Genomic DNA, 57,671 nt, shown 5'->3' with positions numbered 1-57,671 from the left:
CTTGGATAACAGGAAAAACAGGTATTCCATTAGTTGATGCTTGCATGCGATGTTTGAATACGACAGGTTATTTGAATTTTAGAATGCGAGCTTTGGTAGTTTCGTTTTACACACATCATTTGTTTCAACCTTGGCAAAATTGTAGTCCGCATTTAGCACAACAATTCTTAGATTTTGAACCTGGAATACATTATCCTCAAATTCAAATGCAAGCGGGGGTGACTGGAATTAACACCTTACGTGTTTATAATCCTGTAAAAAACTCATATGAACATGATGTTGATGGCACTTTTATCAAAAAGTGGGTGCCAGAATTAGCACAAATTCCTACAGAATTTATTCATGAACCATGGAAATTAACTCCCATTGAACAAATGTTGTATAATTTTGAAATAGGTCGCGATTATCCTTATCCTATTGTAAATTTGGAAGAAGCGCGTAAATTTTCAAGTGATTTTTTTTGGTCAATGCGAAAAGACGAATCCGTTAAAAAAGATAGCAAACGAATAGTTGAAAAACACACGTTTCAAGATAGAGAAATCAGTTAATTTAAATCTCGAACTTTCTCAAAATTCAATTCATTAAAATGCTGAATCACCACGTTTGCTTTTGATAAATCCTGATTTTTAGAATGAAAGCTATTATAACCCACACAAAAAATTCCAGCTGAAATTGCGGCTTGAATTCCGTTTGTGCTGTCTTCAATTACGATACAATTTTCTTTTGGAGCAATCGATAAACTCGCAGCATATTCAAAAATGGCAGGATGTGGTTTTGACTTTGGAAAATCTTCTCCCGAAACAATATGCGTAAAATATTGATGCAAATTAAAACGAGTAAACACTCGGTTAATCGTAACATTTGACGCTGAAGAAGCAACAATCAATTGGATTCCATTCGCATGTAAATCTTTGATTAAATCTTCTACTCCTTCAATTAAATACAAATCTTCTTTTGAATCGAAGGCATCATTGAAAAGATTTCGTTTGGTTAAAATCAAATCTTCCACCTCTTCAACTAAACTGAATCGCTCTTTTAGTTTTTGAAAAATATTTCGAGTCGAATTTCCAGTAAATGAAGCATATAACTCATCTGAAACTTCTATATTTAATTGTTTAAAGTGTTTGTGATACGCATAATGATGTACCGGTTCGGTATCAACAATTACACCATCCATATCAAAAATTACTGTTTGTATCATTTCATTTCTTTAAGAAATACAAAAGTGCAAATGTTTTTTGCGTAAAAAAAACAATTTGTATTAAACCTTTTTGAATATCTTTAGTCTTATGAAAATAATTGATTGACTTTGCAAGACGAGAAAGCATTTGTATTAGAATTACTAAACCCTAAAACGCAAAATGAAGCGTTTAGAAAACTCTTGCAATTATATCAAAAACCTTTATACAATCATGTCAGAGGAATGGTTTTGAATCATGATGATGCTGATGATGTATTACAAAATACGTTTATTAAAGTATTTGCCAATTTAAAGAGTTTTAAAGGCGATAGTAAACTTTTCTCATGGATGTACCGAATAGCAACCAATGAAGCAATTACTTTTATGCAGCAAAGAGCCAAAAAACAAGGTATCAGCAGCGAAGAAGCCCAACAAAAAGCATTGAATAAGTTAGAAAGTGATGTGTTTTTTGATGGAAATGAAATTCAATTAAAACTTCAAAAAGCGATTGCTACTTTACCCGAAAAACAACAACTTGTCTTTAAAATGAAATATTTTGAAGAATTAAAATATGAAGAAATGTCTGAAATTTTAACTACTTCGGTAGGCGCTTTAAAAGCGAGTTATCATATCGCTGTAAAGAAAATTGAAGAATTTTTACATACCAATTAAACCTTTTAGTACTATTTTTGTCTAATGAATATGAAACGATTTGATTTAGAAAATAACGATAAAATTAACTCTGGATTTAAAACTCCTGAGCACTACTTTGAGCTATTTGAGGCCAAAATGATGCAACAAATTTCTGCCGAAAAGCCAGCCAAAGAAGTGAAAGTGGTTTCCTTATTTTACCGTAAACAAGTGTGGATTAGTAGTATTGCAGCACTATTTTTATTAGCAATCGCTATCCCTGTATATTTTAATATGGCAAAGGAAAGTAATTTAGAATCCACTACAATTGAAAGCTATTTAGCTGAGCAACAAAGTGTTAACACAAACGAATTGATTCAACATTTATCTGATGAAGATATTACTGAATTAGAATCTACACTTGGTGTTTCTACCACGGAAAGTGATGAGATAGAAGACTATTTATCTGAAACTGAAAACCTAGACTATATTTTAAACGAATAAAGATATGAAAACGAAAATTATATTACCTTTTATATTGTTGTTAGTAACTTCAATTTCCTTAGCGCAGGGATTTAAAGATAAAAAAGAAAAAGTAAAAGCTTTAAAAGTGGCTTATATTACAGAACAACTGGATTTAACTACTGAAGAAGCGCAAAAATTTTGGCCTATCTACAATGCGTTTGATGACAAACAAGCCGAGTTGCGTCATGAAAAAATGAAAGCTATTTTAGATCGATTTGAACCTGGAAGTGTTGAAAAATTATCAGAAAAAGAAGCTTCTGCTCTACTGACTCAAATGGAAACTATTGAAGAAAGCTTGTTTACACTTCGTAAAAAATTCATCAAAGACTTACAAGGTGTTATCAGTGCAAAGAAAATTATTAAACTTAAAAAAGCTGAAGAAGATTTCAATCGTCATTTATTAAAACAAATACGAGAAAAAAGAAAAGGATAAAAAAAACGCTCAATTAATAGTTGAGCGTTTTTTTTTACTTTATTTCAAACCGAACTAATTTATTTCTACCTGTGGCATAAAACACTTTTTCAGATTCAAATCTAAAGGTGTAAAAATCTTTATCATCAGAAAATTTTGTCCAAGTTTTACCAAAATCAGGAGAATAAAATAATCCTGTTCCACCAACCGAAATTAGTTGTTGTCCGTTACTTTTGGGCACAAACTGAATACATGAAGTATAACCAAAAGCTTCGTTTTCAGCAATCAATTGCCATGATTTTCCACCATTGTTTGTGATGGCTTTATTTGACCAATTTTGATTTTGATTCAAGTAATTCCCACCAGCAATAATTCCTGTTTTTTCGTTGTAAAAATCAGCTGTAAAAATTCCAGTCATTTCTTCACCTTGAACAATCGGCGTTTCATATACTTGCCAAGTAGTTCCGAAATCGTGCGAAACAAAAACACGTGATTTCTTGCCGCCAGAAACCATAAAAATTGATTTTCCTTTTACAATTAAATTTGTATTACTCGTTGCGAAAGCAGCTTCACCTTCATTCACTTTAGGTAAATTTACACATGAAATCTTCTGCCAAGAATTGCCCCCATCAGTTGTTTTAATAAACGACAAACAATCTTCTGTTGGGTCACCCATTGCAAAACCGTTCAAATTGTCAACAAATTGCATGCTATCGTAAAATACTTTCTCGTTTTCTTCTTGGTAAACAATGGTTTCTTGTAACGATTTTTTATCAATTTTAATCAACTTGGCTGGATTTCCAACAGCCAAAATAAAAATTGCGTCTTTAGTAGCGGCAATACTTCTAAATTCTGTAGTATTGGATACGCTTTGAATTGTTTTTACTATTAATGTATCTTTTTTCTTATCGTAAAAACCATACCTGCCTTTATCCATTCCTAACCATACTTTATCAGCATCAACAAAAATGGCTCGGCAGCTTAATTTTTCTGTTGAAATAATTCTAGAGTCAAATGTAGGAGTAGCAATTTCTTTTTTTGAAGCACAACTCATACAGATTAAAAGTATAAATAAATAGTTTTTCATGTGGTGATATAATATTTTCAAATATAAGTGATAAATTTTTATACGCTAAATTTATTTTACAAAATACTAAATATCAACACTTTAATATATATAATATTTTTTTGGCACAGAAATTGGTTAACATAAAATATGAAATTAGTGTTTAACCAAAAACAATATTATGAAAACGAAATTACTTTCAATAAGCGCATTAGCAATGTTGTCTGTGACATCATTGTTTGCTCAGGAAAAAACTACTGTTACAGCTTCAAGTGCTGATATTAGTGATAACTTAGATTTAAGAGCCATTGCATCTGTATTTGGTGACGCATCTAATTTAGAAGACTTTGAAAATAGAATTAACGATCCAAAAGCACAACTTTCAAATTTAGATTTAAACAACGATAATTATGTAGATTATCTTCGTGTGATTGAATCTGTTGAAGGCAATGTACACTTGATAATTGTGCAAGCAGTTTTAGATAAAGACGTTTATCAAGATGTAGCTACAATTGAAATTGAACGCGATAGAAACAATAAAGTACAGGTACAAGTTGTGGGCGACGTTTATATGTATGGAGAAAACTATATTTATGAACCAGTTTATGTACATACACCTATAATTTATACTACTTTTTGGGTAACCAATTATCGTCCATACTGTTCTTCTTGGTACTGGAACTATTACCCTAGCTATTATTACTATTGGAATCCGTTCCCTGTATTTAGATATAGAAATCATATTCATGTGCATATTAATTTTGGTCATTCATACCATTATGTAAGCCATAGAAGATGCCATGCTGCATATTCATCTTATTATGGAAGAAGAGGAAATGGTTATGAATCAAGACATCCAAATCGTTCATTTGCACACAGAAATGCAGGATACACTAACAGACATGAATTAGACAACAATAGAACTATAAAATCACCCAGAACAAGAGGTGAAATAACATCAGAACCAAGAGCTAATACTGGCACTAGAGCAACTACAGCAACTCCTAGAACAAGAGATAATGAAGTTGGAACTCCAAGAAATAGTTCTTCTCCAAGAGCAACCACTCCAAGAGGAAACGAAGTAAATGATGAACCTAGAACAAGTTTGCCAAGAAATAACGGTCCAAAAACTGAAAACCCAAGAACATATACTGAACCAAGAAATAATACTCCAAAAGCAAGTACGCCAAGAGCTGAAAACCCAAGAGAATATACTGAACCAAGAACAAGTTCACCAAAAACGGAAAGCCCAAGAGGATACGCTGAGCCAAGAACACAATCTTCGCCAAAAATGAGTGCACCGAGAGGAGATTCAGGACAACGCAATAGTGCTCCAAGAGGCAATTCAGGTTCAAGAAGTTCGGGTTCAAGAAACACTGGAAGAGGATAAAACATAAAGCTGCCAATTTAGGCAGCTTTTTTTATTTTTATTCCTATCTTTGCAGGCTGATTTAAAATAAAAAATGAGATTACATAGAAATTTAGTATTCACCACTATTGATTCGCTAATGGCGATTTTTAACGAAGGTGAATACGCTGATAAAGTTGTTGCGAGAGCGCTAAAAAAGGACAAACGTTGGGGAAGTCACGATAGGAAGTTCGTGGCAGAAACAATATACGAAATAGTGCGTTGGAAACGTCTATATGTAGAAATTGCAGAAGTAAAAGAACCTTTTGATAGAGATAAAATTTGGAGAATATTTGCAGTATGGGCGGTATTGAGAGGTTATACCCTACCCGATTGGAAATATTTTGAAGCAACACCTGTAAGACGAATCAAAGGAAAATTTGATGAATTAAGCAAAACCAGAAAATTTAAAGAATCGATTCCTGATTGGATGGATGAATTAGGTGTTAAGGAATTAGGCGAAGAAATTTGGACCAAAGAACTTGCAGCTCAAAATGAACAAGCTAAAGTAATCTTAAGAGTAAACAAGCTTAAAACTACAAAAGAAAAGTTAAGAGCTATCTTAATGGATTTGAATATTGTTACCGAGTTTCATAACGATTATCCAGATGCCTTAATTTTAACAGAAAGAGCCAATGTCTTTTTAACAGATGCTTTTAAAGATGGATTGTTTGAAGTACAAGATGCTTCATCTCAATTAGTAGCTTATTTCTTAGATGTTAAACCTGGAATGCGGGTGGTAGATACTTGTGCGGGTGCGGGTGGAAAAACCTTACATTTGGCTTCATTAATGGAAAACAAAGGACAATTGATTGCTATGGATTTATATGAAAGTAAATTAAAGCAATTAAAAATTAGAGCCAAAAGAAACGGTGCTTTCAACATTGAACCAAGAGTAATTGAAAGTACTAAAACCATTAAAAAATTACACGAAAAGGCCGATAGAGTGTTAATCGATGCCCCATGTAGTGGATTAGGTGTTTTAAAAAGAAACCCAGACAGCAAGTGGAAATTACAGCCAGAATTTATTGATAATATTCGTAAAGTTCAGGCTGAAGTTTTAGAAAATTATTCAAAAATTGTAAAACCTGGTGGAAAATTAGTATATGCTACTTGTTCGGTTTTACCCTCAGAAAATCAAGAACAAATTAAGCATTTCTTAAGTACTGAAATAGGAAAAGAATTTACCTTTGTTGAAGATAAAAAAGTACTGGCACATGAAAGTGGTTTTGATGGATTTTACATGGCCTTGTTAGAAAGAAAAAATAAATAAATATGAAAAAAAACATTACCCTAATAACGTTTTTATTGTGTTCATTAATTGGTTGGGCACAAATTCCAGCTGGATATTATAATACAGCAACTGGTACAGGTTTGACTTTAAAAACAAATCTAAAAAAAATAATTGATAATGTAAGTGATGGTATTCCTTCAGAACATTTACATGCTGACCAAGGATATGCAGCACTTTGGACACTTTATACACACACTGCATTTAGAGATAATTACTATGAGAATGATGGAAGTCTTTTAGATTTATATTCTGAAAACCCGTCTGGAGCAGATCCGTATACTTATTCAACAACAACTCAACAATGTGGCTCATATAGTGGCGAAGGTGATTGTTATAATAGAGAACATTTAATTCCTCAATCCTATTTTGATGGATATGCTATTAACCCAATGAAAAATGACCCATTTTTTGTAGTTCCATCAGATGGAAAAGTAAATAATGATAGAAATAATTTGCCTTTTGGAAAAGTGGGTACGGCAACATATACATCTCAAAATGGTTCTAAAAGAGGAAATGGTTTAAATTCAGGGTATGCTTTAGGTTATTCTGGTATTGTATTTGAGCCTATTGATGAATTTAAAGGTGATGTTGCCAGAGCATTTTTCTATTTTGCTACTCGTTATGAAGACAATATGGATGAGTTTTATAGTTCAGCAAATGCTGCTACTTGTGAAGCTAAAAATATGTTTGATGGATCAATTGGTAGGGTTTTTACAAATCCTTTTTTAGATATTCTTGTAAAATGGCATACAGACGATCCTGTAAGTGCAAAAGAAATTGCGATTAATAATGACATTTACTACAATCACCAAAGTAATAGAAATCCATATATAGATCATCCAGAATATGTTGGGATTATATGGAATAGCTTCTTAGGAAGTGATTCATTCGCATTTGAAAACTCAATTTCAGTTTATCCAAATCCAGCAATTCATAATGAGGTTTATGTTTTGACGACAACTGAGTTAAAATCAATTGTATTATACAACATCAATGGACAAATTATTCAAGAGATTAATAATCCTTCTAAAGTTGAAAATGATACTTACAAATTGGCCAACTTACCAAAAGGGTTTTATTTATTACAATTGTCTTCTGAAAATACTACAACCACTAAGAAAGTTCTTGTAAACTAACACCGTTAAAATATACAAAAGAAAAGCCTCTTCAAATGAAGAGGCTTTTCTTTTGTATAATCTATTTTTTTATTTACTAATGACAATTGGCTTCAGACTGAACAAATAAACTCATATTACTAGGTGACAGATAAGGAATATCTAATCCTAATCCTCTAATTATAAAGAGCATACCTATTACTACAGCTACTACAGGTATAATTTTTTGTAATGTCCCTCTAAAAGAAAATGACAAAAGGTTTGAAACATAAATCACAGCGGTTAACATCGGAATTGTACCAATACCAAAAAGAATCATATACAAAACCCCTAATGAAATACTTTGCATAGCAATTGCTCCAAAAATAGCTACATATACCATTCCACAAGGTAAAAACCCATTTAATAAACCAATCGTGAATAACGATTTATAACTTTTGTTTTTAAATTGTTTTCCTAAACTTGATTTGACTTTTGTGATGACCTTGTACACCGGCTTAGAAAAATTGTATTTAGCAAATATTTTTTCAGGAACTAATGCAACAACAATCATCAAAACACCTACAATTATTGACAATTGCTGTTGCATACCTGCCAAATAAAAACTTCTGCCTAATAACCCAAAAACTAGACCTAAAATTCCATAAGCAGTCAATTTCCCAATATGATACGTTATAATTTGAGTGATTTTTTTGGCTTCATTGTTTCTATCAACAGGTAACATCATAGCAATTGGTCCGCACATTCCTACGCAGTGAAAACTACTAATTAACCCAAATATCAAAGCCGAATAAAGCATTACAAATTAAACGATTGCTTATTAATATATTCTTTTCCTTCGTAATTCCAATTTATAGAAATGTCCCAAAGACCGCCAGCCAAATTACTTTTAGGTATGAGCAAATGTGGACTAGAAAGTGAAAGTTTAATTTCAAAATCAAGTTTCTGACTGGACGGTCTATAAAAGGACACTTTTCCATTTATTTTTGAATAATCAAAATTGGCAGGGAATTGAATTTTAATTCCTTCTGCAGTGTTTTCAATTATAACTTTTTCTTTTAAAGCATTTGCATTTTGTTGTTTCTCGATGTCACCTTGAACTGTAGCTTCCTTTTTGTAATAATCTTCAACTACTAGTTCATTGTCATATTTATCATTTGATTGTACTTTAAAAACAAATGATAAAATGAATATCATAAATACTGCAAATGCAATTACAATTCCTGTTCCCCAATTAATTTTCATAGCGCTTTTTTTTTTAATTAAAACTTCTTGGTCCCATAAAGTTAGTAGTTGTTTTTTCTATTAACTTTTTACCATCATAAATTTCAATTTTTAATTGAATATTTTCATCTTCTAAAACATTTTCAGGAATTTCAATAAATAATGTTCCACTTGCTAAGCCTTGCTTAGGAACTTTTATTACTGGACTTCCTACTAATTTAATATCACCTTTAAAGTTAACTACTTTAAAACTTACATTATCAAATGAATGCTCCGTTTTATTTACAATTTTATATGTGTATATATTCCTAATATTAGTACCATCATGTTGAAACAACTGTCCTGGTAATGGTAATAAATTAGCCTCGACATCATTTCTCAAGAATAACATTGTAGTTAACACACCTAATAAAAGTAGTAAAACGGCAATATATCCTTTCATTCGAGTTGTTAATTTGAATTTTTCCTTTTTAACAATCTCGTCTTCGCTTGCATAACGGATTAATCCTTTAGGCAGACCAACTTTTTCCATGATAATATCACATTCATCAATACATGCGGTACAATTAATACATTCTAATTGAGTTCCGTTTCTAATATCAATTCCTGTTGGACAAACTACAACGCACTGGTTACAATCGATACAATCTCCATAACCTGCTGCAGTTCTATCTTCACCATTTCTCCATTTTTTTCTTCCGTTTTCACCTTCACCTCTTACATGGTCATAAGCTACATTAATAGATTTATTATCTAATAATACACCTTGCATTCTTCCATATGGACAAGCAATAATACAAACTTGTTCTCTAAACCACGCAAAAACAAAGTAAAAAACTGCTGTAAAAATTAATAATGCTACTAAAGTACTGATATGGTTAGCTGGTCCTTCGGTTACCATTTTTAGTAACTTATCGCTACTAATCAAATACGCTAAAAAAACATTTGCAATAAAGAATGAAAAAATAAAAAAGATAATCCATTTAGTGAATCTTTTTCTTATTTTTTCAGCATTCCATTCCTGCTTATTTAAGCGTAATTGGGCACCTCTGTCACCATCTATCCAATATTCTATTCTTCTAAACACCATTTCCATAAAAATAGTTTGCGGACAAAACCATCCACAAAATATTCTTCCAAACGCAACTGTAAATAATGTTAATCCAACGACTCCAACAATCATTGAAATAACAAATAAGTGAAAATCTTGTGGCCAAAATGCAAATCCAAAAATGCTAAAACGTCTTTCCAGAACATTAAACATTAAAAACTGATTTCCATTAATTTTAACAAAAGGAGAAGCAATTAAAAAAACCAATAAGAAATAACTTAACAGTTTTCTTTTATCATAAAATGGTCCAGAAGGTTTTTTAGGAAAAATAAAATTTCTTTTCCCATCTGCATTGATTGTTGCTATTGTGTCTCTAAAACTTTCGTCGTTAATTGTTGACATCTTATTGTAGATTTGATATAGGTTAAAAAAGGTTTTGAGTAAACTCAAAACCTTTTTTTAAGAATATTATTTTGTAGCTGGTGTGGCTACTTTAGTAGAATCTGAAACTTTTTCAGTTGGTTGAGCTGCTGTTGCTTCTTCAACCCATATTTCACCCTCTGCTGCTTTAGCTCCTGCAGGATTAGTTCCTTGCAAACTTAAGATATAACTTGCAACACTTTGAATTTCGGTAGGTTTAAGGTTTTTATTCCAAGCTACCATTGTTGCATTATTTTTACTTCCTTCAGAAATTAACTTGAAGACATTTTTGATACCACCTCCGTTAATCCAATGTTTATCTGTTAAGTTTGGTCCTACAAGTCCTCCTCCATCTGCTTTATGACAAGCTGCACAAGCATTTGTAAAAATTTCTTTTCCTTTTGCTAAGCTTGCTGCATCTGTTAAAAGTGTTACTTTGTCTACATTCATATCGTCTGGAGCAGCTTTTGCATTTTTAGAATTTTCTAATTCGGCCAATTCAACTTCATTTTTAAATTCTTGTGCTTGATCATAATCACCTACAATATGGAAACGAACCAAATATACTAAAGCAAATATAATTGTACCATAGAATAAATATACCCACCATGGAGGCAACACATTATCTAATTCTTTGATACCATCATAATCATGATCTAACATTACGTCAGATTCTTGCTCGATATCTTTTGAACTTGTAAGTTTACCCATAACATTTTTGAACCCTTTACTTTCAAAAAATGATACTGATTGAGCGTCTTCTAATTGTTTTTTCTGTTCATCTGTTAACAAATGATAAGTAACTTTATCAACCGCATTTACAACTATTTCAATTGCGATTAATAAAAACAGGAATACTCCTAAAAATAAAGCTACCATTGGGAACTTTATGAAAGCGGGCTTATCTCCTGAGTCAATAAAATATTCCAAAGCTGCAAATACAATTGCAAATATTAATGGAACTCTTACGTATGATGGAATTAATTTTTTCATATGTAGATTATTTGTTTTTTTATAAGGAATATGGAATAACCATGATTTTCAAGATTTTATCAATCTAAGTTTTTTTACATCATGGTTATTTCATTATCCACTTTTTATAATTATAACTATTCGTCGTTTAAAGGAAGTTCACTTATTTCTTTAATTTTCTCTTTGCTATAAGTCATTGCCCACACAGTGAACAAAATAAAAGCAGTAAAGAAAATTGTCAGTGAAATAATTGGATAAATTTCCACACCTGCTATAGATTCTAAATTATGTTTTACAAATTTTAGCATAACTAATTAGTTTTTATCTTTAACTTGTGTATCTGTACCTAATCGTTGTAAGTAAGCAATAAGTGCTACAATTTCTCTGTTTTTCAATGGAGAAGCTGTTTCTTTTTCAAACGATTTTTTAATCTCTGAGTTCTTCATTAAATTAGATTCAATTTTAGAAGCTTGTGCATCGATATTTTTCAATGCATCGTTAATTTCAGCATCAGTATATGGAACACCTAAAGTAACCATAGCTCTCATTTTATCTTGAACCATTGAATTATCTAATTCATTTTTAATCAACCACTGGTATCTTGGCATAATTGATTTTTCATTTAAACCTTGAGGATTATACATATGGTTAAAATGCCAATCATCTGATCTACCTCCGTTGAAAGGTTTTCCTGTTACACCTTCTCTAGCTAAATCTGGTCCTGTACGTTTAGAACCCCATAAGAATGGATGATCATAAACAAACTCACCTGCTTTAGAATAATCTCCATAACGCTCAACTTCAGAACGGAAAGGACGAACCATTTGAGAGTGACATCCAACACATCCTTCTCTGATATATAAATCTCTACCTTGTAATTCTAGCGGAGTATATGGTTTAACTGAAGAGATTACTGGAATATTTGATTTTACTAATATTGTAGGCAAAATTTGAACTAAACCACCAATTAAAATTGCAACAGTAGTTAACAACATAAATTGAACTGGTTTTCTTTCTAACCAAGAGTGTAATTTTTCGCCTTTTAATCTACTAGGTGAAATTACTGCTAATGCAGGAGCTTCAGCTAATTCATCTTCTACTGCAACACCTTGCTTAACTGTTCTTATAATATTATAAACTAAAACAATAACTCCAGTTAAGTATAAAGTACCACCTACAGCACGCATCCAATACATTGGCATTAATTCTGTTACAGTTTCAAGGAAGTTACCATATTGTAAAGCTCCACCGTCTGGTTTAAATTGTTTCCACATAGAAGCTTGAGTAAATCCAGCAACATACATTGGTAGTGAATATAAAACGATACCTAATGTACCTATCCAGAAATGGAAATTAGCTAATTTTTCAGAGAATAATTTTGTTTTTGTCATACGAGGTATTAACCAATAGATCATACCAAATGATAAGAAACCATTCCATGCCAAAGCTCCAACGTGTACGTGAGCAATAATCCAGTCTGTAAAGTGAGCAATAGCATTTACATTTTTCAATGATAACATTGGTCCTTCAAAAGTAGCCATACCATAACCTGTAATAGCTACTACAAAGAATTTCAATACTGCATCTGTACGAACTTTATCCCAAACACCTCTTAAAGTTAATAACCCATTAATCATACCTCCCCAAGATGGTGCAATCAACATCACAGAGAAAACTACTCCAAGATTTTGAGCCCAATCAGGTAAAGCTGTATATAATAAGTGGTGAGGTCCAGCCCAAATGTAAATAAAGATTAGAGACCAGAAGTGAATAATTGATAATCTATATGAGTATACTGGACGATTTGCAACTTTTGGTACAAAATAATACATCATACCTAAAAATGGAGTTGTTAAGAAAAATGCTACTGCATTGTGACCATACCACCACTGTACTAATGCGTCTTGAACTCCAGCATATATTGAATATGATTTTAATGCAGACACTGGTAACTCTAAACTATTGAATATATGAAGAACAGCTACTGTTACAAATGTTGCAATGTAAAACCAAATTGCTACATAAATATGACGCTCTCTTCTTTTGATAATAGTTCCAATCATGTTGATACCAAAAACAACCCAAATCAATGCAATTGCAATATCAATAGGCCATTCTAATTCTGCATATTCTTTTGAAGTTGAATATCCAAGAGGTAATGAAACGGCTGCAGCAACTATAATTAATTGCCATCCCCAGAAGTGTACTTTACTTAAAAAGTCACTCAACATTCTTGTTTTTAATAAACGTTGCATTGAGTAATAAACCCCTGCAAACATTGCGTTACCAACAAAGGCAAAAATTACCGCATTGGTGTGTAAAGGTCTCAACCTTCCGAAACTTAAAAACGATATACCGCTTGTTAAATTAGGAAATAGAAACAATAAAGCTAATATAAGCCCTACTAACATTCCAACTACACCGAAAACGATGCTGGCATAGAGGAAATTCCTTACAATTTTGTTGTCGTAATAAAATTGTTGCTTGTCCATAATTAGATTGATTTTTGTTTTTGTTTTTCTGTTTGTATTAATTTGTTTGAATTCTCTTTTACTAGCTCATCATCAAATAACATTCTGACTGATGGTGTATAGTCATCATCATACTGACCGCTTTTAACTGCTTTAATAAAAGCACCTAAAAAAAGCACCGCAACGATGATACTAATTGTGATTAATAAATAAATGACACTCATACCTTAAATTTGTGTTAACAAAGTTACTTCCGCTCCTATTTATAAAATATGATATTTATCATATCTTTATTTTTTATGATAATTACTTGTTTCTAGCAAATACATTTGTCATAATTGTTACAAAGCTTACTATTGTAATTGTACTCAATGGCATAATTATAGCAGCGACGATCGGATCTAACTTCCCTGTAACCGCAAAACTCAGTCCTACAACATTATACAACAAAGACAAACCAAAACTCATATAAATAGTTTTCATAGCATTTTTAGAATATTTCATAAAAAAAGCTATTTTATCAAATTGACTTGCATCTAAAATTCCATCACAAGCTGGAGAAAAAACATTAACATTTTCAGAAATAGAAATTCCGATGTTACTTTGAGCCAAAGCTCCGGCATCATTCAATCCATCTCCAATCATCATTACATTTTTTCCGCTGTTCTGTAATTGTTCAATATAATTTAATTTTTGTTCTGGTTTTTGATTGAAAACTAACAACGTACTTTTAGGAAGCATCTTCTCTAAAATTTTGCGTTCTCCATCATTATCTCCCGATAATACAATTAATTGATATTTGGGGGTTAATTGTTCAAATAATTGTTCTAAACCTTTTCGATATTGGTTGTTAAATACATAACTACCTTTATATACGCCATTAATTTCAACATGTACTTTTGTCTTCTTGTGCGTATTTTCACTCATGTGTTCTAAAAATTGAGAGGAACCCAACTTTATAGTACCTTCCTCAAATTTAGCAAAAATTCCTTTACCAATTACTTCTTCAAAACTAATTGTTTCAATTTTTTCTTGATTGGGTATAAAATCATACAATCTTCTACTCAAGGGATGGTTAGATCCTCTTAGTGCATTTTTTAATAATTTTAATTCAAAATCGTTTAAAATTTGACCCTCATAAGTAATAGAAGTTTTCTTATTGGTAGTAATTGTTCCCGTTTTATCAAATACAATGGTGTCAACTTTTGCTAGTTGTTCTACAACCAAAGCATTTTTTAAATAGAATTTACGATTACCCAAAATTCGCAAAACATTACCCAATGTAAATGGAGCTGTTAATGCCAAAGCACACGGACACGCTACAATTAAAATAGCTGTAAACACATTAAATGCAGTAGAAATGTCAATGAATATCCAATAGACAAATGAAACAACCGCTAAAGCTAATAACGCTGGCGTAAAATAACGACTGATTTTATCGGTTATGGTTTTATGCTGCTGCTCAACCCTCTTTTGAAAAACATCGTTACTCCATAATTGGGTTAAGTAACTTTGAGAAACAGAAAATAACACTTCCATTTCGATGACTTTTCCCAACTGTTTTCCACCCGCAAAAATTTTATCTCCTGATTTTTTTTCAATTTGAACGGCTTCACCTGTAACAAAACTGTAATCTATCGCTGCTTTCTCCGAAATTAATATTCCATCAACTGGAATTAATTCTTGATTTCTAATTAATAACCTATCTCCTTTTTCGATATCATACACTTGAACTGATTCTTCAGTTCCATTTGGTAATACTTTTGTAATTGCAATTGGAAAATATGATTTATAATCACGTTCAAATGAAAGAAAGTCATACGTTTTTTGTTGGAATAATTTTCCTAATAACATAAAGAAAACCAAACCACACATACTATCAAAAAAACCTTGACCATAATCAAAAACAATATCAACAGTACTTCTAACAAACATTACTATAATTCCTAAAGCAATAGGAATATCAATGTTTAACATCCTAGATTTAATACTTTTCCATGCAGAAACATAATAACCTGAAGCAGAATAAATAAAAGAAGGCAATGATAATCCAAAAATTAGCCATCTAAAAAAACCTCTGTATTGGTTAATCCAATATTCTTCAACTTCAAAATATTCAGGAAAGGATAGCAGCATGATATTTCCAAAACAGAAAAAAGCCACACCTATTTTATAGATTAAACTCCTATCTACTTTCTTTTTACCTTCGTCAAAGTTTTCTAAACTAATATAAGGTTCATATCCAATAGAACTTAACAAATAAACAATATCTTTCAAAGAAGTTTTTTCTGGGTTAAATGTTACCCGAACTTTCTTTTCACCAAAATTAACCTGAGAGGTACTTATTCCTGGTTGAAGTTTTTGTAAATTTTCCAAAATCCAAATACACGAACTACAGTGTATATGAGGAATGTAGAGTGAAACAATATGTGTTGTATTCTCTTGGAATTCGAGAAGCTTTGTAACAATTTCTTCATTGTCTAAAAAGTCGTACTTACCTTGTATATCCTGTGGAGTAGCACCTGGTGCTGCCTGAAAATCATAATAACACGATAAATCATTTTGACTAAAAATCTCGTAAACAGTCTTGCAACCATTACAACAAAACTTCTTATCGTCAAATAAAATCTCGTCTTTTTTTATTATTTCATTACCACAATGGAAACAATTTTCTGTGTCCATAAATTTGCTCATTTTACCTTTGACAAAGTTCTTTTATAAATATAGTACAAAATATGATATTTGTCATACATTTTTGTAATTTTGTAACCGCAATAAATAAAAATTTATTTATGGAAAAATGTGAACAGTGTATCGTAAGGCAGTTTAGTTCTTTGAAAGCTTTGAGTAAAGATGAGCTTTTAAAAATGGCTGAATGTAAAACTTCTTATACCATCAAAAAAGGTGAACCTATTTTTGAAGAAGGTGAAGTAACAAATGGTATTTATTGTGTTAAAGATGGGGTTTGCAAATTATCAAAACTAAGTGATAATGGTAAGGACCAAATTGTAAAATTGGTAAAACCTGGCGAATTATTAGGACAACGTTCCATGATAAGTGACGAACCTGCTAATCTGAGTGCTGTAGCATTAGAAGACATGGAAGTTTGTTTTATTCCAAAGAGCGAAGTAATGCAATTTTTTACGGATAATAATCAATTTTCAATGAATGTTATGCGTACAATATGTGATGATTTGAAAGATGCCGACGATCACATGGTTAACATGGCTCAAAAAACTGTTCGTCAAAGACTTGTAGAAACACTTATTTATTTAGAAGAAACTTTTGGCAAAAATGATGATGATTCATTACGCATTCAACTTTCAAGAGAAGAGTTAGCAGGAATGATAGGTACTGCCACAGAAAGCTGCATTAGATTATTATCAGAACTTAATAAAAGTGGTTTTGTTGAACTTACTGGAAAAAAGATTACAATTCTCGATAAAAACAAATTAAAACGATTTGCATAAAAAATCCGCTATTAAGCGGATTTTTTGTATATTACTTCCTCGGTCCTTCCCAATTCGAAAATCCGCCTAATAAATTATATGTGTTTTCAAAACCAAGTTGTTGCATAACACCACACGCTTGACTACTTCTTGCTCCTGCTGCACAATACACGTAATAATTTTTTGATTTATCCAACTCTTCTACTTTATATATAAAGCCTTGACCTTTATAGATATCAATATTAATAGCATTTGGAATTGAACCATCATTGTATTCATCTTCTGTACGCACATCAATAAGTACTCCATTTTCATCAGCTAAAAACTGACTCCACCACTCTTTTTGTTCTAAATTCATTGTATAAAATTTTAGTCAAAAATACTATCTAAAATTTAATTTCAAAACTTTAATAAAAAATTAACAAACATTTGTACATACAAATAATTTTTTTACTACATTTGTACATACAAATTTTACAAACTCAAATGAGAATAGAAGAAATCATAAAACCGACCTATCCAATGGCAATAGAAAAGAAAACATTACTCAATGTAATGTTTACTCAAAATGTCATTTCTGAAAAGTTTAATGAAATATTAAAACCATTTGACTTATCACCCGAACAATTTAATGTGTTACGCATTTTAAGAGGGCAAAAGGGAAATCCTGTAAATATGTGCACTATACAGGAAAGAATGATTGCCAAAACCAGTAATACAACAAGACTTGTAGATAAATTGCTTTTAAAAGACCTAGTAATTAGAGAAATATGTCCAGAAAACAGGCGAAAAATGGAAATTACCATTACCGAAAAAGGGTTACGTCTTTTATCTCAATTAGATCCAATTGTGGATGAACACGAACAAACTTTTGCGAAAAATTTATCAGTTTCAGAACTTGAATTGTTAAACGAACTATTAGAAAAATTTAGAAATTAATATAAAAAACGCTATGAGTAATAAATTTATTGAAAATCAAAACTGGCGCTATGCCACTAAAAAATTTGATGCTTCAAAAAAAGTATCTGAACAAGATTTAGAAACTTTGAAAGAAGCCATCAGGTTGAGCGCTTCATCTTATGGATTACAATTATACAAAGTATTGATTGTGGAAAATCCTGAAGTTAGAGCAAAATTACAACCTGCATCATGGGGGCAATCACAAATAGTTGATGCTTCTCACCTATTCGTTTTTGCAAATATAACAGATGTACAAGAATCTCACATAGATGATTATATAGAAAATATAGCAAAAACAAGAGGTTTAAGTATTGATGATTTAAAAGGATATGGTGATTTTATGAAAGGTAACTTAGTAAGTTTACCAGCAGATAAAAAAGCTGTATGGACTTCAAAGCAAACTTATTTAGCGCTAGGTAATTTACTTAACGCAGCGGCAGAATTAAAAATTGACGTTACCCCAATGGAAGGTTTTGAACCAGAAAAATATAATGAAATCTTAGGATTAAACCAATTGGGATTAAACGCTTCTTTAGTTGCAACTGTTGGATACCGTCATGAAGAAGACGCAACACAACATTATGCTAAAGTAAGAAAATCTAAACAAGAATTATTTCAAACTATTTAATAAATAACCCTTTAACATTAAAAATTTAAAACAATGAAAAATTTAAAATCAATCGCATTAGCTTTAGTAGCTTTCGTAACATTATCAACAACTGCACAAGTAAGCAAAAAAGTTGACGCATCTAAAAGTACCATCAACTGGGTTGGAAAAAAAGTAACAGGCGCTCATGAAGGAACTATTAATTTAAAAGAAGGAAAATTAATTTTCAATGGTAAAAAATTAGTTGGAGGAAACTTTACTGTAGATATGACAAGTGTATCAACTACAGATTTATCTGGTGGAATGAAAGAAAAATTAGATGGTCACTTAAAATCTGATGACTTCTTTGGAACTGAAAAATTCCCTACAGCTACTTTAGTTTTCAAATCTATTGGTGAAAAAGGAAATGGAGTTTATACTGTTACTGCTGATTTAACAATCAAAGGAAAAACAAATTCTATTGCTTTTGAAATTACAGTGAATGGAAATACTGCTACAGCAGCTTTAAAAGTTGACAGAACAAAATATGACATTAAATATGGTTCAGGAAGCTTCTTTGATGGATTAGGAGATAAAGCTATCTATGATGAATTTGATTTAACTGTAAAGTTAACGTTCTAATAACGACTGGGAAAAATTGCTATGAAAAACAAAAAGCCTTGAAGAAGTTCAAGGCTTTTTTTATGGGTTTATTTTTAAATTTAAGTGATTTAACAACACTTGATATTTACTCAACTCAATCATTGCATCATCATCTTCGGTCGTATCTAATAAATCATCTAGATACTCACTAACTTCAAGTAATTTTGAATTGGCCTCTGGAACTTTATTAGCCGCAACAAAATCAATTATTTCCTGAATGTCATTAATTATTTTCTCGCTATTAATCATTTTTTAAGTCAATATATTTCGTTTAATTTCTGCCAAAGATAAGTTAGTTTTTAATAATGATTCGATTATTATTTTTCTTGTTAAATGAATATTCTCAATTTTATAATAGCTTGCCCAAGTAGTAGTTTCTATTATTTCTTTAATTTGTCGAATTACTTTTGCTGTTTCTGAAGCATTTCGTACTATTGATTTTTCATCATAATTTGGGTTGTTTTTATGCTGAAAAATTACAGCATTTGTTTCAAAATCAACTTCAATATAAAAAAGTTTCTCGGTGTCATTATTCGGATAAAAATCTACCCATTTAGCAAAACCAATTCTATTATTAGAATTATTGATTTTTGAACTAGAATTTGAAATCAATCGCCATCTACAATTTGCAGCCCTACCCCAATGATTAGAAATGCGATAAACCCCTTCATCACTAAAACTATAACTACTTCCTGATTTACTCTTATGATGTATTATCATATCAGAAATCTCATCAAAAGTAACTTCTTTAAACTCACAAAAAGTATGTTTATGAAAATTTGTTTTATTGTACTTTTTTGAGGTCATTTTTGTTCAAATCAATTTCTTTGTAACAAATGTAACATTTGATTTTTAAAGATTAATAGTATCTTTACAAAAAAAGGAATTCAAATGAAAGATATTTTAAATCAAGCCTACGGATATATTTTTGAAGAAGCTCTAATTGATGAAATTTTAAAAGTTGCCACCTACAAAGAGTTTAAAGCTGATGACTATTTAATTGAAATCGGTGACTACATCAAAACAATGCCGCTATTATTAAACGGTGCAATTAAAATATTAAGGGAAGATGAAAATGGAGATGAATTGCTTTTGTATTTTCTTGAAAGAGGCGATACTTGTGCAATGACCTTGACTTGCTGTATGGGACAATCCAAAAGTAGAATTAGAGCTATTGCCGAAACAAATGGAGCACTATTAATGATTCCTGTTGAAAAAATGGAAGATTGGTTAACCAAATATAAAACCTGGCGAAATTTTGTGTTTGATAGCTATAATGTAAGATTAATGGAAATGTTAGAAGCAATAGACACATTGGCTTTCATGAATTTAGACGAACGTTTGTACAAATATCTAACCGACAAAGCTAAAGTAATTGGTGATACTGAAATTCACAATACGCATCAAGAAATCGCATATGAAATGCATACGTCAAGAGTTGTAATCTCAAGATTGCTAAAAGCGTTAGAAATTCAAGGTAAAATTAAACTACATAGAAATAAAATAGAAATTTTAGAATTTTAATGGAGTTACTTGGTTATTTTGGGGCACTTTGTATTGGTTTAGTTTTAGGACTAACAGGTGGAGGTGGCTCTATTTTAACTGTACCTATTTTAGTATATATCCTATCCATAAATCCAGTTATAGCAACAGCTTATTCACTTTTTATAGTGGGAACGACTTCTGTCTTTGGAGCCATTCAAAATTATAGAAAAAATTTAGTAGATATAAAAAATGGATTTATTTTCGCAATCCCATCATTTATTGCTGTATATTTAACTAGAAAATTCATTGTACCTCAAATTCCTGAAATTATTTTAAAAGCACCTTTTGTTATTACTAAAAGTATGTTTTTAATGGTATTTTTTGCAACAATCATGATATTTGGGGCACTTTCTGTTTTGAAAAAGAAAAATACAGAAACATTACCAACACAAAAAAGAAATATACTATTTATAGGAATTCAGACTTTTTGTATTGGAATTATTATTGGTCTTGTAGGTGCTGGTGGCGGGTTTTTAATTATACCTTCATTAATATTATTTATAAGATTACCTATACGAAAAGCTATTGGAACTTCATTATTCATAATTGCAATGAATTCATTAATAGGCTTCATGGGTGACGTTCAAAATATTACTATTGACTGGCTATTCTTATTAACATTTAGTTCAATTTCTGTTGTTGGTATTTTCATAGGAATGTATTGGAGTAAATTTACCAATGAAAAACAGCTTAAAAAGATATTTGCCTATTTTGTATTATTGATGGCGGGTATAATCTTGTTAAAAGAATTTTAAATGTAACAAATAGTACCCAACTATATAAAAACATAAAGTATTTTTGTAAAAAAATTAAACTATGAAAATCGAACAAATATATACCGGATGCATTGCTCATGCAGCATATTACATCGAAAGTAATGGAGAAGCAGCCATTTTTGATCCATTAAGAGAAGTACAACCATATATTGATGAAGCAACTAAAGATGGTTCAAAAATCAACTATATTTTTGAAACACACTTTCATGCAGACTTTGTGTCAGGACATTTAGATTTAGCTCAAAAAACTGGTGCTAAAATTGTGTATGGACCAACAGCTAAACCAAATTTTGATGCCATTATTGCAACAGACGGACAAGAGTTTAAAGTTGGTGGTGTTACAATAAAAGTAATTCATACTCCAGGTCACACCTTAGAAAGCACCTGTTATTTAGTAACAGATGAAACAGGTAAACAGCATGGAATAATCACAGGAGACACCTTGTTTATTGGAGATGTTGGACGTCCAGATTTAGCACAAGAACTAGTTGAAGATTTAACACAAGAAGTCTTAGCCAATCATTTATATGACTCACTTCGCAACAAAATAATGCCGTTAAATGATGATTTAATCGTATACCCAAATCATGGTGCTGGAAGTGCTTGTGGAAAAAACATGAGTAAAGAAACAACAGATACATTAGGAAATCAAAAAAAAGTGAATTATGCATTGAGAGCAGATATGACTCGTGAAGAATTTATCGCCGAATTATTAGACGGATTAACCCCTCCACCAGCCTATTTTCCACAAAATGTAATGATGAATATTCAAGGATATGAAAGCCTTGAAAATATAATGAATAAATCAAATAAAGCTCTTTCACCTGAAGAATTTGAAACAATAGCCAATCAATCGGAAGCCTTAGTTTTAGATGTTCGTCATGAAAATGATTTTATAAAAGAACATATTCCTAGTTCTATTTTTATTGGTTTACATGGACAATTTGCGCCTTGGGTTGGTGCATTAATCAGAGATACCAAACAACCAATTTTATTAATTACTCCAGATGGTATGGAAAAAGAAACCATTACAAGATTATCTCGAGTAGGTTTTGACAATACTTTAGGATATTTGAATGGCGGATTAAAGGCATGGAAAAATGCTGGTTTTGAAACAGATACAATTGATTCTATAACTCCCGAAGAGTTTGCTTCTAAATATGTAAATTCTATTATTGTAGATGCCAGAAAACCAAGTGAATACAAAGCCGAACATGTTGAAAAAGCTATCAATATCCCTTTAGACTATGTAAATGAACAATTAGCAGAAGTTCCTAAAAATGAACATTTCTTTTTGCATTGTGCAGGTGGATATCGTTCTGTAATTATGGCATCAATTTTAAAATCAAGAGGCTATCATAATATGATAAATGTAGAAAAAGGAATCGCAGGCATAAGAACTACAAACGTACCATTGACAACCTTTGTTTGTCCAAGTACACTAAAATAATTTCATTTAAGTTATATATTAAGTCAGGTCATGTGCCTGACTTTTTTTATGAAACTATTATAAATTAATAATTTTTAAACTCACTAATTTTAAATACATTTGCCAAAATTTAATATAAAAATGAAAAAAATAATTTTAATTATTACAGCTGCAGTAATTCTTTTATCTTGTAATAAAGATGGTTACCAAGTATCCGGAACAGCAAAAGGAATCGAAAACGGAAAAAAAGTATTTATTGAAGTTCCTGACGAAACAGGTAAGCCAGTTGCAATTGATACAGCAGTTGTAGAAGATGGGAAATTTGAATTTGATGGAAAACTTAAAGAAGGTATTGAATTTGCTTATGTAAAATTTGAGGACAATGCTTCTCTTCCAATCATATTAGAAAATGGTAACATAGAAATTGAATTTATCAAAGATTCTGTTCAAAACTCAAAAATAGGAGGAACTAAGAACAATGATTATTTTCAAACATTCAATAATGATAGTAAATCTATCATGAAAAAGGCAATTAAGTTTCAAAATGAAAACCAAAAAGTTTACATGGAAGCTATGCAAAAACAAGATTTAGTTGTATTGCAAGATTTACAAAACAAAATGAAAGTTTTTCAAGAAGAAATGAATAAAAAATCGTTAGATTTTGTTAAGAAAAATAACGACTCTTTTTTAGCTTTACTACTGATTGAAAACTTTGTAAATTCAAAATTTATCTCTCTTGAAGAAGGAAAAACTTATTTTGATAAATTAAGTAAAGAAGTACAAGATACTAAAGCTGGAAAAAAATTAAAAAAAGCTTTCGCTGACAAACCAGCTGAAGTAACTAACATTACTATTGGACAACCAGCACCAGACTTTGCTGCTAATACGCCTGATGGGAAAAAATTATCATTAAAAGAATCATTAGGAAAAGTAACAATTATTGATTTTTGGGCGTCTTGGTGTGGACCTTGTCGTAAAGAAAACCCTAATGTAGTAGCCTTATACAATGAATACCACAGCAAAGGATTAAACATTATTGGTGTTTCTTTAGATAAAGATGCTGCAAAATGGAAAGAAGCTATTGCAAAAGATGGATTAACCTGGAATCATATTTCTAACTTAAAAGAATGGTCTGAGCCAATTGCAAAACAATATGGTGTAGAATCAATTCCTGCTACTTTTATTTTGGATGCAAAAGGAACTATTGTTGCAAAAGATTTGAGAGGTGATGCTTTAAAAGCTAAAGTAAAAGAACTTTTAGGCGAAAAATAATATTTTTTAAACCTTTAAATATAAAATCTCCTACGGGAGATTTTTTTATGCTTTTCATTTACAGAAAGTTAGAAAAAACGTAGTAAAATAGTAATAAATATCTTTGTTTGTAAGAAAAACAATTCTATATTTGCAACCGCTTAGTCAAATAAGCAAGATGGTTTGGGGAGATACTCAAGCGGCCAACGAGGGCGGACTGTAAATCCGCTGATTACATCTTCGCAGGTTCGAATCCTGCTCTCCCCACAAAGAAAAAGCACTTCAAAATTGGAGTGCTTTTTTTATTTAATTTTACAGTGTTTAAAAAGATTTCAAATTAAAAGTAATCTAATGAATATTCGACTTATAGCTATTGGAAAAACTGACAATAAAGACTTACAATCATTAATCAATGACTATACAAAACGATTGTCTTTTTATGTAAAATTTGATTTGGAAATTATTCCCGATATCAAAAATGTAAAAAATCTATCAGAATCCCAACAAAAAGAAAAAGAAGGTGAACTAATTTTATCAAAAATCAGTGCAACAGACCAGCTTATCTTGTTGGACGAAAATGGCAAAACATTCAGTAGTGTAGGTTTTTCAGACTATTTACAAAAGAAAATGAACGCCGGAATTAAAACATTAGTTTTTGTTATTGGTGGTCCGTATGGCTTTAGCGAAACCGTGTATCAAAAAGCACATGGAAAAGTATCGCTTTCAGAAATGACTTTCTCGCATCAAATGGTGCGCTTGTTTGTCATTGAACAAATTTACAGAGGATTTACTATTTTACGAAACGAACCGTATCATCATCAGTAGTTAGAAAAAAGAAGTTTCTGTTCTAAATCAATACACAAAAATCTCCGAAATTCTCATTTCAATTTCTAATGATTGAACTAAAACCATATTTTTAATAAAACTACCATAATCAATCATTTTATCAAAACAAAAATTATAATGCAATGGCTTGTCACTTGGTAAATGTTCTAAATAGGTTATCAAATTTTCTTTTTTGACTTCAGTCGAATTCACAAAAAGCCTATTACCTTTAGCAAAATAAATATTCACTCCAAATTTTGGTTGTTCTAACTTAAATTTCACTTTTGTAAAAGGGAGAAAAGCTAATTGTTTATGAATGCTGTCAGAATATGAAAAATAATTTTCTGAAGCTTCATTCTTGTGTGCACTTCCCTCCTTTTTGGCTTGCAATTTTATTATTTCTGGAACCACTAATCGCAAAGGCAATCGCTTATCTATGTTAAAAATCCAATTGGTAGAACTAATCGAATTTTTTCTATTCACTTCAATCAATGTATCTTTACCTTCACTTTTAAAAAATAAATAAATAGGTGAATGATCTTCAATTTTATCTACAATTGATTTTTCCACTTGCGGTAGTAAAACTTCTTTTTCAGTACAAGAAAACAAACTTATTAAAGTAACTATAATGACTATTTTTTTCATATTTTATTTAATTTACTAACTAATTTTATACACTCTACCGCTTCTTTTACATCATGAACTCGCAAAATTTTGGCTCCTTTTTGTAACGCTACAGTATTCAAAACTGATGTACCATTCAGAGCTTCTTGAGGTGTATTCTCTAATACTTTATATATCATTGATTTTCTTGAAACACCAGCCAACAAAGGTAATTCTAGAATTGAAAATAATTCCATTTTATTTAATACTTCATAATTTTGTTCTACTGTTTTAGCAAAACCAAATCCAGGATCAATGATAATATCTGAAATCCCAAAACTTCTTGCTTTTTGAATTCTTTCTGAAAAATAGAACGTGATTTCTTTTACAATATCATCATACTTTGTCAAACTTTGCATGCTTTGAGGATTTCCTCTCATATGCATCATAATGTAAGGAACCTTCAAATCAGCAACTGTAGGCAGCATTTTTTCATCTAACAATCCTGCCGAAATATCATTTACAATTGCAACTCCGTGTTCCACAGCCACCTTAGCCACAGCTGCTCTAAAAGTATCTACTGATAAAATAATATTTGGAAACGTATTTATGAGTTCTTTAACAACCACTTTCAATCGTTCAATTTCTTCCTTTTCGGAAACAAATTCAGCACTTGGCTTACTTGAATAAGCTCCAATATCAATAAAATCAGCTCCTTCTGAAAGCATTTTATCTACTTGATGAATAATTGAGTTAATTTCTCTGTGTTTGCCTCCATCATAAAATGAGTTAGGTGTAACATTTAATATACCCATTACTTTTGGCACTGATAAATCGATAAGTGTTCCGTTACAATTGATTGTCATTTTAAAGTAAGTTATGCTTTAAAGCTTACGAAATCGATTTCTCATAAAAACATGAAAATCTTTATTCAATATGCTGTTTTCTTTGTTCTTATTTTTTTACTTTTGGAAAAAATTCATACAAATATACAGCAAATAATGTCGAATACTTCTCAACAATACGATAAAGTTATAGCGGTTTGCCGCGAATTATTCAGTAAAAAAATGAAAGATTATGGAAGTGCGTGGCGCATTTTACGCTTGCCTTCTTTAACCGATCAAATATTCATTAAAGCCCAAAGAATAAGAAGCCTTCAACAAAACGATATTCGAAAAGTTGCTGAAGATGAAACTTCAGAATTTATTGGAATTATCAATTACTGTATTATGGCACTTATACAAATTGATAAAGGAATTGTAGACCAACCCGATATGGATGTTGCAGAAGCTATTGCGCTTTATGACGAAAAAGTAGCATTAACCAAAGCCTTAATGGAAGACAAAAACCACGATTATGGCGAAGCTTGGCGCGAAATGCGTGTTAGTAGTTTAACCGATTTAATTTTGCAAAAATTGCTTCGTGTGAAACAAATTGAAGATAATCAAGGAAAAACATTAGTTTCTGAGGGAATTGATGCCAACTATCAAGATATGATTAACTACTCAGTTTTTGCTTTAATTTTAATGGAAAATAAATAACAAGTCGTTAACAACCTGTTTTTAATAGAAGTTGTAATTTTATAAAAAATAAAATTCTCACATGAAGAAAGAAACTATTTCTTGGATAATTCGCAGTGTTGTGGCAGCGCTTTTTATTGTTTCTGCTATAGCAAAATTATATCCTTCACCCTATTTTGCAATTTCTACTTTTGAAGTTAAACAGCTGTATTCATTAGGTTTTTCTGCAGATTTTGCTCCTTATTTTTCAAGAACTTTAATTGGTGTTGAATTTGCTTTAGGTATTTTACTTTTAATTAATCATCATTTAAAAAAAATTACAATTCCAGCCACTATTACATTATTAATTGTTTTTATTGTACACTTAAGTTATGAAACATTTATTAGTGGTAATTCGGGCAATTGTGGTTGTTTTGGAGAATTAATCCCAATGACACCTGTAGAAGCAATTGTTAAAAACATCATCGCTGTAGGGCTGTTATTTTGGCTATTAAAATTACTTCCCTCAGATGGTAAATCAAATTTTTGGATACTTACAACAATAATACTTTTGGGGATTTTAAGTATATTTATGTTGGCACCAATGAAATCGATATCAAATACACTATCAAATTCAAGTACAATTTTAAATGACAGCATAACCACATTAAAACCTGCAACAGATTTCATTTATACTACAGAAACAGTTGCTTCTGATAATGATTCTGTAAAATTGAAAAACGAAAAAGAAATTATTGTAGAAAATAAAATCGATGAACCTGTTGCCAAAAAATCTGGTTTTGCAAACTTCTTTCCTAACATCGATAAAAACAAAAAAATTCTATGCTTTTTTGCTCCGGGTTGTGATCACTGTCAAGAAACTGCAAAGCAATTAACCGAAATGAAACGCAAAGACAAGTCATTTCCAGATATATCAATTATTTTTATGGATGAAGAAGTAGAAAAAATACCAGATTTTTTCACGATTGCTGGTGCAAAATATCCTTATCAAGTAGTTGATGTAATTAGTTTTTGGAATGTATTAGGTAATAGCCGAGACACACCTGGTGTAAAATATTTATGGAATGGAAATGAAATAAAATTTTATGACGGAATTAATGCTAATAAATTCAATGCTTCAGAATTAAAGAAAACCATAAAAAAGAACTATTCAGAATTAAAAAAATAAGTTATGATAAAGAAAATATTCGTTTTAGCAACATTGCTAATTAGTACATTAGGTTGTGCTCAAAAAGAAGAAACAAGCTTCAAAAAGGAAGCGTTAAATAATGTAATGGTAACTGTCGAAAACAAGTCTATTACTTTTGATGAAATTCTAAAAAAATATGAAGGAAAAACTATAGTTGTTGACATCTGGGCTTCATGGTGTTCTGATTGTATCAAAAGCATGCCAAAAGTAAAAGATCTTCAAAAAAAATACCCAGATGCCACTTACCTTTTCATCTCAATGGATAAAACGTATGACGCTTGGATAAAAGGCATTGAAAAATATGAAGTAAATGGTGAACATTATTTAACTTCAGACGGCATGAAAGGTATTTTTGGAAAGTCTGTAAACTTAGATTGGATTCCTCGTTATATGGTTGTTGATAAAAGTGGGAAAATTGTGCTTTACAAAGTAATCGAAGCCGATGACGAAAAATTAATTCAAACATTAGATTCATTAAAATAAAATCATGAGAAAAAACATTGTAGCAGGTAACTGGAAAATGCACAAAAATCAGCAAGAAACGATTGCATTACTGGAAGAAATTATTGCTAAAAAATCAAATACAACAACTGAAATTATTGTAGCACCAACGTTTGTAAACTTAACTAAAGCAGTTGAAAAAACAAATGGTCACAACATAACAGTAGCTGCTCAAAACATGCACCAAGCTGAAGGTGGTGCTTTTACTGGAGAAATTTCAGCACATATGCTAACTGATATTGGTGTTAATACAGTAATATTAGGTCATAGTGAAAGACGTGCTTATTTTCATGAAACAGATGCTTTATTAGCAAATAAAGTAGATACAGCTTTAAAACATGAAATGCGCATAATTTTTTGTTTTGGAGAAGAATTAAAAGACCGTCAAGACAATAATCATTTCAATGTAGTTGAATATCAATTGCGTGATGGATTATTTCATTTAGATAAAAAAGATTGGGCTAATATTGTTTTAGCTTATGAGCCTGTTTGGGCAATTGGAACTGGAGAGACTGCTACTCCCGAGCAAGCCCAAGAAATGCACAAATTCATAAGAACTTTGGTTGAAAAAGTTTATGGTTATGACATTGCCGATGATTTAACTATTTTATATGGTGGTAGTGTTAAACCTGACAATGCCAAAGAAATTTTTTCAAAACCAGATGTAGATGGTGGTTTAATTGGTGGTGCAGCCTTAAAAGCTGATGACTTTTTAGCCATTGTGAATGGCTTTTAATTTAGCTTTGTTCATTTAAAGAAAACTCCGATACTTACTCGGAGTTTTTTTTCTTTTGATTGAAACATATTTATTATGCATTTAGACGTTCAAAAATACAACAACAAACTACCTGAAGACCAGGCTATTTGTGATTTACTAGCAAATGAGATAAACTTGCATTTACCCGAAGCCGAGAACAAAATTTGGCACGCTCATCCTGTTTGGTTTTTAGATGGTAATCCAATAGTAGGATACAGTAAACAAAAAAAAGGCATTAGACTAATGTTCTGGAGTGGTAAATCGTTTGAAGAAGATAAACTCAATATTCTAGGAGTAAAATTTCAAGATGCATCAATTTTTTATAATTCAATAGATGAAATCAATAGTATGGATTTAAAAAATTGGCTTCAAAAATCTAAAGAAATTCAATGGGATTATAAAAATATAGTTAAACGCAAAGGAATTTTAGAACGTATTAAATAAAAAACTCCCTATTTCTAGAGAGTTTATTAGTTATTCTTTTGTTTGTCTTTCATATAAAACCGTCTCAACCGTTTCAAAATCTGTTGGTTTATCAGGACTTACGAAATATTTCACTAATATTTGCCCCCACAAATCACCATTTGAGAATTCAGCAATCAACCATCTGTGATTTAATATTTTTGAATTATTTACTAGAAAAACTTTACCATCAATTGGTTCATAAGGAATTAATTTATTCCCATTCTTATTTTCGTTTAAAACTAACAAGTCTTCTTTTACTTTTTCAGCTACTTTTTGATAATCTAATTCATGAGAATAAAAATATTCTTGCGCATCTTCATCACTTTCTAAAGAAAAATAATTTGCTTTTGTCAAATTTATGACCGAGTCGCGTGAAATTTTTAAATTAGCTTTTACCTTCTCAACTTCTTTATCTTTTGCGTCTAATATTTTTGTTGAATTAACATATTGAAAAACATTGAATAACAACGAAAAAACTAAACCATATAAAAAAACATTCTTCATAGTATATTAAATTAAAATTTCTAAATTATCGTGAGCAATATAAACCCCACTTGGAAGCTTTTGTTGAATATCTTCATGAAATCCAAACAAATGACTAATATGTGTTAAATAAGCATTCTTAGGTTGCACCAAAGATATAAAATGTAAAACTTCTTCTAAATTAAAATGTGTAGCATGCGGTTCTTCTCTCAAACAATTTATTACCAATACTTTACAATTTTTAATTTTCTCAATTTCCGCTTTATCAATTGTTTTTACATCTGTTAAATAAACAAAGTTTTGAATTTTATAACCAAATATTTGCAAGTTCCCATGCCAAGCATTGATAGGTTCAACAGCAATATCATTAACCAAAAAGGAAACATTTTCTACAACCTCATTTGGAGTAACAGAAGGCGCTCCAGGATATTTGTTTTCAGTTTCAAAAATATAATCAAACCTTTTTTCTAAATTTGCCAAAACTCGTTTGTGTGCAAAAATTTTGATATTCCCTTGTTTAAAATAGAATGGACGAATATCATCTAAACCCGCAGTATGGTCAGCATGTTCATGAGTAAATAACAAACCATCAATATGCTGGCATTTTGAAGTAAGCATTTGCTGTCTAAAATCAGGCCCACAATCAATAACTATTGAAGTTTCCCCTATTTGTATCCATACAGAAACTCGTAGACGTTTATCACGTAAATCAGAGCTTAAACAAACCGAATGTTGGCTCCCAATTACTGGAATTCCCTGTGAAGTACCTGTTCCTAAAAAATATACTCTCAATTCTTTTTTTACAAAAATAAGAATATTTACCTGATTTTTTCATAAAATGACTAACTTTGCAAATATTATGTTTTAACGCTAAATGTTAAGAAAAAGCCCAAATTAAACACATATGGTTACTGATATTAAAGTTCGTGGTGACAAAGAAATTGAACAGATTCCTTCCACAAAAGATAAAGCCCTAAGAATAAATCTTAATGAAAATATCTATGGTACTTTTGCGGAAATTGGAGCTGGACAAGAAACAGTGCGTAATTTTTTTAGAGCTGGAGCTTCTTCTGGAACGATTGCTAAAGCAATGTCTGCATATGATAAAGACTTTAGTGATGCAATCTATGGCGAAGAAGTTGATGGGAGATACGTTACTGAAAGTCGTTTAAGAAAAATGTTAACCCACGAAATTAATTTGGTGGAACAACGTTTAAGCCGAGACAAACACCCTAACAAATTGTTTTTTAGTTACGCAAACACCGTTGCAACTATTGATTTTGCTAAGCAATTTAAAGGTCATGGTTGGGTTGGGATTGTTTATCAAGTTGAACCTGACGAGGATTATAACGAGATTATTTTACATATACGTTTTAAAGAAAATGATGCCAAATTACAGCAAGAAACTCTTGGGATTCTTGGAGTAAATTTAATTTATGGCGCTTTTTACAAATACAACGATCCAAAAAAATTATTACGATATTTATATGACCATTTAGACAAAGACCAGTTAGAAATTGATACCATTAACTTTTCAGGACCACGTTTTGCAAATGTTGACAATCGATTAATGAGTCTACAATTGGTTAAAAACGGTATGACAGATGCCGTAATGTTTGGACCAGATGGAAAAAACATACTTCCTGCAGCGGTTTTATACAAAAAAAATATTCTTGCCCTAAGAGGGAGTTTTAGACCCGTAACTAAAGTGAACATGGACATGTATGAAGAATCATACAATATGTTTATTCAAGAAAATAAGGTAGATAAAGAAAATACATTTGTAGTGTTTGAAATTACACTTTCGAACCTAAAAGCAGAAGGTGAGATTGATGAGCGTGATTTCCTTGACAGAGCTGAATTACTTTGTAAACTAGGACAAACTGTTATGATTTCAAACTTCCAAGAATATTTCAAAGTAGTTGAATATTTTTCAAACTATTCTAAAGCTAGAATGGGATTAGCAATGGGAGTTAGTAACTTGGTCGAAATTTTTGATGAAAAATACTATCGTCATCTATCTGGAGGAATTTTAGAAGCTTTTGGAAAATTATTCTACAGAGATTTAAAAGTATATTTATATCCAATGAAGGACGAAGATGGAAACATCATTACTTCTGAAAACTTAAAAGTACATCCAAGAATGAAAGAATTATATAAATTCTTTAAATTCAATGGAAAAGTAATCGATATTAAGGATTATGATGAAAATAATTTAGATATTTTCTCTAGAAAAATATTAAAAATGATTTGCAAAGGAGAAACAGGTTGGGAACACTTACTACCTGATGGAACTGCAGATATTATTAAAAAAGAAAAATTATTCTCTTATGCTTGTGAATTAGATTTAAAAGAACCAGAAGAAATAAAATAAAAAAAGGCTACAATAAGTAGCCTTTTTTTATTTCAAAATTTGATCTGAATGAACTTTAGTTTTCACATCGGTTATGACATCTTCAATAATTCCATTTTCATCAATTACAAAAGTCGTTCTATGAATACCATCATATTCTCTGCCCATAAATTTCTTTGGTCCCCAAACACCAAATGCCTGAATAACCGATTTATCTTCATCAGCTAATAACGGAAAAGGTAAATCATATTTATCTATAAACTTAGCTTGTGCTTTAGCACTATCAGCACTTACACCTAATAATACATAATTATTTGCTTGAAAGCGAGCAAAATTATCTCTTAAATCACACGCTTCAGTTGTACAACCCGGTGTACTTGCCTTTGGATAAAAGAAAACAACTAATTTCTTTCCTTTATAATCGGCCAATTTGTGAGTTGTTCCTTTTTGGTCTAAACCTGAAAAATTAGGTGCTTTATCTCCTACCTTTAATGTTGTCATTTTATTTTTAGTTTAAAAGTTTAAAGTTTAAATTTGTTTAAAGTTATGCAATAAAATTATAAAAATGACTAAAAGCGAAAAAGTAACATTTGTTATAAATACGTTAAATGAATTATATCCTGAAATTCCGATTCCGTTAGACCATAAAGACCCATACACTTTGTTGATTGCAGTTTTGCTTTCGGCACAATGCACCGATGTTCGTGTGAATCAAATTACACCACTCCTATTTGCCAAAGCTGATAATCCGTATGATATGGTAAAAATGACAGTGGAAGAAATCAAGCAAATCATTCGTCCGTGTGGTTTATCGCCTATGAAATCGAAAGGAATTCACGGTCTATCTGAAATTTTAATTAACGAATACAATGGCGAAGTACCTCAAAGTTTTGAAGCTTTGGAAGCCTTGCCTGCTGTTGGACACAAAACAGCAAGTGTGGTGATGAGTCAAGCATTTGGAGTCCCTGCTTTTCCTGTTGATACACATATTCATCGCTTAATGTATCGTTGGGGATTAACCAATGGCAAAAACGTACAACAAACCGAGAAAGATGCTAAACGCATTTTCCCAAAGGAATGTTGGAACGATTTGCACTTACAAATCATTTGGTACGGTCGTGAATATTCACCAGCTCGTGGTTGGAATTTAGAAAAAGATATTATTACGAGGGCAATTGGGAGAAAGAGTGTAATTAATGAAATTAAAAAATAAATGGGAACAAGAAGTATAAATCATATGATTTTTGCAAGTGTTTATCCACATTATGTAAACAAAGCTGAGAAAAAAAATCGAACAAAAGCAGAAGTTGATACAATTATTTGTTGGCTAACAGGTTATACTCATGAAAACTTACAAAAGCAAATTGATACTAAAGTTGATTTCGAAACTTTTTTTCATCAAGCACCCCAACTCCACAAAAATGCTATAAAAATTACAGGAGTAATTTGTGGCTATCGTATTGAAGAAATAGAAGACCCATTGATGAAAAAAGTGCGGTATTTAGATAAATTAATAGACGAACTAGCCAAAGGAAAAGCAATGGAAAAAATTTTAAGACAATAAAAATAAAAAATGCCTCAAATTTTATTTGAGGCATTTTCTTTAATTAGCTATAATTTCAATCGAAACATTGCCCACTTTATAGGTACTCAATGCTTTTGAATAATTGAGTAAAAACGAAATTGTTTCTTTTTTAGGTAACATGTTTTGAGGAGCTAATTTTTTCTTAGAGTAAAGTTTTGCCATTAAATATGATTTTTTGTTATAACTGAATAACGGCAAAATTTTACTTTTAGTATTAATTCGTCAAAATAATTTGATTTTTTTCAATAATTTTTCTCAAATTTAACAAAGCATAACGCATTCTACCTAATGCTGTATTGATGCTAACACCTGTTAAATCAGCTATTTCTTTAAAACTCAAGTCTTGGTACATACGCATTACTAAGACTTCTTTTTGATCATCAGGCAACTCATCTAACAAACGTGTTAAATCATACTCAACTTGATCAGTAATCATTTTACTTTCAATAGTTGGCGCATTATCTGTCATATAATTAAAAATAGAATATTCTTCAGTTTCACGTTGGAAAGGCATTTTTTTAGATTTTCTAAAATGATCAATTACCAAATTGTGAGCGATACGCATTACCCAAGGCAAAAACTTCCCTTCTTCGTTATATGATTTTGTCTTAAGTGTTTTAATAACTTTAATAAAGGTATCCTGAAAAATATCATCAGATAAATCTCTATCGTTAACTTTTGAATAAATAAATCCGTAGATTTTAGATTGATGTCTTTCAATCAATGAAGCTAAAGCTGACTCATCGCCGCTTATATAATTCTTCACCAATACCGCATCTGGAAGTACAAGATTAGCCATAACAATACCTTTTAGTTAATTAAAGATTCGGGTTCTAAAAAGTACTTTTATTGTATAGGCAATTCTGTTTAGGAGATTAATAAGTCAAATTTAACATAAATTTTAATTAAAAAACAAATCTTCAGTAGAATTTTAACATTTTAATTGAAAAAATTAAACAAAATATGCGTTTAGCCATGTCTAAACGCATATTTATGAAATGAAAATTAAATTATTGATATACTTTAATGTAGTCAATTATAAATTCTTGAGGAAAAATTGCATCATTAACTTCAGGCCCTCCAAAATTTCCTCCAATAGCTAAATTAATAATAAAATAAAATGGCTGATTATAAGGCCAAGTGTTTTCGTTTTGGATTTTGGGTTGAAATGTATATACTAAAACCTCATCTACAAAAAAAGCAATCTTATTTTTATCCCATTCTATAGCATAGACATGAAAACCTTCTTCTATATTTTCAATTTTTGTTTTCTTTGTATTTATGGTATTGCCATGGCTATCTTTTGTGTGCAAAGATGTAAAAATCATATCTGGTTCTTTTCCAACATACTCTAGTATATCTATTTCACCACATTTAGGCCAACCCACATCGGAAATATTGGCTCCTAGCATCCAAAAAGCAGGCCAAAGACCAGTTCCTACGGGTAGTTTAGCACGAGTTTCTATTCTTCCATATTGAAACTCTTTTTTGTCTTTAGTAGTAATTCTAGTAGACGAATATATATTTTCTTCCTTTTTAGCTTGAATAGTTAAAAATCCATCTTTTACCGAATGGTTAGTTTTAGTATAAATTTGGGCTTCATTATTTCCCCATCCGCAAAGATTAGGGCATCCATTACCTAACTCATAATTCCAAGTTGTTTCATCTAATTTAATACCATTGAAATTTTCTTCCCAAACTAATTTTCTTTCTGAGATTTGACTAAAACAGAAAGTGCTAAACAAAAATAAAACAAAAACATCTTTCATAATCTACTATTTATTATATTGAAAATCAGCCTCCAAAGTGTTATCAGAACTTCCTCCAATAAAGACTTTAAAATCTCCAGCTTCAGGTTCCCACTTGTGATTTGCTGTATAAAATTCAATCATTTTTTCATCTATTACAAAAGTTATAAGCTTACTTTCATAAGGTTGCAATTCAACCAATTCAAAACCTTTTAATTCTTTTACTGGACGTGTAAAACTACCAATCAAGTCTCTAATATATAATTGTACAACTTCTTTACCTGCAATAGCGCTATTATTTTTTAAAACTACACTTACTTGTATCATACCATTTATTGAGAAGCTATTTGATGATAATTTTAAATTAGAATACTCAAATTTTGAATAACTTAACCCGTGACCAAAAGCATACAAAGGTGTGTTTTTTTCATCAATATAATGCGACCAAAAAACACTTTCGGGTTCATTCATTATTGGTCTTCCAGTGTTTTTATGATTATAGTAAATTGGCACTTGACCAATATCTCTTGGGAACGTCATAGGCAATTTACCACTTGGATTATAATCTCCATACAAAACTTGAGCAATAGCATTTCCGCTCTGTGTTCCTAGTTGCCAAGCTTCAACAATTGCAGGTATATGACTTGCTGCCCATGGAAAAGCCAAAGGTCTTCCATTATTTAAAACCAAAACAATTTTTGGATTTACTTTGTAAACTTCCTCTAATAACTCTTGCTGCACACCTGGCAATCCAATATCTGAACGACTCCTACCTTCTCCAGATTGTAAACCATGTTCACCTAAAACCATTACAACAACATCTGCTTTTTTTGCTATTTCAATAGCTTCTGCAAATCCTGATTTATCTTCAGTATTAATCTTGGTTTCCCACATAAATTGAGTTCTTCCTACTGCTACATCTGCACCCTTAGCAAATGACAATTGGTTGTTCGGGTATTTTTGCATACCTTCTAAAACTGATATTGCTGTATTATCATCAGCACCAATTCTCCAACTTCCTAAAGGACTTGTTTTATCATTTGCTAATGCTCCTATAAGTGCTATCTTTTGACCTGATTTATTTAATGGTAAAAGATTCGATTCATTTTTTAATAAAACAATTGATTTTTTTGCTATATCTAATACGCCTTCATGAAATTCTGCTTTACCTAAAGTAGCTTTTTCATATGCTTCATCGCAATATTTATAGGGATTATCAAACAATCCTAATTCAAATTTTACTTTAATAATCCTACGTACTGCATCATCAATTATGGATTCTTTAACCTTTCCTTCTTTTACTAAAGTTTTTAAATGCTCTACATATGCATATGATTCCATATCCATATCAGAACCTGCGTTAATTGCAATTTCTGCTGCTTGTTTACTATCTTTAGCATAGCCATGTGGAATCATTTCATTAATTGAACCCCAATCTGATACAATTAAACCTTCAAAATTCCAATCACCTTTTAGAATATCACGTTGTAAATATTTATTTCCTGTTGCAGGAATACCGTTTAACTCATTAAAAGAATTCATGAATGTTTTAACTCCAACATCTACAGTAGCTTTAAAAGGTGGTAAAACTACATTGTGAAGAATCTCATCACTGATAATAACTGAATTATAATCTCTTCCAGCCTCCGCAAAACCATATCCTGCAAAATGCTTTGCACAAGCTAAAATATTTTTATTAGTTGATAAATCACCTTGAAAACCATTAACTCTTGCTCTTGCAATTTTACTACCTAAAAAAGGATCCTCTCCTGCTCCTTCCATTGATCTTCCCCAGCGTGCATCACGAGAAATATCAACCATAGGCGCAAATGTCCAATTGATTCCTACTGCTCCTGCCTCTTCGGCTGCAATCTCAGCTGATTTTTTAATGGCCTCTAAATCCCAACTAGCTGCTTCTGCTAATGGAATTGGGCTAATTGTTTTATAACCATGTACAACATCAAATCCAAAAAGCAAAGGAATACCTAGGCGTGTTTGCTCAACAGCAATTTTTTGCAATGCATATACATCCTTAACACCTTTTACATTAAGCATTGAACCAACTAATCCTTTCTTTAAGTCTTCATATTTTTTAGCGGCTTGTCCATCTTTTGGAATTGGACCTGTAACATCCCAAAAACCATTATACTGATTTAGTTGACCAATTTTTTCATCCAAAGTCATTAAACTTATAACTGAATCAACCTTTTTGTCAATTAATTGTAATTGGCTAATATTAATAATTTTTTTTGAGGAATTACAAGCTAGTGTAAATAATACAAGAAGTGTTAAACTATATTTTATCTGTTTATATTTCATTTTTAAAATTTCAGAGTTATAAAATTCAAATAACAAGAAGGCAGTTTATTACCTCCTTGTTAATGAACAAACTAAATGAATGAAAAAATTTATTGATAAACTCTTACATAATCAACTTCCATTGAAGATTGAGTAAATGCTGGGTCTATAGTTCCTCCAAAAGTTCCTCCCATTGCAACATTAAAAATCAAGAAAAAATCGCTATTGAATGGTAGTGAATTATTATTTGCTATTGAATGAAATAGTACATCATCTATATAAAATTTAATTGATGTAGCTGTCCAAACTGCTTTATACACATGAAACTGTGTAGATGCACCAGAAATTGTTGTACTATTTGTTATTCCATTTCCGCCAGAGTGACCAGGATAATGAACTGTACCATGAATTATATTTGGCTCGTTTCCTTTGTGTTCCATTATATCTATTTCGCCACAAGCTGGCCATGTATTAGTTGCATAATTTTGCCCTAACATCCAAAGAGCTGGCCAAGTACCTCCACCAGAAGGAAGTTTAGCTCTTATTTCTATTTTTCCGTAAGTAAATTCAAATTTATTTTCAGATTTTAAACGAGCTGAAGTGTAATTAGAACCGCTGAAGCTTTCTGCTTTAGCAGTAATTTTCAAACTTCCTCCTTGAACAATTGAATTGCTAGCGCTATTAGTATAATATTGAGATTCTCCATTACCCCAGCCTCCTGCGCCAATATCGTACCCCCATTTTGAACTATCTGGTGCTCCATCAGTATTAAATTCATCAGACCATACCAAATTTGTAAAATCCGTAACTGGGTCTTGTACCGGTTGTATAGTTGTAAATGTATGATACCATGCTAATGCAGAGTTTCCTCCCATTACTGCTCTAACAACCATTCTATTTTCAGTAATTGAAATAATTTCATAAGAACTTTGTCCAATATAATATCCCATAAATCCATTATCTGAAAAATTCATCATTGTACCTCTTGTTTGGTTTGGCACACCATTAGCTACTACAACAGACTCTGATGGGCTTAGAGAAACTATTTTAACTCCTGATGTGTCATAATTATAACAATAATCATATCCTGCACTTCCTCCTGCAACACTTTGAAATGCAGTATTAAAAAATGTTTGACCTCCATTATCTAATTCATATTTTAAAACATTTCCGTCTAAAGAAAATTTTAAAACATTATTATACAAACAACTACTTTCTGGGCTGGCAGCTTTTTCCCAAGCCGCTGCTTGATAATAAGCTCCATAATAATTTTGAGTAGCATCAGAATTGTTTGGACCTACACCAAGATGACCTGGCTCAGAGGCTGACCAATACCAATTTTTCTGCGAGCCACCAGTTAAAAACTGAACAGCTTCGTCATCAGTAAAATCACTTCTTACTTCAATACTAACAGTCGTATTAGTTGTCACACCTCCTCTACCTGATGCAATTACTGTAACAGTGTACTCATTTACCCCAGTCTGCGTAAATCTCTTTTCAAAAATACCACTTGGTGCATTTTGAGATGTTCCATCACTAAAAACATATCTGTAAGAAATAGCATTATCTGCTGTAGCAGTAAATGTTACAATTCCAGATCCATCTCCATAAGGATTTGAGACATCAACTCCTTGAATATCAATATCCACATTTAAATTTGTTGGTGCACTTAAATCACCAAATGCTTTATCATCTTCTTGACAACTAAAAGCTAGGAAGATTGATAAAAATGCGATTGAACTTTTAATAAATTTATTCATTTTCAGTATTTTTTTTAGTTAGATAATTGAACATCATCAAAATAATAAGTTGCTCCAGTTCCTGCATTTCCAAAATCAAAAAACACAACTAATCTTTGATAATTATTTGCATTAACAATTCCTGTGAAGTCATACGTTAATTCTTCCCAGCCATTTGCAACAGTTGTGGTAACATCTAATTCAGTGTTTATTGAAGAATTTGCAAAATTTTCTAATTTCATTTTAACAACAATCCCTGCCTGTGGCGACCAAACTTTCATTTTTATTTTTTGCATGGTTGCAAAATTGATTGGACTAGCTAATTCAATATATGAACCAGCCCAAACCTGAGCTCCATTTGTTTTCACCAATTGTCCAACTTTTGAACTTGTGTTAATACCTGAAGCATCTGGATTATTTACAACAGAAGCCACAGCTCCACCAAAATCAGTAAATGTATAGGTAAGAGTTGATGATTGAAATGTTAATGGTAAAACAACCGTTTCTGCACCTGTAGTTAGTTCAACATCATCAAAATAATAATTTAATCCTGTCCCATTATTACCAAAATTGAAGAACAATACAATTCTTTGATAATTATTTGCATTATTTACTCCTGTGAAATCAAATATTAATTCTTCCCAACCATTTGCTACTGAATTTGTAACGTCAACTTCGGTATTTATGTTTGGATCTGCTAAATTTTCTAATTTCATTTTAACAACAATTCCTGACTGAGGAGACCAAGCTTTAATTTTAATTTTTTGCATAGTCGAAAAATCAATTGGTGCTCCTAATTCAAGAAATGAACCTGCCCAAACTTCAGCACCATTATTTTTAGTCAATCTAGCAACATTAGCACTCCCATTTCCTGCACTTACATCAGGATTTGAAGCTACAACTGTATTTGCACCACCAAAATTTGTGAAAGCATAATTCAATGTACTTGATTCAAAAGTTACTGGCAATAATACTGGATTTGATATAGTAACATTTTCCTGATATTGTGTAGTAGCAACACCACCACTTAATGCAACAACTGTTACGGTATAAGTTCCTACATTTGCATACGTATGCGTAATTGTTTCACCTTGCATAAAGTCAATTGGAACTTGATTTGGATCTTCACCAAAATAAGCTTGAAAATATGTTTCTAAATCTGCAGTTGCTTGAACTGAAATAGACATATTATCCCCAGTTACATGAGCAATCGTTACATCTAAATTTGTTGGAGGTAAAAATGAAACTGTTAGTTCTTGTGTTACTTCAGTTTTTTCGCCGTTAATTGCCATTCCAACAATTTTAACTTGATATACACCTTCTGCATAAGTATGAATTATTGAACCACCTGGATTAATTATTGCTGGTTCAACAGTTCCATCACCAAAATAAACTTCATATTGTGTAACTCCTTCTCCTCTTGGTAAGATAGTTACCTTACCAGAGTTGTCTTGCTTGATTGTCATTAATGCCGAAATATTTGTTGGCGCATTTACTCCATCAAGATTTACATTATCATCTTCGTTTGAACACCCTACAAAGAAGGTTAGTACGAAAAGACTAATTATTAATTTAATATTCTTCATATAGATTTTTTTTAATAGTTAGGATTTTGTTGCCAATTTCCATTTGAAAATTGAATTTCTTCAATTGGAATAGGAAATATTTCATTTTTATTTGGAGTAAATCCAGTAATTGTAGTTGCCGCTCTATTAGTACGAACTAAATCAAAGAATCGATGACCCTCACCAACTAATTCTAATCTTCTTTCAGCTAAAATAAAATCAGTTAAAGCCGCTCCCGAAGCTGAAATATCATGGTTAGTATCTCCGAATGCTCTACGTCTAACTTGATTTAAATAGGTTCTAGCTTTTACATCATCAATACCGCCTCTGTTATATGCTTCTGCCGCCATTAATAATACATCTGCATAACGAATTGCTCTATAATTGTTTGGGTTGGTTAAGTTTTGGTCACCAATATTTGCATCACCTTGTCTAGGTAAATATTTTCTATTGAAAAAACCTGTGTGTTTATATCCTGTTCCATATGAAGCTCCTGTTGATGAAGCCCATGTTACAATATTTAAAATTGCTACATCACGTCTATTATCTCCAACTTCAAAAGCATCGTACGCTTCTTGTGTAGGCACATTAAAACTATAGCCTGAATCGAATAATGGTCCTGAATAGTTTCTAATTCCATTAAAACCTACTGCAACATTCCCTTCACTACATTGTAAACAACCAAAACCTGCGCCTTCAGTATCTGTATACTGAACTTCAAAAACCGATTCTGACCCATTTTCTCCAGAATTTTCAAAAATCGAGTTGTAATTTGTTACCAATGAATAATTTGCATCCGTAATTAAATCCTCCAAAACATTTGAAGCATCAACAAATTTATCTTGATATAAATATGCCTTTCCTAATAATGCTTGAGCAGCTCCTTTGGTAGCTCTTCCTGTCTCAGGAGCAACTTCATTTAAATTTGCTATGGCATAAATTAAATCTGCCTCTATTGATGCATAAACATCTTCAACAGAAGAACGTGGGATGACTTTCTCGTCTCCTAATTTGAAGCGAGCATCACCTTTCATAGGAATTGGACCAAACCATTTAACTAATTCAAAATGATAATATGCTCTTAAAAATCTAGCTTCTGCAATAATCTGTTCTTTTCCTTCAAAATCAGTTTTATCTTTAAACTCTAAAATATAATTTGCTCTATTAACACCTGCAAACATCCAATTCCAGATATCTCTTAAATTGCTGTTGACTGGTGTATGCGTCATGTCATCTATTTGCTGAAATCCGATTACATCATTTGCACTTTCTCCTCCAGATAGAGTGTTATCTGATGCTATTTCACCCAATAAAACATTGACATAACTTGACTGAAGCATATCATAAGCTGCTATTAGCGCTTTGTAATAATCATCTTCTGAATTGAAATAATTTTCAGAATCAATTGAATAGACAGGTTCTCTATCAACAAAACTATCTGTACAAGCTACAAAAAGTGTTGTAAAAAGTAGCAACCCTAAACTTGTTTTTACTATATATTTTTTCATAATTTCTTTATTTAGAAGTTAGCATTAATACCTAAAATAAATGTTCTAGGTGTTGGATAAAATCCATAATCAATTCCTCCTCCAATAGGAGAGCCGTTGGTTGCTGCTGGATCAAAACCTCTATATTTTGTAAAAGTGTAAACATTATTTACACTTGTGTATAAACGCAGTTTTGACAATCCTATTTTTTGAATGATATTTTCTGAAAAGCTATAACCTAATTGAATATTTTGAATTCTCAAAAACGAAGCGTCTTCAACAAAATAATCTGAAAGGACATTATTATTGGTAGCTGCAGTGGTAACTCTTGGAACCGTATTACTTGTTCCTTCACCTGTCCATCTATCTAAAACATAGTTTAATCTATTTACATCAGAAAGTGTTCTTTCATAATTACGAATCATATCATTTCCTAATGATGCATAAGAATATGATGTCAAATCTAGATTTTTATAATTCAATGTAAAGTTAAAACCCATTGTAACATTAGCAATTGGATCGCCAATATTAGTTCTATCATTTTGATTGATTACACCATCATTATTTAAATCTTTATAACGGATATCACCAGGGGCAGTTGCTGCTCCTAAAGCTGCTTGTGATGGATGCGCATCGATTTCAGCTTGATTTTGAAAAATACCATCAGTTTGATATCCATAAAAATAACCCATTGGCTGACCTGCTTCCATTCTTACAGGATATAATTGACCTACACCAAATGAACCTCCTTCTAAATAGCCTGTACTATTATTTACTTCTAATACTTCATTATCAATAGTTGTTACATTGTAACCAACTTTAAATTTCATGCTTTCAGAAATCTTATCTTCGTAATTAATTGCAAATTCTAAACCTCTGTTTCTAACAGCTCCAGCATTAATTGTTGGTGAACCTGAACCTGGAGCATAAACACCAGTAATACCTGAAACAGGAATGTTTCCAATTAATAAATTATCTCTAGTTTCAGAAAAATAATCTGATGTAATTGACACTTTTTCATCAAACATTTTTAAGTCTACACCAATATCAAATTTTTTAGCTTCCTCCCATTGTAATTTTGGATTTGGCAAAACTCCAACTGCAGTACCATTTACAACACTTCCATTGATAACATATGTAGCTTCTCCGCTTAAAGAACCAACATATCCATTATTTCTAATTTGATCATTACCTAAAACACCATAACTAGCTCTTAATTTCAAAAAATTCAATGTTTTAGTTTGTTTAAAGAAATTTTCGTCAGAAACTACCCAACCAGCAGTAAATGATGGGAAAATTGCGACTCTATTTTCTGGACCAAATTTGGTTGATAAATCTCTTCTCAGTGCTCCTGTTAATAAATATTTTCCATTAAAAGCATATTCAAAAAAACCGAAAAAAGATAACCTTCTTTCATCATAAGCATACGAATAAGTATCTCTTACTCCATCACCACCAGTACCAGTTGCTAAACTTAAATCTGCGTAGTCCCATGAATTATTTGGAACATCATAACCTGTTCCGAATAAACCTGAACCATACTCTTTATAAACTGTAGTTCCTACAGTAGCTTTAACTTTGTGATTTTCACCAAATGTGTTATTGTATTCTGCAAAAAAATCAAAAGTGTAACTGTTATCATTAATCTTATTTTGAGAAACGCTACTTCTAGTAACGTCAAATACTTTTCCTCCATAAGAAACTTCTTTTGCAAAAGATTTACCATCACTGTTACTAGTATTAAAACCCATTCTACTAGTTAATTTCAAATGATTAATTATATCATAATCAAATCGTACACTTCCATTTAATTTTTTTAATTTATAATCATTAAATGTATTATCTAATTGTGCTAATGGATTAATAATTTCTATACCGTACCCTGGTGTACTTGGAACCAATGTATAGTTACCATTTGTATCAAATACTGAAAGTGTTGATGGAGTATTTATTGCATTAAATAATACTGAACCCAAACCACTATCATTAAATGAATCTCTGTCTAAATATGTGTAAATTAAGTTAGTTTGAAATTTAATTTTTTCAGACAAATCTGCATTCAAAGACAAGCGTGCAGTATTTCGTTTAAAATCAGATTTACTCTTTCCTATTATTCCTTGCTGATATAAGTCAGAAGCACTAAAAGAATAAGCAATTTTATCAGAACCACCTGAAAAACTAAATTCATTACTCACCATTGGTGCTTTATTGAAAATTTGATCCTGCCAATCAGTGCCTGTTCCTAAACCACTTACATTTGGATAAGGTAAATTTTGTCCTCCATTTGCATAGCTTTCATTAAGTAATAGTGCATATTCTGTTGCATTCAATAGGTTTAACTTTTTTGATGTTTCTTGAAAACCTGTATAACCAGAATATGAAACCTTAGTTTTAGTATTTCTTTTTCCTGATTTTGTAGTAACTACAACTACTCCATTAGCACCTAATGTTCCATAAATAGCTGCTTGAGCATCTTTTAATACAGTTATTGATTCAATATCGTCTGGATTCAAAATACTTAAATCACCTTGATAACCATCAATAATAACATAAGGACCTGTAGAACCATTTGTTGCTACACCTCTAATTTTAATATCCAATCCTGCACCCGGTGCTCCTGATTGTTGTGTTACAACTACACCTGACACCGTACCTTGAAGTGCTTGTTCTACTTTTATTGGCTTCAAGTCATCAATTGTTTTACCAGTAATAACAGTTACAGCACCAGTAACATCTCTCTTTTTTTGGCTTGAATAACCCAAAACAACAATCTCATTTAATGCCTGTGTAGTTTCAACTAATTTAACCTTAATTGATTCTGATGTTAAAACCTTATACTCAAAGTCTTTATAACCTAAGTAACTAAATACTAAGGTTGAACCAACTGGTACACCAGTAATTTTAAAATTCCCATCGATATCTGTAGAAATACCTGTTTGAGAATTTTTAATAAAAATGTTTGTCCCGACGAGTACTTCTCCCGTACTGGAATCTAATACAGTTCCTGTTACATCAACAGCTTGTGAAAAACCAATTGATGTAAATAGCAAGAATGCAAATAATAATAATTTAGATCTCATAATTTGTTAGGTTTTTGATATGTATAAAATTATATACAACATTGAATAATTTGCCAAAAACAACCTCTACAAAAAACATACATAATAAAAAAAACACTAATTATTTTATAATTCAATAAAACTAATTAGTGTTTATGAGGTAATTTTAAAGATGTTAGAAATTATTTTTTTTAACAAAATTAATTTCGAAAACGTTATTGTTGAGGTTTTGTATAGGTAATTTTATGTTTTTGTTGTGATTAAAATGCTAAAATATACTCGACTAAACCCTGTTCATGTGATAAATCCATTTTTTTACGCAAACGATATCTTTTTATTTCAACGCTTCTCACAGAAATATTTAATAAAGGTGCAATTTCTTTAGAAGATAAATTTAGTCGTAAATAAGCACATAATCTTAAATCATTAGGTGTTAATGATGAATGAGCTTGTTTAACTTTCTTCAAAAAATCGTTATCTGCATTATCAAATGCTTCTTTAAACACATTCCATGTATCTTCTTCTGTGATATTTTTATTAATAGTAGTTATAACAGATTTGATACTCTTATTGCTATCTTCAGAAGTTTTTTTCAAATCTTCTTTAATCAATGATAATAATTCATTCTTTTTGATCAAACTCATTGTTGAAACTGCTAATTCTTTATTTTTATTATCAACGTCATTAGATAATTGCTCGTTTTTAAGTTTCATCAATTGCTGTTCACTCTCTAAAGCAGCAATTTCTAATAACAAGTTATTTTCTTCTATTAACTTTTGTTCTTTATTTTTATAATATCTTTTATAAGTTTTGTGTATGTATATCGCTAGTAAAACTCCCAAAACACAATACAAAATTAGAGCTAAATTTGTAGCATACCATGGTTTTAAAATTTCAAAACTATAAATTGCAATGTTTTCTGGTTTAGAATTTGCAATTTTTGCTCTAACCTTAAAAACATATTTTCCTGGTGGTAAATTTTTAAAATTTGCAGACGTTTTTGCCGACCATTCAGTCCATTCTTCTTGCAATCCTTCTAAAATATATTGATATTCTGCATTGATATATTTGTTATATTCTGGAACAGTATAATTAAATACAATATTATTTTCATCATGAGCAAACTCCCCGATTGATTTTACAGAACAATTTATTAATTTTTCATCTAATTTATTTATAGTAATGCTAGCAATGGAAACACTATAATTTTTAAAACTTAAATCGTTGATATTAATTGTATAATATCCATCAGTAGTTCCTATTAAATAAATCGAATTCGTCAATTGAGTGATATTTTCATATCCCAACATAGAATTAGTTAGTGAAGCTGGAATTGGTATTGTATTTTGTTTAAGTTGATTACTTAATTTACTCAAGGTAAAGTAATGAATATAATTTTTAGAAAACAGCCATAGTTTATTAGACTTATCTACAATCAATTTCCCTGAGGTAAATTCATCATTTTGAAAAACTGCACTTAAAATTGTGTCTTTAATGAACTTTTTAGAACTATTATCTAACTTGAAAATTCCTTTTTTATTAGCATAAAAAATAGAATTATTAAACTTTTTTAAACAAGCATTCTTACCTTTTTTTGGGGTGTTATATGCAAAAAAATCAGATGCTTTGGTAAAGTTATTATTAAGTTTAAATCGAAAAACACCTTTATATTCATGACTTACATATACTTCATTTGTATCTGTTATTTCAAAATACTTTGACGAATAATCAAACCCAGAAACTTTATTTCTAAAACGCCACTGATTATTAACTTTCTCTAAAACAGAAATCCCATAATAGTTTCCTTGTAATAACAAATCGTTTCTTCCCAATACCTTTTCAAATTTCCATGTACCAGAAGCAGAAAAAATTAGCTGTGCATTATCTGAATCAATAATAAAAGTCCCTGAATCATGCCCACAAAACAAAGTTCCATTATTTTCAAATATTGACCAAACTTGTCCTTTTGTGCCTTTTACAAATTGAAAGGATTCTTCTGAATTAAAACTTTTAAAAAATAATCCTTGATTAGTACCTATATATAATTTATTTTTATACAAAAGCGAAGTATATACTGTGCCTAATATTCCAGTATCATCAGAATAACTTCTGACTGGTGATTGTAAATTGATACAATTAATTCCATTATCTAATCCTATCCACAAATTTTTATCAATATCTTCAAATAATGACAACGCTGTATTATTACTTAAACCTTTATTCTGTGTAATATGATACTTTAATTTTCCATCAGCAGAAAGAATAAAAATACCATTAGAAACTGTTCCTATAGCAAAACCTTTATCTGATAGTTGTTGGCTACTATACACACTACTAGATGCGATTTGTGCATCTACTTCTGTTATAAATGAAGAAAAAACACCATTGATATACTTAAAAAAGCCTTTCGATTGTGTTTGCAATAACAAACCATCTTCATTTGAAAATAGTTCAACAATCTTATTGCTTAAAACAACTGAACTATTTGAAATCAATTTACTTTTGCCATTTTCAACTTCATACAAACCTTCGTTAGCTACTTGGAAGTATATAGAATTATTAGTCTGAAAGGCTTTTAAAATATTATTTTTAGGAGTAATAATAGTAAAATTACTGGTTTTTGAATCATATATATAAATTTGATTTAATGATTGAAAAATCACCCATTGCTCATAATTTAATATATTCCAAAATTGTTCATCATCGATAATTTTAGTCTTGATTTTATTACTTAATGAATGATACTTTAAACGATTATTTGCTTCTCGTGTCCAATACCCAAATTCCATATAACAGCCTGTATATATTTTATCACCAACAACTTTTACAGATCGAATAATAGTTTCGTTAGGTGATGGGTATAAACTCCAATTAGAACCGTTAAACTCTAACAATCCTTCATTATTAGCAAACAATAAAAATTGATTACTATCTTGAGAAATCATCCAATTCTGATTTCCAGCATTATAAACACTTGAAGGATATTTTACAATAGGTGGTAGCTCTTGAGCAATAATAAAAGTGCTAAGAAAAACAAACAATATACAAAGTAGACTTTTAACCGAAAAATTCATGAGATTGTGAATGTTTAGAATGTAAAAATATCGTTTCAATTTCAATTCTTCAAATTAATACACATAAAATGTATTTTCAAATTGAGTTTATTGTATTTTGATAAATGACTATATTTGCATTTCTATAAAAAACAACAATGACACAACCCGATTTTTCAACTTTAGAACCCAAAAAAAATATCCTAATTAAAGGTGCTCAATTGCATAACCTTAAAAATTTAGATGTTGCTATTCCTAGAAATAAATTGGTAGTAATTACTGGTCTTTCTGGCTCTGGAAAATCAAGTTTGGCTTTTGATACTTTGTATGCCGAAGGTCAACGCAGATATGTTGAAAGTTTATCTTCTTACGCACGACAATTTTTAGGCAGATTAGATAAACCAAAAGTAGAATATATTAAAGGAATTGCGCCAGCCATTGCCATTGAACAAAAGGTAAACACTAGTAATGCGCGTTCTACAGTTGGCACATCAACTGAAATTTACGATTATTTAAAGCTTCTTTTTGCACGAATTGGTAAAACCTACTCTCCTATCTCTGGAAAAGAAGTCAAAAAAGATACCGTTTCTGATGTGATAAATGACATCAAGACATTTTCAATAGATAGCAAATGGTTACTCCTCGCTCCTATTCATTTAGAAGAAGGAAGAGCTTTGGAAGACAAATTAAAAGTATTATTACAACAAGGTTTTGCACGTATTTTAGTGGATAACGAAATGGTGCGCTTGGATATGATTGACCAACATCAATTGGACAACAAAGATATTCTATTGATTATTGACCGAATTATGGTTAAAACCGAAGAAGAATTTTTCAACCGTTTAGCAGATGCTGTACAAACCGCTTTTTATGAAGGTAAAGGGATTTGTTATTTACAAGAAGTAGACTCAAAAAAAAGATTGGAATTTAGTTCTAATTTTGAATTGGATGGCATAACATTTTTAGAACCAAATATTCATTTGTTCAGTTTTAACAATCCTTACGGAGCTTGTCCAACTTGTGAAGGCTACGGAAGCGTTATTGGAATTGATGAAGAGTTAGTAATTCCAAATACCGCCTTATCTATTTATGAAAATGCAGTGTTTCCTTGGCGTGGTGAAAGTATGGGATGGTATCGAGACCAATTGGTAAACAATGCTTATAAATTTGATTTTCCGATTCATAAACCGTTCTTCGAACTTTCAGAAGTACAAAAGCAATTGATTTGGGACGGAAATAAATATTTCACGGGATTAAACGATTTCTTTTCGGAATTAGAAGAGAAAAATTATAAAATTCAAAATCGGGTTTTACTTTCAAGATACAGAGGAAAAACAAAATGTCAAACATGTAAAGGAAAAAGGTTACGTCCAGAAGCCAATTACATTAAAATTGCAGACAAAACACTTTCAGATTTAGTTGATTTACCAATCGTTAACTTAATTGATTTCTTTAAAAAATTAGAATTAAACGAATACGATACTAAAGTAGCCAAACGTTTGTTAATCGAAATCAACAATCGTTTAGACTTTTTATTCAATGTGGGATTGAGTTATTTGACATTAAATCGCAATTCTAACTCACTTTCTGGAGGCGAATCGCAACGTATCAACTTGGCCACTTCGTTAGGAAGTAGTTTGGTAGGTTCGATGTATATTTTAGACGAACCAAGTATTGGTTTACACCCAAAAGACACCGAAAGATTAATCGAAGTATTGAAAGATTTACGTGATTTAGGCAACACCGTTATTGTAGTAGAACACGACGAAGACATCATGAAAGCTGCTGATATGATTATCGATATTGGGCCTGAAGCAGGAACACATGGTGGCGAATTGGTTGCACAAGGAACATATAATGAAATTCTTAAAGCGGATTCATTAACAGCGAAATATTTGAATGGAAAAGAAGAAATTTCGGTACCAAAAACAAGAAGAAAATTCAAAAATCATATCGAAGTTATTGGTGCGAGAGAAAACAACTTAAAAAACGAAAATTTCACTTTCCCTCTTGAATGTTTAACAGTGATTACAGGTGTTTCGGGAAGTGGAAAAAGTACATTGGTAAAGAAAATTTTATTCCCAGCCATCCAAAAAAAGTTAGAAGGTGTTGGTGAAAAAGCAGGACAATTTACCGAATTAGCAGGAAGTTTTTCTCACATCAAACATATCGAATACGTTGATCAAAATCCTATTGGAAGAAGTTCGCGTTCGAATCCAGTAACTTACATTAAAGCTTATGATGATATTCGTGAATTATTTGCGAAACAAAACGTTTCCAAACTAAGAAATTATCAAGCTAAACATTTCTCATTTAACGTTGATGGCGGAAGATGCGAAGTGTGTAAAGGCGATGGCGAAGTAACCATTGAAATGCAATTTATGGCAGACGTTCATTTAGAATGCGAAGCTTGCAATGGAAAACGTTTCAAAAAAGAAGTGTTAGAAGTTACTTTCGAAGGAAAAAACATTGATGACATTTTAAAAATGACCATTGATGAAGCTTTGAATTTCTTTACCGAACACAAACAGACAAAAATCACTCAAAAATTACAGCCTTTACAAGATGTTGGCTTGGGTTATGTACAACTTGGACAATCGTCTTCTACTCTTTCTGGTGGCGAGGCACAACGTATTAAATTGGCATCATTTTTAGTTAAAGGAACTATAAAAGATAAAGCGTTATTTGTATTTGATGAACCTACAACTGGTTTACATTTTCACGATATCAAAAAATTGTTAGCTTCATTTGATGCTTTGTTGGAAAAAGGACATTCAATTATTGTAATTGAACACAATTTAGATTTAATCAAATGTGCTGATTATATTTTAGATATTGGTCCTGAAGGTGGTGAAAATGGTGGAAAATTAATGGCTTTTGGCACACCAGAAGAAGTGGCTAAAAACAAGAATTCAGTTACAGGAAAATATTTAAAAGAGAAACTAAACTAATGATTAACCCTTCTACAAACGGTTGGATTGACAAGTTTTTTACTGAAAATCGTGATAATTTCATTGATTTTCAAGGTAATTATTTGTCTTTTTATGAAAGTTGTAGAAAAACCGGTTTTATTTATGGTTATGTAGTTAATTTTCAATTGAAAGAAAATCTAAATACTACAAAATGGTCATATGATGAAATTACAAAAGTTGGCTTTTTAAACACTCTATTTTCAGTATATTCTCTTGAAAAAGAAAAAGTCAATTCAAAAGATTTTATTGAATCTGTATATGAATTTTACAAAATCATACAGCCAGAAAATCTGAATTTCATCAAAAAAATGTTGCCTGAAGGCTCTCGCAGTTCACGATTGGAAAAAGTGATTGACAACAGAATTCAAACCAATCAGAATAGTATTAGCAAAAACTTTTCGCATATTATAACCAATGCTTTATTATTTATTGATGTATTGGCATTTCATTACTATTTAAAAAACAACGAATTAGCTTCAGATTATTTAAAAAATGTTGAATCTGACTGCATAAAAATTGTATCATTAGCACTTAAAATCAAACCAAACAAGTCTAAATATGATGAATTATTGGTAAAACTATTCGAAAATTCAATTCGTTATACCAAGTTTTCAACAATTAATTCTATTGAATTTTCAGATATTAAATTACTGAAATACGATGAGTTATTAGAGAAGCTATATTTGTTAGATATAGCACAAATGGCTTTGTGGAGTGATGAAAAATTAGAAAAAGAAGAAAATGATTTTTTAAAAAAGATTAATACAAATTTAGGTTTAGATGCATTAATTCTTGAAAAAAGCATCAATGAAGTTAACTTTTTTATCAATCAATACAAAGCAGAAATTCCGTTTTTTAATTATTCAAATCCTATCAAGCATTTTTATGATCAAGCTAATAAAAATGTAACGAAGCTAATTATTCGCAACAAAGACAGATTAACCAAAGAAATCAAAGAAAGTGGTGAATTAATGCAACTTTTAGCCAAATCTACTCGAAAAGATTTGAGTAAAGATGAAAAAAAGAAAGTAAAAAAACAGTTGCTCGATATCTGTAAAACAGTTCCATCGTTGACTATCTTTTTACTTCCTGGTGGCGGTTTATTGTTGCCTATTTTGATAAAATTTATTCCTCAATTATTACCTTCCGCATTTAATGAGAATTTGGAAGATTAAAACTTTAATTGATACACATCATCCAAGTCTTTATCACAGCTAAAATTTACTCCTAAATCGGTCACATAACCATCGTTCAATCCATAAACCCAACCGTGTAACGACAAATCTTGTCCGTTTTTCCATGCATTTTGAACGATTGAGGTTTTTGCTAAGTCCATTACTTGCTCTTTTACATTCACTTCAACAAATTTATTAAATCGTTCTTTTTCATCAGAAATAGCATCTAATTCATCTTGATGAAAACGATATACATCTTTAATATGACGAATCCAATTATCAATAATTCCAATAGAACTATTTCCCATTGCCGCTTTTACACCACCACAACCATAATGTCCGCAAACAATTACGTGCTTTACTTTTAGAGCATTTACTGCATAATCTAAAACACTTAACATATTCATATCGGAATGTACCACCATGTTTGCAATATTACGGTGTACAAAAACTTCTCCAGGTTCGGCACCAATAATTTCATTCGCAGGAACTCGACTATCAGAACAACCAATCCACAGTAATGGTGGGTTTTGTCCGTCAGCTAGATTTTTAAAATAGTCTGGGCTAATAGCTAACTTATTTTCGACCCATTTTTTATTATTATCTAATATTTTTTTGTAAAAATCGCTCATTATCATAGTTTATACGGTATCAAATATAAAATAAAAAAGCTATCAATTCAGTAATAATTGTATTTGAAATGATAGCTATTCTAAAATTTTTATACTAATTAATTTTAATGTCTTAAATCGGCAATTGTAAATTCAGGATTTATATCGTCCTTAATGTACATAACATCATCATAGAAAGTTACTTTTCCTGTTTCAATATCATGCATTGCACCTACAATACCTATTTGACCTTCTTCTAGCATTTGTTCTAATACAAAACTTCTTTCAATGATGTTTTTTACATTTCGTTTTACATTAATTTCTGCTACATTTTCTACAAACTCACTATTTTTTGAACATCTATTATCTGTAGTTGATTTTTCTTGATAAACCGCTGGTTGAATTTTAGATAAAAGTTCAGTTAAATTTCCCATTTCAACATGATCACAAGCACCTTTGACCGCACCACATTTACTATGACCTAAAACTACAATTAATTTAGAACCAGCAACTTTACATGCAAATTCCATACTTCCCAGAATATCTGTATTCACAATATTACCTGCAATTCTTACCGAAAAAATATCACCTAATCCTTGATCAAAAATTAATTCAGCAGATGTTCTACTATCAATACAACTCAAAATAGTTGCAAAAGGCCATTGACCATCTCGAGTTTCATTAACTTGTTCCAATAAGTTTCTATTTGCTTTTAAATTGCTTAAAAAACGATTATTTCCCTCTTGCAAAAAGTTTAATGCTTTTCGAGGTGTCATTTGTGCTTGTGTTTCTTTATTATGTGCTTTCATAATTATATTTTTATTTCTTCTTCTTTTGAATCTTTAATTTTTACGTGCTTAAACTCTGTATTCTCCAAATTATAAACCTCTTTAAATCCTTTAAGTGTAAGGTCAATATCTTTATCTTTAGCTTGAACATTTCTAAAATCTTTAATCATTTCAACTACATCAAAATCAATATATTTAGCATTTGAAGCATCAATAATTAGTTTTGATTTTTCTGGAATATTTCCTAAAGTACTTTTTATAGCTGCTTTGTTTAAAAACGAAACTTCTTGAGCTAATTTTATTGTAATTACATCACCATCATGAAAAGATTCTTTCCTAAATGAATATGCAATTTTTAAATTTTGATATAGGATAAACAAAATACTTACACTAAGACCAATAGCAACACCTTTAAGTAAATCAATTCCAACAACTGCAGCAACTGTAACTACAAAAGGAATAAATTGAGAAAATCCATTTTTCCATAAATGTATAAATACACTAGGTTTCGCTAATTTATACCCAACCATTAATAAAACTGCGGCTAAAGCGGCTAAAGGAATTTTATTTAGTATAAATGGAATAGATAAAGCAAATACAATCAGTAGAAATCCATGGAAAATAGTGGCTAATTTTGTGCGTCCACCTGAATTAATATTCGCTGAAGAACGAACAACAACAGATGTCATTGGTAAACCACCTAAAAGACCACTAACTATGTTTCCTATCCCTTGAGCTTTTAATTCTCTATTAGTGTCTGTATACCTCTTATATGGGTCCAATTTATCTGTTGCTTCAATGCATAACAGAGTTTCAATAGAAGCCACAACAGCAATAGTAGCTGCTACAGACCAAACTTTTGAATTTGTCAAAGCTCCAAAATTTGGCAGAGCAAAACCTTCTTTAATTTCTGTAAATGATGGTAAATTAACCAAATGATTTTCAGTAACAATTGCCAAAACTGAATTAGTTTGGATAAAAAATTCATTTAGTAAAATACTTACAATTACTACAACCAAAGCACCTGGTACCACTTTAATTTTCTTTAAAGCGGGAACTTTATCCCATGTAATTAGTATAGCAAGTGATATTACGGCAATAATTAATGCGCCTAAATGAATATGATTAATGGATTCAATTAAGGTATCAAAAGTAGTATGCCCAGATTTTTCAATGAAAAAGAAATCTCCTTCATTGTCTACATCGTGTCCAAAAGCATGTGGAATTTGCTTTAAAATGATTATAATACCAATTGCGGCTAACATTCCTTCAATTACACTAGTAGGAAAATAATTAGAGAAACTCCCTGCTCTCAAGAAGCCTAAACCTATTTGTAGTAAACCAGCTAAAATTACTGCTACTAGAAATATATCAAAACCTCCTAAATCGGTAATAGCGGATAAAACAATAGCAGTTAAACCAGCAGCTGGTCCTGTAACACTTAGTGCTGAATTGCTGAAAAAACCGACTAGAATTCCTCCGATTACTCCTGAAACAATTCCTGAAAACAAAGGTGCTCCCGATGCAAGGGCAATACCTAAACAAAGTGGTAATGCAACTAAAAAAACAACCAATCCAGACGCAAGATCTCCTCTTACATTTGAAAAAATATGATGATTACTCATAAAGAATATATAATACATTAATATTACGCTCGAAAATTAAGCGCTTAAAAAAACAAGTGTATTATATAAATTCGGGTGGTGGAGAGAAAATTTGATGAGCTAAATTATCAAAATTTAAATCATGCTCAATCGAAACGTTTAAAGTAAACAAGGTAGCACTTGAAAAATTAGTAAACAAAAAAGCTACAGATGGCAACGATTTTATTTCATTAAAAGGAACATGGTTTTCTTCTTCTTCACACATATTATAAAAGTATGAAGTATCTACATCTTTATCAATCATACTAATTATAGTAGGCGTCGATAAAAAAGTAATAAACAAGAAAGCAACTATGTTTACTAAAATTTTCACGAAACAAAAATAGTGGTTTGATTTTATATCTTTCTTAATTTTTTTATAAAAATATCCTTTTAGATGTTTTTTCGTATTAAATTTCTTCTTCCATCCATGCTTTGAGCATCCAATTCGTTTTTTCTTGTTCGGTAATAAAGTCACTCATCATTGAATTTGTTCCTTCATCATTAATAGCACTCGCCTTGGCTAAAATGATTCTTTCAAGTTGTAACAAAATACTCAACGATTCTAAAATTAACTCAATAGCTTCAATATCTTTAGAAATATTTTTTCCAACTTTTAATTCATTATTTGATATATAATCAGAAAAAGTGTGCAATGGCGTTCCTCCTAATGTTAATACTCGCTCAGCAATTAAATCAATTTTAATTTGACTGTCGTTGTATAATTCTTCAAATTTTAAATGTAAATCAAAAAAACGCTTTCCGCGAATATTCCAATGTAATCCTCTTAAATTTTGATAATAAATCTGAAAATTAGATAATAAT

58 protein-coding genes and 1 tRNA gene (2 of these 59 only partly in view) are annotated in these 57,671 nt (G+C 30.8%); 27 read left to right on the top strand and 32 right to left on the bottom strand.

Translation table 11 applies throughout. From position 1 onward, the window contains the following. On the top strand, positions 1-548 hold the final stretch of the coding sequence (locus tag VK164_RS04315) for a deoxyribodipyrimidine photo-lyase (protein WP_324208174.1). The gene continues 913 nt to the left of window position 1, outside the view; 548 of the gene's 1,461 nt are visible here — the last part of the coding sequence; its start codon lies off the left edge, out of view; it ends in the stop codon at positions 546-548. Here VK164_RS04315 and VK164_RS04310 read toward each other — a convergent pair. Next, a complete protein-coding gene (locus VK164_RS04310) occupies positions 545-1,201 on the bottom strand; it encodes an HAD family hydrolase (RefSeq protein WP_324208173.1) in 657 nt (218 codons plus the stop codon). The genes VK164_RS04315 and VK164_RS04310 overlap by 4 nt on opposite strands. 108 nt (positions 1,202-1,309) lie before the next feature. Here VK164_RS04310 and VK164_RS04305 point away from each other — a divergent pair, with 108 nt between their 5' ends. The 3 genes from VK164_RS04305 to VK164_RS04295 are packed head-to-tail and all read left to right on the top strand — an operon-like array spanning position 1,310 to position 2,768. Beyond that, positions 1,310-1,852 carry an RNA polymerase sigma factor gene (locus VK164_RS04305; protein ID WP_166236126.1) on the top strand — a complete coding sequence of 181 codons (543 nt, stop codon included), beginning with the start codon at positions 1,310-1,312 and terminating at the stop codon, positions 1,850-1,852. A 30-nt stretch (positions 1,853-1,882) separates the two neighbouring features. Further along, the gene (locus VK164_RS04300) at positions 1,883-2,314 is read left to right on the top strand and encodes a hypothetical protein (protein WP_324208172.1); all 432 of its coding nucleotides are present in this window, start codon (positions 1,883-1,885) and stop codon (positions 2,312-2,314) included. 4 nt (positions 2,315-2,318) lie between these two features. Continuing rightward, positions 2,319-2,768 (top strand): sensor of ECF-type sigma factor, encoded by a 450-nt coding sequence (locus tag VK164_RS04295; protein ID WP_324208171.1) that lies wholly within the window; start codon positions 2,319-2,321, stop codon positions 2,766-2,768. 34 nt (positions 2,769-2,802) lie between these two features. Here the strand turns inward: VK164_RS04295 and VK164_RS04290 are convergent, their stop codons facing one another. Further along, positions 2,803-3,834, bottom strand: coding sequence for an oxidoreductase (locus tag VK164_RS04290; RefSeq protein ID WP_324208170.1), 1,032 nt, complete (start codon positions 3,832-3,834; stop codon positions 2,803-2,805). Positions 3,835-3,994: 160 nt separating this feature from the next. Here VK164_RS04290 and VK164_RS04285 point away from each other — a divergent pair, with 160 nt between their 5' ends. The 3 genes from VK164_RS04285 (at position 3,995) to VK164_RS04275 (ending at position 7,651) form a co-directional block, all read left to right on the top strand. Then, positions 3,995-5,203 carry a hypothetical protein gene (locus tag VK164_RS04285; RefSeq protein ID WP_324208169.1) on the top strand — a complete coding sequence of 403 codons (1,209 nt, stop codon included), beginning with the start codon at positions 3,995-3,997 and terminating at the stop codon, positions 5,201-5,203. Between the two features lie 73 nt (positions 5,204-5,276). After that, positions 5,277-6,494: an RsmB/NOP family class I SAM-dependent RNA methyltransferase gene (locus VK164_RS04280; RefSeq protein ID WP_324208168.1), complete on the top strand. Its 1,218-nt coding sequence runs from the start codon at positions 5,277-5,279 to the stop codon at positions 6,492-6,494. A gap of 2 nt (positions 6,495-6,496) precedes the next feature. After that, entirely contained in the window at positions 6,497-7,651 is a 1,155-nt protein-coding gene (locus tag VK164_RS04275) for an endonuclease (protein WP_324208167.1), read from the top strand. A 76-nt stretch (positions 7,652-7,727) separates the two neighbouring features. Here the strand turns inward: VK164_RS04275 and VK164_RS04270 are convergent, their stop codons facing one another. From VK164_RS04270 to VK164_RS04235, 8 genes are all read right to left on the bottom strand, one after another. Further along, positions 7,728-8,429: a sulfite exporter TauE/SafE family protein gene (locus VK164_RS04270; protein WP_324208166.1), complete on the bottom strand. Its 702-nt coding sequence runs from the start codon at positions 8,427-8,429 to the stop codon at positions 7,728-7,730. Further along, the gene (locus VK164_RS04265; protein ID WP_324208165.1) at positions 8,429-8,875 is read right to left on the bottom strand and encodes a FixH family protein; all 447 of its coding nucleotides are present in this window, start codon (positions 8,873-8,875) and stop codon (positions 8,429-8,431) included. Before VK164_RS04265 ends, VK164_RS04270 begins: the two co-directional genes overlap by 1 nt. Before the next feature lie 13 nt (positions 8,876-8,888). Beyond that, complete coding sequence (ccoG, locus tag VK164_RS04260; RefSeq protein WP_324208164.1) at positions 8,889-10,307, bottom strand: cytochrome c oxidase accessory protein CcoG; 1,419 nt, start codon at positions 10,305-10,307, stop codon at positions 8,889-8,891. A gap of 66 nt (positions 10,308-10,373) precedes the next feature. Continuing rightward, the gene (locus VK164_RS04255; RefSeq protein ID WP_324208163.1) at positions 10,374-11,318 is read right to left on the bottom strand and encodes a cbb3-type cytochrome c oxidase N-terminal domain-containing protein; all 945 of its coding nucleotides are present in this window, start codon (positions 11,316-11,318) and stop codon (positions 10,374-10,376) included. A gap of 116 nt (positions 11,319-11,434) precedes the next feature. Further along, positions 11,435-11,605 carry a CcoQ/FixQ family Cbb3-type cytochrome c oxidase assembly chaperone gene (locus tag VK164_RS04250; protein WP_288980569.1) on the bottom strand — a complete coding sequence of 57 codons (171 nt, stop codon included), beginning with the start codon at positions 11,603-11,605 and terminating at the stop codon, positions 11,435-11,437. A gap of 6 nt (positions 11,606-11,611) precedes the next feature. Further along, a complete protein-coding gene (gene ccoN / locus VK164_RS04245; protein WP_324208162.1) occupies positions 11,612-13,789 on the bottom strand; it encodes a cytochrome-c oxidase, cbb3-type subunit I in 2,178 nt (725 codons plus the stop codon). Between the two features lie 2 nt (positions 13,790-13,791). Next, the gene (ccoS, locus tag VK164_RS04240) at positions 13,792-13,992 is read right to left on the bottom strand and encodes a cbb3-type cytochrome oxidase assembly protein CcoS (protein ID WP_288982047.1); all 201 of its coding nucleotides are present in this window, start codon (positions 13,990-13,992) and stop codon (positions 13,792-13,794) included. Between the two features lie 82 nt (positions 13,993-14,074). Next, positions 14,075-16,450, bottom strand: coding sequence for a heavy metal translocating P-type ATPase (locus tag VK164_RS04235; protein ID WP_324208161.1), 2,376 nt, complete (start codon positions 16,448-16,450; stop codon positions 14,075-14,077). A gap of 110 nt (positions 16,451-16,560) precedes the next feature. Here VK164_RS04235 and VK164_RS04230 point away from each other — a divergent pair, with 110 nt between their 5' ends. Continuing rightward, the gene (locus VK164_RS04230; protein WP_324208160.1) at positions 16,561-17,238 is read left to right on the top strand and encodes a Crp/Fnr family transcriptional regulator; all 678 of its coding nucleotides are present in this window, start codon (positions 16,561-16,563) and stop codon (positions 17,236-17,238) included. A 31-nt stretch (positions 17,239-17,269) separates the two neighbouring features. Here VK164_RS04230 and VK164_RS04225 read toward each other — a convergent pair whose 3' ends face one another. Further along, the gene (locus VK164_RS04225; protein WP_324208159.1) at positions 17,270-17,575 is read right to left on the bottom strand and encodes a rhodanese-like domain-containing protein; all 306 of its coding nucleotides are present in this window, start codon (positions 17,573-17,575) and stop codon (positions 17,270-17,272) included. Positions 17,576-17,703: 128 nt separating this feature from the next. Here VK164_RS04225 and VK164_RS04220 point away from each other — a divergent pair, with 128 nt between their 5' ends. Genes VK164_RS04220 through VK164_RS04210 form a run of 3 tightly spaced genes read left to right on the top strand, consistent with a single transcriptional unit; the run spans position 17,704 to position 19,405 of the window. Continuing rightward, positions 17,704-18,156, top strand: a complete 453-nt coding sequence (locus tag VK164_RS04220; RefSeq protein ID WP_324208158.1) for a MarR family winged helix-turn-helix transcriptional regulator — start codon at positions 17,704-17,706, stop codon at positions 18,154-18,156. A gap of 13 nt (positions 18,157-18,169) precedes the next feature. Next, positions 18,170-18,805, top strand: a complete 636-nt coding sequence (locus VK164_RS04215) for an NAD(P)H-dependent oxidoreductase (protein WP_324208157.1) — start codon at positions 18,170-18,172, stop codon at positions 18,803-18,805. A gap of 33 nt (positions 18,806-18,838) precedes the next feature. Further along, entirely contained in the window at positions 18,839-19,405 is a 567-nt protein-coding gene (locus VK164_RS04210) for a YceI family protein (protein ID WP_324208156.1), read from the top strand. Between the two features lie 60 nt (positions 19,406-19,465). On the opposite strand, the gene VK164_RS04205 is transcribed toward VK164_RS04210, so the two are convergent. Continuing rightward, entirely contained in the window at positions 19,466-19,675 is a 210-nt protein-coding gene (locus tag VK164_RS04205; protein WP_324208155.1) for a hypothetical protein, read from the bottom strand. A gap of 3 nt (positions 19,676-19,678) precedes the next feature. After that, positions 19,679-20,233 (bottom strand): hypothetical protein, encoded by a 555-nt coding sequence (locus tag VK164_RS04200; RefSeq protein ID WP_324208154.1) that lies wholly within the window; start codon positions 20,231-20,233, stop codon positions 19,679-19,681. 84 nt (positions 20,234-20,317) lie between these two features. Between VK164_RS04200 and VK164_RS04195 the strand changes: the two genes are divergently transcribed. The 6 genes from VK164_RS04195 (at position 20,318) to rlmH (ending at position 25,252) form a co-directional block, all read left to right on the top strand. After that, on the top strand, positions 20,318-20,950 hold the full coding sequence (locus VK164_RS04195; protein ID WP_166236147.1) for a Crp/Fnr family transcriptional regulator: 633 nt from the start codon (positions 20,318-20,320) through the stop codon (positions 20,948-20,950). Then, on the top strand, positions 20,950-21,726 hold the full coding sequence (locus tag VK164_RS04190; RefSeq protein WP_324208153.1) for a sulfite exporter TauE/SafE family protein: 777 nt from the start codon (positions 20,950-20,952) through the stop codon (positions 21,724-21,726). Before VK164_RS04195 ends, VK164_RS04190 begins: the two co-directional genes overlap by 1 nt. 61 nt (positions 21,727-21,787) lie before the next feature. Continuing rightward, positions 21,788-23,197, top strand: coding sequence for an MBL fold metallo-hydrolase (locus VK164_RS04185; RefSeq protein ID WP_324208152.1), 1,410 nt, complete (start codon positions 21,788-21,790; stop codon positions 23,195-23,197). A gap of 120 nt (positions 23,198-23,317) precedes the next feature. Further along, the gene (locus VK164_RS04180; RefSeq protein ID WP_324208151.1) at positions 23,318-24,448 is read left to right on the top strand and encodes a TlpA disulfide reductase family protein; all 1,131 of its coding nucleotides are present in this window, start codon (positions 23,318-23,320) and stop codon (positions 24,446-24,448) included. 164 nt (positions 24,449-24,612) lie between these two features. Next, positions 24,613-24,694, top strand: a tRNA-Tyr gene (locus VK164_RS04175). 84 nt (positions 24,695-24,778) lie between these two features. Then, positions 24,779-25,252 carry a 23S rRNA (pseudouridine(1915)-N(3))-methyltransferase RlmH gene (gene rlmH, locus VK164_RS04170; protein ID WP_324208150.1) on the top strand — a complete coding sequence of 158 codons (474 nt, stop codon included), beginning with the start codon at positions 24,779-24,781 and terminating at the stop codon, positions 25,250-25,252. A gap of 27 nt (positions 25,253-25,279) precedes the next feature. Here rlmH and VK164_RS04165 read toward each other — a convergent pair whose 3' ends face one another. Then, positions 25,280-25,897: a hypothetical protein gene (locus VK164_RS04165; protein WP_324208149.1), complete on the bottom strand. Its 618-nt coding sequence runs from the start codon at positions 25,895-25,897 to the stop codon at positions 25,280-25,282. Next, positions 25,894-26,721 carry a dihydropteroate synthase gene (gene folP, locus VK164_RS04160; protein WP_324208148.1) on the bottom strand — a complete coding sequence of 276 codons (828 nt, stop codon included), beginning with the start codon at positions 26,719-26,721 and terminating at the stop codon, positions 25,894-25,896. Before folP ends, VK164_RS04165 begins: the two co-directional genes overlap by 4 nt. Before the next feature lie 135 nt (positions 26,722-26,856). On the opposite strand from folP, the gene VK164_RS04155 reads away from it, so the two are divergent. The 5 genes from VK164_RS04155 to VK164_RS04135 all read left to right on the top strand — a co-directional run bounded on the left by VK164_RS04155 (position 26,857) and on the right by VK164_RS04135 (position 30,266). Then, positions 26,857-27,396, top strand: coding sequence for a DUF1599 domain-containing protein (locus VK164_RS04155; protein WP_324208147.1), 540 nt, complete (start codon positions 26,857-26,859; stop codon positions 27,394-27,396). A 61-nt stretch (positions 27,397-27,457) separates the two neighbouring features. After that, positions 27,458-28,543 (top strand): TlpA family protein disulfide reductase, encoded by a 1,086-nt coding sequence (locus VK164_RS04150; RefSeq protein ID WP_324208146.1) that lies wholly within the window; start codon positions 27,458-27,460, stop codon positions 28,541-28,543. A 3-nt stretch (positions 28,544-28,546) separates the two neighbouring features. Beyond that, entirely contained in the window at positions 28,547-29,047 is a 501-nt protein-coding gene (locus VK164_RS04145) for a TlpA disulfide reductase family protein (protein ID WP_324208145.1), read from the top strand. Between the two features lie 4 nt (positions 29,048-29,051). Beyond that, positions 29,052-29,801: a triose-phosphate isomerase gene (tpiA, locus tag VK164_RS04140; RefSeq protein ID WP_324208144.1), complete on the top strand. Its 750-nt coding sequence runs from the start codon at positions 29,052-29,054 to the stop codon at positions 29,799-29,801. A gap of 75 nt (positions 29,802-29,876) precedes the next feature. Then, positions 29,877-30,266: a DUF1801 domain-containing protein gene (locus VK164_RS04135; protein ID WP_324208143.1), complete on the top strand. Its 390-nt coding sequence runs from the start codon at positions 29,877-29,879 to the stop codon at positions 30,264-30,266. A 30-nt stretch (positions 30,267-30,296) separates the two neighbouring features. Here the strand turns inward: VK164_RS04135 and VK164_RS04130 are convergent, their stop codons facing one another. Together VK164_RS04130 and VK164_RS04125 are read right to left on the bottom strand one after the other, a co-directional pair. Then, entirely contained in the window at positions 30,297-30,791 is a 495-nt protein-coding gene (locus VK164_RS04130) for a hypothetical protein (protein ID WP_324208142.1), read from the bottom strand. Between the two features lie 6 nt (positions 30,792-30,797). Beyond that, positions 30,798-31,562 carry an MBL fold metallo-hydrolase gene (locus tag VK164_RS04125; protein WP_324208141.1) on the bottom strand — a complete coding sequence of 255 codons (765 nt, stop codon included), beginning with the start codon at positions 31,560-31,562 and terminating at the stop codon, positions 30,798-30,800. A gap of 112 nt (positions 31,563-31,674) precedes the next feature. Between VK164_RS04125 and VK164_RS04120 the strand changes: the two genes are divergently transcribed. Further along, entirely contained in the window at positions 31,675-33,144 is a 1,470-nt protein-coding gene (locus VK164_RS04120; RefSeq protein ID WP_324208140.1) for a TonB-dependent receptor, read from the top strand. Between the two features lie 27 nt (positions 33,145-33,171). On the opposite strand, the gene bcp is transcribed toward VK164_RS04120, so the two are convergent. Continuing rightward, the gene (gene bcp / locus VK164_RS04115; RefSeq protein WP_324208139.1) at positions 33,172-33,624 is read right to left on the bottom strand and encodes a thioredoxin-dependent thiol peroxidase; all 453 of its coding nucleotides are present in this window, start codon (positions 33,622-33,624) and stop codon (positions 33,172-33,174) included. A gap of 64 nt (positions 33,625-33,688) precedes the next feature. Here bcp and VK164_RS04110 point away from each other — a divergent pair, with 64 nt between their 5' ends. Beyond that, on the top strand, positions 33,689-34,336 hold the full coding sequence (locus VK164_RS04110) for an endonuclease III (protein ID WP_324208138.1): 648 nt from the start codon (positions 33,689-33,691) through the stop codon (positions 34,334-34,336). Beyond that, complete coding sequence (locus VK164_RS04105) at positions 34,337-34,687, top strand: DUF2200 domain-containing protein (RefSeq protein WP_324208137.1); 351 nt, start codon at positions 34,337-34,339, stop codon at positions 34,685-34,687. A gap of 39 nt (positions 34,688-34,726) precedes the next feature. Here the strand turns inward: VK164_RS04105 and VK164_RS04100 are convergent, their stop codons facing one another. The 9 genes from VK164_RS04100 to VK164_RS04060 all read right to left on the bottom strand — a co-directional run bounded on the left by VK164_RS04100 (position 34,727) and on the right by VK164_RS04060 (position 49,678). Beyond that, positions 34,727-34,870 (bottom strand): hypothetical protein, encoded by a 144-nt coding sequence (locus VK164_RS04100; RefSeq protein ID WP_324208136.1) that lies wholly within the window; start codon positions 34,868-34,870, stop codon positions 34,727-34,729. 52 nt (positions 34,871-34,922) lie between these two features. Further along, complete coding sequence (locus VK164_RS04095) at positions 34,923-35,507, bottom strand: RNA polymerase sigma factor (protein WP_324208135.1); 585 nt, start codon at positions 35,505-35,507, stop codon at positions 34,923-34,925. A 211-nt stretch (positions 35,508-35,718) separates the two neighbouring features. Further along, positions 35,719-36,477 carry a glycoside hydrolase family 16 protein gene (locus VK164_RS04090; protein ID WP_324208134.1) on the bottom strand — a complete coding sequence of 253 codons (759 nt, stop codon included), beginning with the start codon at positions 36,475-36,477 and terminating at the stop codon, positions 35,719-35,721. Positions 36,478-36,483: 6 nt separating this feature from the next. Next, entirely contained in the window at positions 36,484-38,775 is a 2,292-nt protein-coding gene (bglX, locus tag VK164_RS04085) for a beta-glucosidase BglX (protein WP_324208133.1), read from the bottom strand. An 89-nt stretch (positions 38,776-38,864) separates the two neighbouring features. Continuing rightward, positions 38,865-40,514: a glycoside hydrolase family 16 protein gene (locus VK164_RS04080; protein WP_324208132.1), complete on the bottom strand. Its 1,650-nt coding sequence runs from the start codon at positions 40,512-40,514 to the stop codon at positions 38,865-38,867. Positions 40,515-40,528: 14 nt separating this feature from the next. Continuing rightward, positions 40,529-42,079, bottom strand: a complete 1,551-nt coding sequence (locus VK164_RS04075; RefSeq protein WP_324208131.1) for a hypothetical protein — start codon at positions 42,077-42,079, stop codon at positions 40,529-40,531. Between the two features lie 11 nt (positions 42,080-42,090). Further along, positions 42,091-43,566 carry a RagB/SusD family nutrient uptake outer membrane protein gene (locus tag VK164_RS04070; RefSeq protein ID WP_324208130.1) on the bottom strand — a complete coding sequence of 492 codons (1,476 nt, stop codon included), beginning with the start codon at positions 43,564-43,566 and terminating at the stop codon, positions 42,091-42,093. An 11-nt stretch (positions 43,567-43,577) separates the two neighbouring features. Next, the gene (locus VK164_RS04065) at positions 43,578-46,625 is read right to left on the bottom strand and encodes a TonB-dependent receptor (RefSeq protein ID WP_324208129.1); all 3,048 of its coding nucleotides are present in this window, start codon (positions 46,623-46,625) and stop codon (positions 43,578-43,580) included. A gap of 239 nt (positions 46,626-46,864) precedes the next feature. Beyond that, on the bottom strand, positions 46,865-49,678 hold the full coding sequence (locus tag VK164_RS04060) for a helix-turn-helix and ligand-binding sensor domain-containing protein (RefSeq protein WP_324208128.1): 2,814 nt from the start codon (positions 49,676-49,678) through the stop codon (positions 46,865-46,867). A gap of 137 nt (positions 49,679-49,815) precedes the next feature. Here VK164_RS04060 and uvrA point away from each other — a divergent pair, with 137 nt between their 5' ends. Continuing rightward, positions 49,816-52,608, top strand: a complete 2,793-nt coding sequence (gene uvrA / locus VK164_RS04055) for an excinuclease ABC subunit UvrA (RefSeq protein ID WP_324208127.1) — start codon at positions 49,816-49,818, stop codon at positions 52,606-52,608. Beyond that, positions 52,608-53,804, top strand: coding sequence for an LETM1-related biofilm-associated protein (locus VK164_RS04050; RefSeq protein ID WP_324208126.1), 1,197 nt, complete (start codon positions 52,608-52,610; stop codon positions 53,802-53,804). The genes uvrA and VK164_RS04050 overlap by 1 nt, the downstream gene beginning before the upstream one ends. Here VK164_RS04050 and can read toward each other — a convergent pair. The 5 genes from can to VK164_RS04025 form a co-directional block, all read right to left on the bottom strand. Beyond that, positions 53,801-54,436, bottom strand: a complete 636-nt coding sequence (gene can / locus VK164_RS04045) for a carbonate dehydratase (protein ID WP_324208125.1) — start codon at positions 54,434-54,436, stop codon at positions 53,801-53,803. The genes VK164_RS04050 and can overlap by 4 nt on opposite strands. A 104-nt stretch (positions 54,437-54,540) precedes the next feature. Continuing rightward, positions 54,541-55,224 (bottom strand): carbonic anhydrase family protein, encoded by a 684-nt coding sequence (locus tag VK164_RS04040; protein ID WP_324208124.1) that lies wholly within the window; start codon positions 55,222-55,224, stop codon positions 54,541-54,543. A 2-nt stretch (positions 55,225-55,226) separates the two neighbouring features. After that, positions 55,227-56,828: a SulP family inorganic anion transporter gene (locus tag VK164_RS04035; protein WP_324208123.1), complete on the bottom strand. Its 1,602-nt coding sequence runs from the start codon at positions 56,826-56,828 to the stop codon at positions 55,227-55,229. A 61-nt stretch (positions 56,829-56,889) separates the two neighbouring features. Then, positions 56,890-57,180, bottom strand: coding sequence for a hypothetical protein (locus VK164_RS04030; protein WP_324208122.1), 291 nt, complete (start codon positions 57,178-57,180; stop codon positions 56,890-56,892). Positions 57,181-57,256: 76 nt separating this feature from the next. Then, positions 57,257-57,671 carry the 3' portion of a Dps family protein gene (locus tag VK164_RS04025; protein ID WP_324208121.1) on the bottom strand. 65 nt of this gene lie beyond the right edge of the window, so 415 of the gene's 480 nt are visible here — the last part of the coding sequence; its start codon lies off the right edge, out of view — the gene reads right to left on this strand; its stop codon occupies positions 57,257-57,259.

This window comes from Flavobacterium sp., from assembly GCF_035299005.1.
Classification (GTDB): Bacteria; Bacteroidota; Bacteroidia; order Flavobacteriales; family Flavobacteriaceae; genus Flavobacterium.
The sequence above is the reverse complement of the archived record's forward strand: the minus strand, read 5'-3'. Positions and strand labels throughout refer to the sequence as shown.

Coding starts and splice junctions, on each gene's coding strand:
- VK164_RS04310 (WP_324208173.1), bottom strand. CDS start 1,201: ATGATACAAACAGTAATTTTTGATATGGATGGTGTAATTGTTGATACC.
- VK164_RS04300 (WP_324208172.1), top strand. CDS start 1,883: ATGAAACGATTTGATTTAGAAAATAACGATAAAATTAACTCTGGATTT.
- VK164_RS04295 (WP_324208171.1), top strand. CDS start 2,319: ATGAAAACGAAAATTATATTACCTTTTATATTGTTGTTAGTAACTTCA.
- VK164_RS04290 (WP_324208170.1), bottom strand. CDS start 3,834: ATGAAAAACTATTTATTTATACTTTTAATCTGTATGAGTTGTGCTTCA.
- VK164_RS04285 (WP_324208169.1), top strand. CDS start 3,995: ATGAAAACGAAATTACTTTCAATAAGCGCATTAGCAATGTTGTCTGTG.
- VK164_RS04280 (WP_324208168.1), top strand. CDS start 5,277: ATGAGATTACATAGAAATTTAGTATTCACCACTATTGATTCGCTAATG.
- VK164_RS04275 (WP_324208167.1), top strand. CDS start 6,497: ATGAAAAAAAACATTACCCTAATAACGTTTTTATTGTGTTCATTAATT.
- VK164_RS04270 (WP_324208166.1), bottom strand. CDS start 8,429: ATGCTTTATTCGGCTTTGATATTTGGGTTAATTAGTAGTTTTCACTGC.
- VK164_RS04265 (WP_324208165.1), bottom strand. CDS start 8,875: ATGAAAATTAATTGGGGAACAGGAATTGTAATTGCATTTGCAGTATTT.
- ccoG (WP_324208164.1), bottom strand. CDS start 10,307: ATGTCAACAATTAACGACGAAAGTTTTAGAGACACAATAGCAACAATC.
- VK164_RS04255 (WP_324208163.1), bottom strand. CDS start 11,318: ATGAAAAAATTAATTCCATCATACGTAAGAGTTCCATTAATATTTGCA.
- VK164_RS04250 (WP_288980569.1), bottom strand. CDS start 11,605: ATGCTAAAATTTGTAAAACATAATTTAGAATCTATAGCAGGTGTGGAA.
- ccoN (WP_324208162.1), bottom strand. CDS start 13,789: ATGGACAAGCAACAATTTTATTACGACAACAAAATTGTAAGGAATTTC.
- ccoS (WP_288982047.1), bottom strand. CDS start 13,992: ATGAGTGTCATTTATTTATTAATCACAATTAGTATCATCGTTGCGGTG.
- VK164_RS04235 (WP_324208161.1), bottom strand. CDS start 16,450: ATGGACACAGAAAATTGTTTCCATTGTGGTAATGAAATAATAAAAAAA.
- VK164_RS04230 (WP_324208160.1), top strand. CDS start 16,561: ATGGAAAAATGTGAACAGTGTATCGTAAGGCAGTTTAGTTCTTTGAAA.
- VK164_RS04225 (WP_324208159.1), bottom strand. CDS start 17,575: ATGAATTTAGAACAAAAAGAGTGGTGGAGTCAGTTTTTAGCTGATGAA.
- VK164_RS04220 (WP_324208158.1), top strand. CDS start 17,704: ATGAGAATAGAAGAAATCATAAAACCGACCTATCCAATGGCAATAGAA.
- VK164_RS04215 (WP_324208157.1), top strand. CDS start 18,170: ATGAGTAATAAATTTATTGAAAATCAAAACTGGCGCTATGCCACTAAA.
- VK164_RS04210 (WP_324208156.1), top strand. CDS start 18,839: ATGAAAAATTTAAAATCAATCGCATTAGCTTTAGTAGCTTTCGTAACA.
- VK164_RS04205 (WP_324208155.1), bottom strand. CDS start 19,675: ATGATTAATAGCGAGAAAATAATTAATGACATTCAGGAAATAATTGAT.
- VK164_RS04200 (WP_324208154.1), bottom strand. CDS start 20,233: ATGACCTCAAAAAAGTACAATAAAACAAATTTTCATAAACATACTTTT.
- VK164_RS04195 (WP_166236147.1), top strand. CDS start 20,318: ATGAAAGATATTTTAAATCAAGCCTACGGATATATTTTTGAAGAAGCT.
- VK164_RS04190 (WP_324208153.1), top strand. CDS start 20,950: ATGGAGTTACTTGGTTATTTTGGGGCACTTTGTATTGGTTTAGTTTTA.
- VK164_RS04185 (WP_324208152.1), top strand. CDS start 21,788: ATGAAAATCGAACAAATATATACCGGATGCATTGCTCATGCAGCATAT.
- VK164_RS04180 (WP_324208151.1), top strand. CDS start 23,318: ATGAAAAAAATAATTTTAATTATTACAGCTGCAGTAATTCTTTTATCT.
- rlmH (WP_324208150.1), top strand. CDS start 24,779: ATGAATATTCGACTTATAGCTATTGGAAAAACTGACAATAAAGACTTA.
- VK164_RS04165 (WP_324208149.1), bottom strand. CDS start 25,897: ATGAAAAAAATAGTCATTATAGTTACTTTAATAAGTTTGTTTTCTTGT.
- folP (WP_324208148.1), bottom strand. CDS start 26,721: ATGACAATCAATTGTAACGGAACACTTATCGATTTATCAGTGCCAAAA.
- VK164_RS04155 (WP_324208147.1), top strand. CDS start 26,857: ATGTCGAATACTTCTCAACAATACGATAAAGTTATAGCGGTTTGCCGC.
- VK164_RS04150 (WP_324208146.1), top strand. CDS start 27,458: ATGAAGAAAGAAACTATTTCTTGGATAATTCGCAGTGTTGTGGCAGCG.
- VK164_RS04145 (WP_324208145.1), top strand. CDS start 28,547: ATGATAAAGAAAATATTCGTTTTAGCAACATTGCTAATTAGTACATTA.
- tpiA (WP_324208144.1), top strand. CDS start 29,052: ATGAGAAAAAACATTGTAGCAGGTAACTGGAAAATGCACAAAAATCAG.
- VK164_RS04135 (WP_324208143.1), top strand. CDS start 29,877: ATGCATTTAGACGTTCAAAAATACAACAACAAACTACCTGAAGACCAG.
- VK164_RS04130 (WP_324208142.1), bottom strand. CDS start 30,791: ATGAAGAATGTTTTTTTATATGGTTTAGTTTTTTCGTTGTTATTCAAT.
- VK164_RS04120 (WP_324208140.1), top strand. CDS start 31,675: ATGGTTACTGATATTAAAGTTCGTGGTGACAAAGAAATTGAACAGATT.
- bcp (WP_324208139.1), bottom strand. CDS start 33,624: ATGACAACATTAAAGGTAGGAGATAAAGCACCTAATTTTTCAGGTTTA.
- VK164_RS04110 (WP_324208138.1), top strand. CDS start 33,689: ATGACTAAAAGCGAAAAAGTAACATTTGTTATAAATACGTTAAATGAA.
- VK164_RS04105 (WP_324208137.1), top strand. CDS start 34,337: ATGGGAACAAGAAGTATAAATCATATGATTTTTGCAAGTGTTTATCCA.
- VK164_RS04100 (WP_324208136.1), bottom strand. CDS start 34,870: ATGGCAAAACTTTACTCTAAGAAAAAATTAGCTCCTCAAAACATGTTA.
- VK164_RS04095 (WP_324208135.1), bottom strand. CDS start 35,507: ATGGCTAATCTTGTACTTCCAGATGCGGTATTGGTGAAGAATTATATA.
- VK164_RS04090 (WP_324208134.1), bottom strand. CDS start 36,477: ATGAAAGATGTTTTTGTTTTATTTTTGTTTAGCACTTTCTGTTTTAGT.
- bglX (WP_324208133.1), bottom strand. CDS start 38,775: ATGAAATATAAACAGATAAAATATAGTTTAACACTTCTTGTATTATTT.
- VK164_RS04080 (WP_324208132.1), bottom strand. CDS start 40,514: ATGAATAAATTTATTAAAAGTTCAATCGCATTTTTATCAATCTTCCTA.
- VK164_RS04075 (WP_324208131.1), bottom strand. CDS start 42,079: ATGAAGAATATTAAATTAATAATTAGTCTTTTCGTACTAACCTTCTTT.
- VK164_RS04070 (WP_324208130.1), bottom strand. CDS start 43,566: ATGAAAAAATATATAGTAAAAACAAGTTTAGGGTTGCTACTTTTTACA.
- VK164_RS04065 (WP_324208129.1), bottom strand. CDS start 46,625: ATGAGATCTAAATTATTATTATTTGCATTCTTGCTATTTACATCAATT.
- VK164_RS04060 (WP_324208128.1), bottom strand. CDS start 49,678: ATGAATTTTTCGGTTAAAAGTCTACTTTGTATATTGTTTGTTTTTCTT.
- uvrA (WP_324208127.1), top strand. CDS start 49,816: ATGACACAACCCGATTTTTCAACTTTAGAACCCAAAAAAAATATCCTA.
- VK164_RS04050 (WP_324208126.1), top strand. CDS start 52,608: ATGATTAACCCTTCTACAAACGGTTGGATTGACAAGTTTTTTACTGAA.
- can (WP_324208125.1), bottom strand. CDS start 54,436: ATGAGCGATTTTTACAAAAAAATATTAGATAATAATAAAAAATGGGTC.
- VK164_RS04040 (WP_324208124.1), bottom strand. CDS start 55,224: ATGAAAGCACATAATAAAGAAACACAAGCACAAATGACACCTCGAAAA.
- VK164_RS04035 (WP_324208123.1), bottom strand. CDS start 56,828: ATGAGTAATCATCATATTTTTTCAAATGTAAGAGGAGATCTTGCGTCT.